57 protein-coding genes and 2 pseudogenes (2 of these 59 cut by a window edge) are annotated in these 56972 nt (G+C 72.7%); 48 read left to right on the top strand and 11 right to left on the bottom strand.

Annotated features, from left to right (window positions below):
* A protein-coding gene (locus tag AMETH_RS20980) for a winged helix-turn-helix transcriptional regulator (RefSeq protein WP_017983119.1) crosses the window boundary here: on the bottom strand, nucleotides 1–254 show its 5' end (the start). It extends 340 nt beyond the left edge of the window; the window shows 254 of its 594 coding nt (coding positions 1–254); its start codon is at nucleotides 252–254; its stop codon lies beyond the left edge, outside the window.
* 84 nt (nucleotides 255–338) lie between these two features.
* Here AMETH_RS20980 and AMETH_RS20975 point away from each other — a divergent pair, with 84 nt between their 5' ends.
* From AMETH_RS20975 to AMETH_RS20900, 16 genes are all read left to right on the top strand, one after another.
* Entirely contained in the window at nucleotides 339–836 is a 498-nt protein-coding gene (locus tag AMETH_RS20975) for a pyridoxamine 5'-phosphate oxidase family protein (RefSeq protein WP_017983118.1), read from the top strand.
* A 1-nt stretch (nucleotide 837) separates the two neighbouring features.
* On the top strand, nucleotides 838–1485 hold the full coding sequence (locus AMETH_RS20970) for an alpha/beta fold hydrolase (RefSeq protein ID WP_017983117.1): 648 nt from the start codon (nucleotides 838–840) through the stop codon (nucleotides 1483–1485).
* Nucleotides 1486–1516: 31 nt separating this feature from the next.
* Nucleotides 1517–2962: an Rv2578c family radical SAM protein gene (locus AMETH_RS20965; RefSeq protein WP_017983116.1), complete on the top strand. Its 1446-nt coding sequence runs from the start codon at nucleotides 1517–1519 to the stop codon at nucleotides 2960–2962.
* A gap of 105 nt (nucleotides 2963–3067) precedes the next feature.
* On the top strand, nucleotides 3068–4837 hold the full coding sequence (gene aspS / locus AMETH_RS20960) for an aspartate--tRNA ligase (RefSeq protein ID WP_017983115.1): 1770 nt from the start codon (nucleotides 3068–3070) through the stop codon (nucleotides 4835–4837).
* 5 nt (nucleotides 4838–4842) lie between these two features.
* A complete protein-coding gene (locus AMETH_RS20955; RefSeq protein ID WP_017983114.1) occupies nucleotides 4843–5796 on the top strand; it encodes a DUF389 domain-containing protein in 954 nt (317 codons plus the stop codon).
* 32 nt (nucleotides 5797–5828) lie between these two features.
* A complete protein-coding gene (locus tag AMETH_RS20950) occupies nucleotides 5829–7025 on the top strand; it encodes a hypothetical protein (protein WP_017983113.1) in 1197 nt (398 codons plus the stop codon).
* Nucleotides 7026–7722: 697 nt separating this feature from the next.
* Nucleotides 7723–8580 (top strand): SGNH/GDSL hydrolase family protein, encoded by an 858-nt coding sequence (locus tag AMETH_RS20945; RefSeq protein ID WP_223842890.1) that lies wholly within the window; start codon nucleotides 7723–7725, stop codon nucleotides 8578–8580.
* A gap of 34 nt (nucleotides 8581–8614) precedes the next feature.
* Complete coding sequence (locus AMETH_RS20940) at nucleotides 8615–9979, top strand: replication-associated recombination protein A (protein WP_017983111.1); 1365 nt, start codon at nucleotides 8615–8617, stop codon at nucleotides 9977–9979.
* A gap of 26 nt (nucleotides 9980–10005) precedes the next feature.
* Nucleotides 10006–10878, top strand: coding sequence for an NAD(P)-dependent oxidoreductase (locus tag AMETH_RS20935; RefSeq protein ID WP_038533282.1), 873 nt, complete (start codon nucleotides 10006–10008; stop codon nucleotides 10876–10878).
* Between the two features lie 57 nt (nucleotides 10879–10935).
* Nucleotides 10936–11334 carry a DUF948 domain-containing protein gene (locus tag AMETH_RS20930; protein ID WP_017983109.1) on the top strand — a complete coding sequence of 133 codons (399 nt, stop codon included), beginning with the start codon at nucleotides 10936–10938 and terminating at the stop codon, nucleotides 11332–11334.
* Nucleotides 11331–11630, top strand: a complete 300-nt coding sequence (locus tag AMETH_RS20925) for a hypothetical protein (RefSeq protein WP_017983108.1) — start codon at nucleotides 11331–11333, stop codon at nucleotides 11628–11630. The genes AMETH_RS20930 and AMETH_RS20925 overlap by 4 nt, the downstream gene beginning before the upstream one ends.
* Before the next feature lie 82 nt (nucleotides 11631–11712).
* Nucleotides 11713–14373, top strand: a complete 2661-nt coding sequence (gene alaS / locus AMETH_RS20920; protein WP_017983107.1) for an alanine--tRNA ligase — start codon at nucleotides 11713–11715, stop codon at nucleotides 14371–14373.
* Nucleotides 14370–14861 (top strand): Holliday junction resolvase RuvX, encoded by a 492-nt coding sequence (gene ruvX / locus AMETH_RS20915; protein ID WP_017983106.1) that lies wholly within the window; start codon nucleotides 14370–14372, stop codon nucleotides 14859–14861. Before alaS ends, ruvX begins: the two co-directional genes overlap by 4 nt.
* Nucleotides 14858–16438 carry an endolytic transglycosylase MltG gene (gene mltG / locus AMETH_RS20910; RefSeq protein ID WP_081617566.1) on the top strand — a complete coding sequence of 527 codons (1581 nt, stop codon included), beginning with the start codon at nucleotides 14858–14860 and terminating at the stop codon, nucleotides 16436–16438. The genes ruvX and mltG overlap by 4 nt, the downstream gene beginning before the upstream one ends.
* Nucleotides 16439–16451: 13 nt before the next feature.
* Complete coding sequence (locus AMETH_RS20905) at nucleotides 16452–17267, top strand: shikimate dehydrogenase (protein ID WP_017983104.1); 816 nt, start codon at nucleotides 16452–16454, stop codon at nucleotides 17265–17267.
* 10 nt (nucleotides 17268–17277) lie between these two features.
* Nucleotides 17278–18219: a D-2-hydroxyacid dehydrogenase family protein gene (locus AMETH_RS20900; RefSeq protein ID WP_026153220.1), complete on the top strand. Its 942-nt coding sequence runs from the start codon at nucleotides 17278–17280 to the stop codon at nucleotides 18217–18219.
* A 38-nt stretch (nucleotides 18220–18257) separates the two neighbouring features.
* On the opposite strand, the gene AMETH_RS20895 is transcribed toward AMETH_RS20900, so the two are convergent.
* The 6 genes from AMETH_RS20895 to AMETH_RS20870 form a co-directional block, all read right to left on the bottom strand.
* A complete protein-coding gene (locus AMETH_RS20895; RefSeq protein WP_017983102.1) occupies nucleotides 18258–19079 on the bottom strand; it encodes a S1 family peptidase in 822 nt (273 codons plus the stop codon).
* Between the two features lie 2 nt (nucleotides 19080–19081).
* Entirely contained in the window at nucleotides 19082–19777 is a 696-nt protein-coding gene (locus tag AMETH_RS20890; protein WP_026153219.1) for a S1 family peptidase, read from the bottom strand.
* Between the two features lie 501 nt (nucleotides 19778–20278).
* Nucleotides 20279–21094, bottom strand: coding sequence for a serine hydrolase domain-containing protein (locus tag AMETH_RS20885; RefSeq protein WP_017983099.1), 816 nt, complete (start codon nucleotides 21092–21094; stop codon nucleotides 20279–20281).
* Nucleotides 21095–21146: 52 nt separating this feature from the next.
* Nucleotides 21147–21413, bottom strand: coding sequence for an HPr family phosphocarrier protein (locus tag AMETH_RS20880; RefSeq protein WP_026153218.1), 267 nt, complete (start codon nucleotides 21411–21413; stop codon nucleotides 21147–21149).
* Nucleotides 21414–21426: 13 nt separating this feature from the next.
* Nucleotides 21427–22617, bottom strand: coding sequence for a PTS transporter subunit EIIC (locus tag AMETH_RS20875; protein WP_017983097.1), 1191 nt, complete (start codon nucleotides 22615–22617; stop codon nucleotides 21427–21429).
* Nucleotides 22618–22658: 41 nt separating this feature from the next.
* A complete protein-coding gene (locus tag AMETH_RS20870) occupies nucleotides 22659–23426 on the bottom strand; it encodes a GntR family transcriptional regulator (RefSeq protein ID WP_017983096.1) in 768 nt (255 codons plus the stop codon).
* A 91-nt stretch (nucleotides 23427–23517) separates the two neighbouring features.
* Between AMETH_RS20870 and AMETH_RS20865 the strand changes: the two genes are divergently transcribed.
* The 3 genes from AMETH_RS20865 to AMETH_RS20855 all read left to right on the top strand — a co-directional run bounded on the left by AMETH_RS20865 (nucleotide 23518) and on the right by AMETH_RS20855 (nucleotide 25294).
* Nucleotides 23518–23826 carry a PTS sugar transporter subunit IIB gene (locus tag AMETH_RS20865; protein WP_081617564.1) on the top strand — a complete coding sequence of 103 codons (309 nt, stop codon included), beginning with the start codon at nucleotides 23518–23520 and terminating at the stop codon, nucleotides 23824–23826.
* Entirely contained in the window at nucleotides 23823–24275 is a 453-nt protein-coding gene (locus AMETH_RS20860) for a PTS sugar transporter subunit IIA (RefSeq protein WP_017983094.1), read from the top strand. The genes AMETH_RS20865 and AMETH_RS20860 overlap by 4 nt, the downstream gene beginning before the upstream one ends.
* A gap of 125 nt (nucleotides 24276–24400) precedes the next feature.
* Nucleotides 24401–25294 carry an IS982 family transposase gene (locus tag AMETH_RS20855; RefSeq protein WP_017983093.1) on the top strand — a complete coding sequence of 298 codons (894 nt, stop codon included), beginning with the start codon at nucleotides 24401–24403 and terminating at the stop codon, nucleotides 25292–25294.
* Nucleotides 25295–25314: 20 nt separating this feature from the next.
* On the opposite strand, the gene AMETH_RS20850 is transcribed toward AMETH_RS20855, so the two are convergent.
* A complete protein-coding gene (locus tag AMETH_RS20850) occupies nucleotides 25315–25761 on the bottom strand; it encodes a Rieske (2Fe-2S) protein (RefSeq protein ID WP_026153216.1) in 447 nt (148 codons plus the stop codon).
* Nucleotides 25762–25875: 114 nt separating this feature from the next.
* Here AMETH_RS20850 and AMETH_RS20845 point away from each other — a divergent pair, with 114 nt between their 5' ends.
* The 10 genes from AMETH_RS20845 (at nucleotide 25876) to AMETH_RS20800 (ending at nucleotide 34943) form a co-directional block, all read left to right on the top strand.
* Nucleotides 25876–26265, top strand: coding sequence for a hypothetical protein (locus AMETH_RS20845; protein WP_017983091.1), 390 nt, complete (start codon nucleotides 25876–25878; stop codon nucleotides 26263–26265).
* The gene (locus AMETH_RS20840) at nucleotides 26262–26774 is read left to right on the top strand and encodes a sigma-70 family RNA polymerase sigma factor (protein ID WP_017983090.1); all 513 of its coding nucleotides are present in this window, start codon (nucleotides 26262–26264) and stop codon (nucleotides 26772–26774) included. Before AMETH_RS20845 ends, AMETH_RS20840 begins: the two co-directional genes overlap by 4 nt.
* Nucleotides 26771–27400 carry an anti-sigma factor family protein gene (locus tag AMETH_RS20835; protein WP_017983089.1) on the top strand — a complete coding sequence of 210 codons (630 nt, stop codon included), beginning with the start codon at nucleotides 26771–26773 and terminating at the stop codon, nucleotides 27398–27400. Before AMETH_RS20840 ends, AMETH_RS20835 begins: the two co-directional genes overlap by 4 nt.
* Before the next feature lie 807 nt (nucleotides 27401–28207).
* On the top strand, nucleotides 28208–28678 hold the full coding sequence (locus AMETH_RS20830; protein WP_017983088.1) for a prepilin peptidase: 471 nt from the start codon (nucleotides 28208–28210) through the stop codon (nucleotides 28676–28678).
* Nucleotides 28679–29231: 553 nt separating this feature from the next.
* A complete protein-coding gene (gene aroC / locus AMETH_RS20825; RefSeq protein ID WP_026153215.1) occupies nucleotides 29232–30443 on the top strand; it encodes a chorismate synthase in 1212 nt (403 codons plus the stop codon).
* A complete protein-coding gene (locus AMETH_RS20820; RefSeq protein ID WP_017983086.1) occupies nucleotides 30440–30943 on the top strand; it encodes a shikimate kinase in 504 nt (167 codons plus the stop codon). The genes aroC and AMETH_RS20820 overlap by 4 nt, the downstream gene beginning before the upstream one ends.
* Nucleotides 30940–32049: a 3-dehydroquinate synthase gene (gene aroB, locus AMETH_RS20815; protein WP_017983085.1), complete on the top strand. Its 1110-nt coding sequence runs from the start codon at nucleotides 30940–30942 to the stop codon at nucleotides 32047–32049. Before AMETH_RS20820 ends, aroB begins: the two co-directional genes overlap by 4 nt.
* Nucleotides 32046–32477 carry a type II 3-dehydroquinate dehydratase gene (gene aroQ / locus AMETH_RS20810; protein WP_017983084.1) on the top strand — a complete coding sequence of 144 codons (432 nt, stop codon included), beginning with the start codon at nucleotides 32046–32048 and terminating at the stop codon, nucleotides 32475–32477. Before aroB ends, aroQ begins: the two co-directional genes overlap by 4 nt.
* A complete protein-coding gene (locus AMETH_RS20805) occupies nucleotides 32474–33406 on the top strand; it encodes a GNAT family N-acetyltransferase (RefSeq protein WP_223842888.1) in 933 nt (310 codons plus the stop codon). Before aroQ ends, AMETH_RS20805 begins: the two co-directional genes overlap by 4 nt.
* Nucleotides 33407–33461: 55 nt before the next feature.
* On the top strand, nucleotides 33462–34943 hold the full coding sequence (locus AMETH_RS20800) for a glycoside hydrolase family protein (protein ID WP_410468236.1): 1482 nt from the start codon (nucleotides 33462–33464) through the stop codon (nucleotides 34941–34943).
* 1 nt (nucleotide 34944) lies between these two features.
* On the opposite strand, the gene AMETH_RS20795 is transcribed toward AMETH_RS20800, so the two are convergent.
* Nucleotides 34945–35397 (bottom strand): B-4DMT family transporter, encoded by a 453-nt coding sequence (locus AMETH_RS20795; protein ID WP_167345551.1) that lies wholly within the window; start codon nucleotides 35395–35397, stop codon nucleotides 34945–34947.
* Between the two features lie 39 nt (nucleotides 35398–35436).
* On the opposite strand from AMETH_RS20795, the gene AMETH_RS20790 reads away from it, so the two are divergent.
* The 3 genes from AMETH_RS20790 to nusB are packed head-to-tail and all read left to right on the top strand — an operon-like array spanning nucleotide 35437 to nucleotide 37585.
* Entirely contained in the window at nucleotides 35437–36534 is a 1098-nt protein-coding gene (locus AMETH_RS20790) for a M24 family metallopeptidase (RefSeq protein WP_017983081.1), read from the top strand.
* Nucleotides 36535–36570: 36 nt separating this feature from the next.
* Nucleotides 36571–37128, top strand: a complete 558-nt coding sequence (gene efp, locus AMETH_RS20785) for an elongation factor P (RefSeq protein WP_017983080.1) — start codon at nucleotides 36571–36573, stop codon at nucleotides 37126–37128.
* Between the two features lies 1 nt (nucleotide 37129).
* On the top strand, nucleotides 37130–37585 hold the full coding sequence (gene nusB, locus AMETH_RS20780; RefSeq protein WP_026153213.1) for a transcription antitermination factor NusB: 456 nt from the start codon (nucleotides 37130–37132) through the stop codon (nucleotides 37583–37585).
* A 221-nt stretch (nucleotides 37586–37806) separates the two neighbouring features.
* On the opposite strand, the pseudogene bldD reads toward nusB, so the two are convergent.
* Nucleotides 37807–38296 (bottom strand): annotated as a pseudogene (bldD, locus tag AMETH_RS20775) (transcriptional regulator BldD).
* Between the two features lie 235 nt (nucleotides 38297–38531).
* On the opposite strand from bldD, the gene pyrR reads away from it, so the two are divergent.
* From pyrR to AMETH_RS20710, 13 genes are all read left to right on the top strand, one after another.
* Nucleotides 38532–39122, top strand: a complete 591-nt coding sequence (gene pyrR, locus AMETH_RS20770) for a bifunctional pyr operon transcriptional regulator/uracil phosphoribosyltransferase PyrR (RefSeq protein ID WP_026153212.1) — start codon at nucleotides 38532–38534, stop codon at nucleotides 39120–39122.
* Entirely contained in the window at nucleotides 39119–40051 is a 933-nt protein-coding gene (locus tag AMETH_RS20765; protein ID WP_017983077.1) for an aspartate carbamoyltransferase catalytic subunit, read from the top strand. The genes pyrR and AMETH_RS20765 overlap by 4 nt, the downstream gene beginning before the upstream one ends.
* The gene (locus AMETH_RS20760) at nucleotides 40048–41337 is read left to right on the top strand and encodes a dihydroorotase (protein WP_017983076.1); all 1290 of its coding nucleotides are present in this window, start codon (nucleotides 40048–40050) and stop codon (nucleotides 41335–41337) included. Before AMETH_RS20765 ends, AMETH_RS20760 begins: the two co-directional genes overlap by 4 nt.
* Entirely contained in the window at nucleotides 41337–41843 is a 507-nt protein-coding gene (locus AMETH_RS20755; RefSeq protein ID WP_017983075.1) for a PH-like domain-containing protein, read from the top strand. Before AMETH_RS20760 ends, AMETH_RS20755 begins: the two co-directional genes overlap by 1 nt.
* Nucleotides 41840–42970, top strand: a complete 1131-nt coding sequence (gene carA, locus AMETH_RS20750; RefSeq protein WP_017983074.1) for a glutamine-hydrolyzing carbamoyl-phosphate synthase small subunit — start codon at nucleotides 41840–41842, stop codon at nucleotides 42968–42970. The genes AMETH_RS20755 and carA overlap by 4 nt, the downstream gene beginning before the upstream one ends.
* Nucleotides 42970–46284: a carbamoyl-phosphate synthase large subunit gene (gene carB / locus AMETH_RS20745; protein WP_017983073.1), complete on the top strand. Its 3315-nt coding sequence runs from the start codon at nucleotides 42970–42972 to the stop codon at nucleotides 46282–46284. The genes carA and carB overlap by 1 nt, the downstream gene beginning before the upstream one ends.
* A 13-nt stretch (nucleotides 46285–46297) precedes the next feature.
* Complete coding sequence (gene pyrF, locus AMETH_RS20740; RefSeq protein ID WP_017983072.1) at nucleotides 46298–47107, top strand: orotidine-5'-phosphate decarboxylase; 810 nt, start codon at nucleotides 46298–46300, stop codon at nucleotides 47105–47107.
* A 118-nt stretch (nucleotides 47108–47225) separates the two neighbouring features.
* Nucleotides 47226–47543, top strand: coding sequence for an integration host factor, actinobacterial type (gene mihF, locus AMETH_RS20735; RefSeq protein ID WP_017983071.1), 318 nt, complete (start codon nucleotides 47226–47228; stop codon nucleotides 47541–47543).
* Nucleotides 47540–48217 (top strand): guanylate kinase, encoded by a 678-nt coding sequence (gmk, locus tag AMETH_RS20730; RefSeq protein ID WP_017983070.1) that lies wholly within the window; start codon nucleotides 47540–47542, stop codon nucleotides 48215–48217. The genes mihF and gmk overlap by 4 nt, the downstream gene beginning before the upstream one ends.
* A 4-nt stretch (nucleotides 48218–48221) precedes the next feature.
* A complete protein-coding gene (gene rpoZ / locus AMETH_RS20725; protein WP_017983069.1) occupies nucleotides 48222–48494 on the top strand; it encodes a DNA-directed RNA polymerase subunit omega in 273 nt (90 codons plus the stop codon).
* Nucleotides 48487–49707, top strand: coding sequence for a bifunctional phosphopantothenoylcysteine decarboxylase/phosphopantothenate--cysteine ligase CoaBC (gene coaBC / locus AMETH_RS20720; protein WP_223842887.1), 1221 nt, complete (start codon nucleotides 48487–48489; stop codon nucleotides 49705–49707). Before rpoZ ends, coaBC begins: the two co-directional genes overlap by 8 nt.
* Before the next feature lie 57 nt (nucleotides 49708–49764).
* Nucleotides 49765–50967, top strand: a complete 1203-nt coding sequence (gene metK / locus AMETH_RS20715; RefSeq protein WP_026153210.1) for a methionine adenosyltransferase — start codon at nucleotides 49765–49767, stop codon at nucleotides 50965–50967.
* A 30-nt stretch (nucleotides 50968–50997) separates the two neighbouring features.
* Nucleotides 50998–53064 carry a primosomal protein N' gene (locus AMETH_RS20710; RefSeq protein ID WP_017983066.1) on the top strand — a complete coding sequence of 689 codons (2067 nt, stop codon included), beginning with the start codon at nucleotides 50998–51000 and terminating at the stop codon, nucleotides 53062–53064.
* On the opposite strand, the gene AMETH_RS20705 is transcribed toward AMETH_RS20710, so the two are convergent.
* A complete protein-coding gene (locus AMETH_RS20705; protein WP_017983065.1) occupies nucleotides 53057–53584 on the bottom strand; it encodes a hypothetical protein in 528 nt (175 codons plus the stop codon). The two genes, AMETH_RS20710 and AMETH_RS20705, sit on opposite strands and share 8 nt — an antisense overlap.
* A 60-nt stretch (nucleotides 53585–53644) precedes the next feature.
* On the opposite strand from AMETH_RS20705, the pseudogene AMETH_RS20700 reads away from it, so the two are divergent.
* The 3 genes and pseudogenes from AMETH_RS20700 to AMETH_RS20690 all read left to right on the top strand — a co-directional run.
* A pseudogene (locus AMETH_RS20700) lies at nucleotides 53645–55272 on the top strand (gamma-glutamyltransferase family protein).
* A 245-nt stretch (nucleotides 55273–55517) separates the two neighbouring features.
* Complete coding sequence (gene fmt, locus AMETH_RS20695) at nucleotides 55518–56444, top strand: methionyl-tRNA formyltransferase (RefSeq protein ID WP_017983063.1); 927 nt, start codon at nucleotides 55518–55520, stop codon at nucleotides 56442–56444.
* Nucleotides 56441–56972: the start of an RsmB/NOP family class I SAM-dependent RNA methyltransferase gene (locus AMETH_RS20690; protein WP_026153209.1), read on the top strand. It continues 884 nt past the right edge of the window; the window shows 532 of its 1416 coding nt (coding positions 1–532); it begins with the start codon at nucleotides 56441–56443; its stop codon lies beyond the right edge, outside the window. The genes fmt and AMETH_RS20690 overlap by 4 nt, the downstream gene beginning before the upstream one ends.

The following is a 56972-nucleotide window of genomic DNA, read 5'->3' as shown; positions in this document are numbered from 1 at the left end:
AGCGCCAGCACGACCGCCTCCAGTTCGGCGCCGTGCTCGGTGAGCTCGTACACGCTGGCGCTGGCGGGCGGCCCGAGCCGTCGCCGCCGCACCACACCGGCCGCCTCCAGCTCCCGCAGCCGCTGCGACAGCACGTTCTGGCTCATCCCCGGCAACGACCGGCTCAGGTCGCGGAACCGCTTCGGCCCCAGCAGCAGCTCGCGCACCACGAGTAGCGCCCACCGCTCGCCCACGGCGTCCAGTGCCCTGGCCACTCCGCAAGGGTCGTCGTAACTCCGCACGATAAAAAGAGTAGCTGCCACTTGTGAAGTGATACCAGTCACTCCTAAATTAGGAGCATGACGACGACCCTCCCGCAGGGAGACCTCAGGCTCCTCGACACCGGCCTCGCCCAGCGGATGCTCGCCTCGATCGAGCTCGCCCGCCTCGCCTACGTCGCGCCGGACGGCACGCCCCGCGTGCTGCCGATGCTGTTCCACTGGACCGGCGACGAGCTGGTGATGGCGACGTTCGCCGGCACCGCCAAGCTCGCCGCGCTGCGGGCGAACCCCGCGGTCGCGATCACGATCGACCGGGCAGGCCCGCCGCCGGAGGTGTTGCTCGTGCGCGGCAACGCCGTGGTCACCGAAGTCGACGGCGTGCTCCCGGAATACGCCGCCGCCCAACGCCGCTACTACGGTCCCGAGCACGGCGCCGCTGCCGTCGCTGAGGTGGACCGGCCCGGCCTGCGGATGGCGCGCATCGCGGTCCGGCCGTCGTGGGCGGGCACCTTCGACTTCCAGGAACGGTTCCCCGGCGGCCGGACCGCCGAGGACTTCGCGCGGCGGGGGCGGTGACATGGCGACCTTCGTGCTCGTCCCCGGCGCGGGTGGTGAGGCGTGGTACTGGCACCGGCTCGTGCCGGAGCTGACCCGGCGTGGCCACGAGGCGATCGCCGTCGACCTCCCGGCCGAGGACGACTCCGCCGGACTGGCCGAGTACACCGACGTGGTCGTCCGGGTGATCGGCGATCGCGAGGGCGTCGTGCTGGTCGCCCAGTCGATGGGCGGCTTCACCGGCCCGCTCGTCTGCGCGCGCGTGCCGGTGTCGCTCCTGGTGCTGGTCAACGCGATGGTCCCGGCGCCGGGCGAGACCGGTGGCGAGTGGTGGGCCAACACTGGCTACCACGAGGCCCACCCGGAGGGGATGGACACCGAGCGGGACTTCCTGCACGACCTCCCGCCCGACGTGAAGGCTGAAGCCCTCCAGCGCCGCGAGCCGCGGCAGTCGGCCACGCCGTTCACCACGCCGTGGCCGATGGAGAAGTGGCCGGACGTGCCGACCCGGTTCGTCCAGGGGTGCGACGACCGGTTCTTCCCGCTGGAGTTCCAGCGCCGCGTGGTACGCGCGCGGCTGGGCCTGGAACTGGACGAGGTCCCCGGCGGGCACCTGAACGCGCTGAGCCGCCCGCGTGAGCTGGCCGACCTCCTGACCTCGTGGTGTTGACAGCGCTTCGAACGCGTGTTCGACTGACTGGGTGAGGTGGGAGAACCAACGCGCCGGGCGTGACCCGCAGCCGGCTCTGCTCGGCCTGGACGGCCTGGTTCGGACGGTCGCGCCGCCCGAGTTCCAGGGCGTCACGTTCCACGAGGTCCGCGCCCGCTCGGTGCTCAACAAGGTGCCGGGCGAGTCCATGGTCCCGTTCGGCTGGACCGTCAACCCCTACCGCGGCTGCAGCCACGCCTGCACCTACTGCCTCGCCGGGGACACCCCGATCCGGATGGCCGACGGGAGCGCGAAGCCGATGGCCGATCTCCGCGTCGGCGACCGGATCCTGGGCACGGCGCTCCGCGGCACGGCCCGGCGCCTCGTGCCCACCACGGTGCTCGCGCACTGGACCACCGTGAAGCCGGCCCACCGGCTGACGCTGCGGAACGGGACGACCCTCGTCGCCAGCGGCGACCACCGCTTCCTTGCCGAGAAGGGCTGGCAGCACGTCACCGGCGACGACCGGCCGCACCTCTCGCCCGGGGACACCCTGCTGGGCCCCGCGGGCGACCGCGTCGAACCGGACGCGGCGCTGGACGTCGTCGCCATCGAACCGCTCGGCCGCGACGAGACCCTGTTCGACATCACCACCGGCACCGGCGACTTCATCGCGGCCGGGGTCGTCAGCCACAACTGCTTCGCCCGCAACACGCACACCTACCTCGACTTCGACGCAGGCCGCGACTTCGACACCCAGGTCGTGGTGAAGGTGAACGCCCCCGAGGTCCTCGCCGCCCAGCTGCGCCGCCCGAGCTGGAAGCGCGAGCACGTCGCCATGGGCACCAACACCGACCCCTACCAGCGGGCCGAAGGCCGCTACCGGCTGATGCCCGGCATCATCCGCGCGCTCACCGGGTCCGGCACACCGTTCTCGATCCTCACCAAGGGCACCGTCCTCACCCGGGACCTGCCCCTGCTCACCGCCGCGTCGCGCGAGGTGGACGTGGGCATGGCGGTGTCGATCGCACTGCTCGACCGCGACCTGCAACGCAGCCTCGAACCCGGCACCCCCAGCCCGCGCGCCCGGCTGGACCTGGTCCGCCGCATCACCGACGCCGGCCTGCCCTGCCAGGTGCTGGTCGCCCCGGTGCTGCCCGGCCTCACCGACAGCGCGGAGGCGCTGGACCCGCTGTTCGCCGAGATCGCCGCGGCCGGCGCCACCCGCGCCACCGTCCTCGCGCTGCACCTGCGGCCCGGCGCGCGGGAGTGGTTCGCCCGCTGGCTCGGCGCCCACCGGCCGGACCTGGTCGAGCGCTACCGCGAGATCTACGGCCGCGGCAGTTACGCGATGCCCGCGTACCGCCGGGCGCTGTCCGCGCGGGTCGCGCCGTTGCTGCGGAGGCACGGCCTGAACCGCCGCGACGAGTCGTACCGCCTGCCCGCGCAGCGCGAGCCGGAGCGCCCGGAGCGGGGCGAACAGCTGAGCCTGCTGTAAGGAAAGCCTGGTGGACTCCTCCGCCGGGGCGTTCGTTAGCCTCATACGGGCAGCAAAACCCCTGCTGACGCACGAGCCGAACGCCTCGCAAGGAGAACAACCGCAGTGCTTCGCACCCACGACGCCGGCACCCTGCGTGCCGAGCACGCCGGCCAGATCGTCACGCTCACCGGGTGGGTCGCCCGGCGGCGCGATCACGGCGGGGTGATCTTCATCGATCTGCGGGACGCGAGCGGGGTCGCCCAGGTGGTGTTCCGCGAGGGCGAGATGGCCGAGCGCGCCCACCAGCTGCGCTCCGAGTTCTGCGTCCAGGTCACCGGCGAGGTCTCGCAGCGTCCGGCGGGCAACGAGAACGCGGAGATCCCGACCGGCGCCATCGAGGTGCTGGCCACGGAGCTGGAGGTGCTGTCCGAGGCCGCCGTGCTGCCGTTCCCGATCGACGACCGGGTCGACGTCGGCGAGGAGGTGCGGCTCAAGTACCGCTACCTCGACCTGCGCCGCAACGGCCCGGCCCGCGCCATCCGCCTGCGCAGCGAGGTCAGCCGCGCCGCGCGCGAGGTGCTGCACAACCAGGGCTTCGTCGAGGTCGAGACCCCGACGATGACCCGCTCCACCCCGGAGGGCGCCCGCGACTTCCTGGTGCCCGCCCGCCTGCGCCCCGGGTCCTGGTACGCGCTGCCGCAGTCGCCGCAGCTGTTCAAGCAGCTGCTCATGGTCGGCGGCCTGGAGCGGTACTACCAGATCGCCCGCTGCTACCGGGACGAAGACTTCCGCGCCGACCGGCAGCCGGAGTTCACCCAGCTCGACATCGAGATGAGCTTCGTCGACCAGGACGACGTGATCGCCGTCGGCGAGGCCGTCGTGTCGGCGCTGTGGAAGCTGATCGGCCACGAGATCCCGCGCCCGATCGCCCGGATGACCTACGCCGACGCCATGGCGAAGTACGGCACCGACAAGCCGGACCTGCGCTTCGGGCTCGAGCTGACCGACCTGACCGAGTACTTCGCCGACACCCCGTTCCGCGTCTTCCAGGCGCCCTACGTCGGCGCGGTCGTGATGCCCGGCGGCGGCGACCAGCCGCGCCGCCAGCTCGACGCGTGGCAGGAGTGGGCCAAGCAGCGCGGTGCGAAGGGCCTGGCCTACGTGCTCATCGGCGAGGACGGCACGCTGTCCGGCCCGGTCGCCAAGAACATCTCCGAAAAGGAGCGCGAGGGTCTGGCGGAAGCCGTCGGCGCCAAGCCCGGCGACTGCGTCTTCTTCGCCGCGAACAAGCCCCGCGAGGCCCGCGCCCTGCTCGGCGCGGCCCGCGTGGAGATCGGGCACCGCCTCGGCTTGATCGACGAAGACGAGTGGTCCTTCGTGTGGGTGGTCGACGCCCCGCTGTTCGAGGCGGCCGACGAGACCGACGACGTCGCCGTGGGCTCGGGCAAGTGGACGGCGGTGCACCACGCCTTCACCTCGCCGACCCCGGAGTGGATCGACAAGTTCGAGTCCGACCCGGGCAACGCCCTGGCCTACGCCTACGACCTGGTCTGCAACGGCAACGAGATCGGCGGCGGCTCGATCCGTATCCACCGCGCCGACGTGCAGAAGCGCGTCTTCGAGGTGATGGGCCTGTCCGAGGCCGAGGCGCAGGAGAAGTTCGGCTTCCTGCTCGACGCGTTCGCCTTCGGCGCCCCGCCGCACGGCGGCATCGCGTTCGGCTGGGACCGCATCGTGATGCTGCTGGCCAAGGCCGAGTCGCTGCGGGACGTCATCGCGTTCCCGAAGACCGGCGGCGGCTACGATCCGCTGACCGGCGCGCCGGCCCCGATCACCGCCCAGCAGCGCCGAGAGGCGGGCGTGGACGCGAAGCCCCCGGCGCCCAAGGGCTGACCGCGGTGCTGCACCTGCGGGTCGTCAGCCCGCCGGAGGACACCGAACGCGCGCTGGCGGTGCTGCGGGGCCAGCCGGGCACGGCGCACCTGATCGTGCACGCGGGTGCCGCCGTGTCCCCGGCCGGGGACCTCATCGAGGCCGACGTGGCCCGCGAGGCCGCCGACGAGGTGCTCGAAGCGCTGTGCGAGCTGGGGCTGGACCACAGCGGCGCGATCACGCTGGAATCCCTCGACACCGCGCTGTCCGATTCGGCCGACCGCGCCGAGGAAAGCGCGCCGGGCGAAGGCGCGGACGCGGTCGTCTGGCAGGAGCTGCTGAACCGCACCGGCGAGGAGTCGCGGCTCAACGTCACGTTCCTGACGTTCCTGACGATCGCGTGCCTGCTGGCGTCGGTCGGCATCGTGACCGATTCCCCGGTGACCATCGTCGGCGCGATGGTGGTGGGCCCGGAGTTCGGTCCGCTCGCCGCGATCGCGGTCGGGCTCGTGCTGCGGCGCTGGGACCTGGTCCGCCGCGCGGCGGTGGCGCTGGCGCTCGGGTTCCCGGTCGCGATGCTGGTGACCGCCGGGGTCACGGTGCTGACCTGGTTCGTGGGGCTGCTCGACGTCAGCGCGTTCCGCGAGTCCCACGACGTGGACTTCGTGTACGAGGTCGGCTGGTACTCGCTGATCGTCGCGCTGCTCGCCGGCGCGGCCGGGATGCTGTCGATGACGTCGGCGAAATCGGCCGCGCTGGTCGGGGTGTTCATCTCGGTCACGACCGTTCCCGCCGCCGGATACGCGGTGGTCGCGGCGGTCGTGGGGGAGTGGTCGAAGGCGGCACAGTCGTTCGGGCAGCTGGCCGTGAACCTCGTCGGGATCGTGGTGGCGGCGGCCGTCGTTCTGTTGCTGCGGCGGCGCCGGGGCGCTTCCGTCACCGTGCGGCCGTTGCCGGAAGTGGAAAAATCGTTGTGGTGAGCGACGTTCGCCCGCTAGTAGGGTCGAAGGCGATGACGGTGGACACTTCCCCAGGCACGGAGGACGACCAGGACCCGGCAGTCGCGGCCGTTCCGGTGAGCGGAACCCAAGTCGTGGACGCCGCCGTCCAGGCAGCCGAAACCGTGCTGACGCGGCGCTTCGGCAGCGCCATCGGGCTCGTGGAGCCGGAAGCCCTGCCCGGCAGCGGACCGGCGACGGTCGTCCGCGCCCGCATCGCCGCGTCCCCGTTCGGGCTGCCCCGCACGCTCGTGATCAAGCACTACCCGGACGCGCCGCCGCGCGGCGTCGCCGACCCGTTCGCGCAGGAAGCGGTCAGCTACCAGCTGTTCACCGCGTTGCCCGCGGAGGACCGCATGTGCCCGGAGCTGCTCGCCCACGACGGCCCGCTGCGCGTGATCGTCGTCGACGACCTCGGACGCGCGCCCACCCTGTGGGACAAGCTGCGCGGACAGGACGCGCGGCTGGCCGAGCGGGCGCTGCTGTCCTGGGCGCGCTCGCTGGGCCGCCTGCACGCGACCACGGCCGGGCGGGAAGCCGACTTCGAGGCGTTGCTGCGCCGGCTGGGCGGGTTCGTGCCGGACGAGGACACCACCCCCGCGGTGGCGTGCGCGCGCCTGCCGACGCTGCTGGCGGAAGCGGTCGGCGTCACGACACCGGACAACGTGCGGACCTACGCCGAGAACGTGTGCGAGGCTTCGGCGTCGTCGCCGTACCGCGCGTTCAGCCCGGTGGACCTGAGCCCGGACAACAACCTGGTGACCAGCGGCGGCGTGCACTTCCTGGACTTCGAGCGCGGCGTGGTCCGCAACGCGCTGGTGGACGCCGCGCACCTTCGCGTCCCGTTCGCCACGTGTGAGGACGCGCGGGCCCTGCCGAGCGGCATGAGCGAGGCGATGATCGCCGCGTGGAAGGCCGAGGTGTCGGGCGTGTGGCCGGCCCTCGACGACAACGAGGTGCTCTCCGCGCACCTGCTGGACCACCAGATGCTGCTGGTGTGGGTCACCACGTGGGCCGACCTGGGCGGCGCGGCCGCCGAAGTGCGCCCCAACCGCGTCGCGGCGCTGGTGAGCTGGTGGAAGGACCTGGGAACCTACGCCGAGCGCGGGGGCAGGCAGGAGGTCGCCGCGCACGCGCGCGAGGTCGCGAAAGCGCTCGATGCGCGGTTCGGGCCCGGGCTGGAACTGCCGCTGTACCCGGCTTTCCGCTGAGTTTCCGGGGTTCCGGGCGGCCGCGGCCGCTGGGCGGTCAGGGTCCCGCGTGGATGCTGGGCGGCGGAGCGGCTTTGGCTCGCCGCTGTGTGCCTGGCGCGCGAGTGGTTGCTCCCGTCGTGCGGTCGCGGCTGGCCCTCTCGTGCGGTCGCGGCTGGCGTTGTCGTGTGGCCGCAGCTGGTCCTTTCGTGTGGCCGCAGCTGGTCTTGTCGTGCGGCCATGACTGGGGCTTTCGTGCGGTCGCGGCTGGCCCTCTCGTGCGGTCGCGGCTGGCGTTGTCGTGTGGCCGCAGCTGGTCTTGTCGTGCGCCGCGACTGGCGCCTCCGTGCGGCGTGACCGGTGGTGTGGTGCGGCCAGCTCCCTCCTGCGCCGCGACTTGTCCTCTCGTGCCGCCGCGACTGGCGCTCGCGCCACCACGACTGGCCGTGTCGTGTCGGCGCGACTGGCCCACTCGTGCGGGCGCGGGTGGCCCACTCGCGCCCGCCGCGACCGGCCCTGTCGTGCCAGCACACCAGCCCCGCAGCGCGTGAGCGACCGGCCCACCCGCGCCCGCACGAACGCACGAACCCACCCCAGCCCGCCCGCTCGCCCACCCCCACCCCGGAAACCCAGACGTTCGCTGAGCCGTCCGGACCGTGTTACCCGGCGCTCACGTGGTGGGCGGGTCCGTGCCTGATGGTCTTCAGACGTGACTGCGGTGCGTGAAGAATTCACCCAGACCCCCGATCCGCTTCCCCGCCGTGCCGCCCGCCTGGCCGTGCTCGGTGACTCGACCGCCGTCGGGCTCGGCGACCCCGTTCCCGGCGGCTCCTGGCGCGGTGTCGGCCCGTTCGTCGCCGAGGCGCTGGGCATCCCGCCGGCCGGGTACCTGAACACCGCGTTCACCGGAGCCCGGATGCGCTGCGTGCGCACCGACCAGCTGCCGGCGGCGCTGCGTCACCGGCCGGACGTCGCGGTCGTGATCGTCGGCATGAACGACACCCTCCGCTCGGACTTCGACTCCCTCGGCATGGCCCGCGACCTCGAACACGTCGTCACCGCCCTCCAGGCCGTCGGCGCCACGGTCGTCACCATGCGCTTCCACGACCACAGCCGCGTTTTCCGGCTCCCCGGCCCGCTGCGCCGCGCCCTCACCGCACGCATCGCCGAGCTCAACGACGTCATCGAAACGATCGCGCGGCGGCACGGGGTCGCCTGCCTCGACCTCGGCTCGCTGCCCGGCGCCTACGACCTGGCCGCCTGGAGCGTGGACCGCCTGCACCCCTCCGAGCTGGGGCACCGCCTGCTCGCCCGCGGGGTGACCGAACTGGTCGCCGATGCCGGGATCGCCGTCCCCTCACCGGTGAGCCTCGTCTGCTCCGGCGGCGTCACACCACGCACCGTCGATCATGTCGGCTGGCTCGTCGTGAAGGGCATCCCGTGGCTGTGGCGCCGCGGCCGGGACCTGCTGCCCTACGCGGCCGCCATCGTCGCCCGGTCGGCGCTCGAATCGTGGCGCGCCCGCCGCGCCGAGCCGCTGGAGCCGGAGCTGGCGCCGCGGCCCGTGGAGCGCTGACGGTTCTGTCGGAGCCCCGCATTACGGTGGAGGCGTGCAGGACGAACTCTTCACGGTGAACCCGGACCTGGAGCCGCCGCCGGAGCGCGTGACGCAGCCCCAGACGGCCCCGGTCCCGCCGGGTTCGCCCCTCGCGGTCCGGATGCGGCCGCGCTCGCTCGACGAGGTGGTCGGCCAGCAGCACCTGCTCGGCGAGGGCGCCCCGCTGCGCCGCCTCGTCGAGGGCGCCGCCCCGGCCTCGGTGCTCCTCTACGGCCCGCCGGGCACCGGCAAGACCACGCTCGCCAACCTCGTCTCAACCGCCACCGGCCGCCGCTTCGTGGCCCTGTCCGCGCTCTCCGCCGGCGTCAAGGAAGTCCGCGGCGTCATCGACGAAGCCCGTCGCCGCCGCCAGTACAACGCGGAGAACACGGTCCTGTTCATCGACGAGGTCCACCGCTTCTCCAAGACCCAGCAGGACGCGCTGCTCGGCGCGGTCGAGGACCGCACCGTCCTCCTCGTCGCCGCCACCACCGAGAACCCGTCCTTCTCCGTCGTCTCCCCGCTGCTGTCCCGCTCGCTCGTGCTGCAGCTCAAACCCCTCACCGACGACGACGTGCGGCTGCTCATCCGCCGCGCGATGGCCGACGAGCGCGGCCTGGACGGCGAACTGGAGCTCACGCCCGAAGCCGAGGACCACCTGGTCCGCCTGGCCTCCGGCGACGCCCGCCGCGCGCTCACCGCGCTCGAAGCCGCCGCGGACGCCGCGTCGGCCACCGAGCACAAGACCATCGACCTGCCGATCGTCGAGTCCACCGTGGACAAGGCGGCGGTGCGCTACGACCGCGACGGCGACCAGCACTACGACGTCATCAGCGCGTTCATCAAGTCCATCCGCGGCTCCGACGTGGACGCCGCGCTGCACTACCTGGCCCGCATGATCGAGGCGGGGGAGGACCCGCGGTTCCTCGCCCGCCGTCTGGTCGTGCACGCCAGCGAGGACATCGGCATGGCCGACCCGACGGCGTTGCAAACCGCCGTCGCCGCGGCGCACGCCGTCCAGTTCATCGGCATGCCCGAGGGCAGGCTCGCCCTGGCCCAGGCCACCATCCACCTCGCCACCGCGCCCAAGTCCAACGCGGTCGTCACGGGCATCGACGCGGCGCTGGCCGACGTGCGTGCCGGCCGCCTCGGCACCGTGCCGCCGCACCTGCGCGACGGCCACTACGCCGGCGCGGCCAAGCTGGGCAACGCCCAGGGTTACCGCTACCCGCACGACGTGCCCGAAGGCGTGGTAGCGCAGCAGTACCCGCCGGACGAGGTCGTGGGCGTGGACTACTACCACCCGACCCAGCGCGGCGCCGAGCGCACGCTGTCCGAGCGCGTCCCCCGGCTGCGGCGGTCGGTGCGCGGCGGCTGACCGCCCGCGGTGACATGATCGGTGCCATGCCCGAAACGACTGTCGCCGTGCTCGGCACCGGGATCATGGGCCTGCCGATGGCCGCCAACCTCGCCGCCGCGGGCTTCGACGTCCGCGCCTGGAACCGCACCCGCGCCAAGGCCGCGCCGCTGGCCGGCCGCGGCTGCACCGTCACGGACACGCCCCAGGAGGCGGTCGACGGCGCGGACTTCGTCGTCACCATGCTCAGCGACGGCGCCACCGTGCACCAGGTCGTCGAGGCCACCGACCCGGGCGGCGCGGTGTGGTTGCAGATGAGCACCGTCGGCCTCGACTGGACCAAGCGGCTCGCCGCGCTCGCGCACGACAAGGACGTCGCGTTCGTCGACGCGCCCGTGCTCGGCACCCGCAAACCCGCCGAGGACGGCAAGCTCGTGGTGCTCGCCTCCGGCCCCGGCGAACTCCGCGACCGGTGCGCGCCGGTGTTCGACGCCGTCGGCGGCCGCACCCTGTGGGTCGGCGAGACCGGCGCGGGCAGCAGGCTCAAGCTCGCCGCGAACGCGTGGGTGCTGGCGCTGACCAACGGCACCGCCGAGAGCATCCGGCTCGCCCAGGCCCTCGGGGTCGACCCGCGGCTGTTCCTGGAGGCCATCACCGGCGGCGCGCTGGACGTCCCCTACGCCCACCTCAAGGGCGGCGCGATGATCGACGGCGAGTACCCGCTGGCGTTCGCCGCCCGGCACGCAGCCAAGGACGCGCGCCTGGTCCTGGAGGCCGCGGGCGGCGAAGTCGATCTCGCCGGAACCCGCGCCGCGCTGGCGCATCTGGACGCCGCGATCGCCGCCGGGCACGGCGACGAGGACATGGCGACGCTGTACTTCGGCCTGGCGAGGAGCCCGGAGGGGCCGTCCGGCCACTGACGGCGACGCACGGTAACCTGACCGGCAATTCACGCCGCTAGAACCCGAGGAGGGCCCGTGTCGGCAGGGCAGATCGCCGCGTTGATCGCCGCAGGAGCGTTCGTCCTGCTGGTGCTGCTGCTGGCGATCCCGTTGATCAAGCTCGGTCGCACGCTCGACGAGGCGACGATCGCCATCCGCAAGGCGCACGAGAACTCGGACCCGATCCTGCTCGGCGCCAACGAGACGATCACGCACGTCAACACCCAGCTCGAGCGCGTCGACGGGATCACCGCGAACGCCCAGGCCGTGAGCGGCAACGTGTCCGCGCTGTCGTCGGTGTTCACCGCGACCCTCGGCGGCCCGCTGGTGAAGACCGCCGCGCTGTCCTACGGCCTGAGCAAGGCGATCCGGTCCCGGCGCAAGGGCAAGGAGCTCGCCGAGGGCAGGCACAGCCGGAAGCGGGGCCGCAAGTGAAGCGCCTGTTCTGGCTCGGCGTCGGTGTGGTGACCGGCGTCGCACTGACCCGCAAGGCAGGTCAAACGGCTCGTCAAGCGTCGCCGGCGGGGTTAGCCTCGAACCTGGGTGACGCCGTGTCCGAGCTGGCCGGCGCCATCGGATCGTTCGGCGCGGACGTGCGCGCCGGGATGAGCGAGCGGGAACAGGAGCTGCGTCACATGGTGGAGGACCGGTCCGGGGTGAGCACCCCGCGCGCCTCCGAAGGACGGCACGCGGCCCGGCGCCCGGCGCGAGCTCGCCGGGCGGAGAGCTGACGCAGCCCTGCCGCGCGCCCTCCGCCGACGCCGCAGCCCCCGACACCCGCGGCGCCCGCCGCATTCCCACGAGGACTGACCAGTGGAAACACACGAGATCAACAAGCGGTTCCTTGCGCACTTCCAGGCTAAGGACCACACCCCGGTGCCGAGCGCGTCGCTGATCCTGGACGACCCGACGCTGCTGTTCGTCAACGCGGGCATGGTCCAGTTCAAGCCGTACTTCCTGGGCGAGGTGCCGCCGCCGTACCCGCGCGCGACGAGCATCCAGAAGTGCGTGCGCACCGGCGACATCGACGAGGTCGGCAAGACCACCCGGCACAACACGTTCTTCCAGATGGCCGGGAACTTCTCCTTCGGCGACTACTTCAAGGAAGGCGCCATCGCCAACGCCTGGGAGCTGATCACCAAGTCCCAGGACGACGGCGGCTTCGGCTTCGACCCGGACCGCATCTGGGTCACCGTCTACGAGAACGACTCGGAGGCGGCCGGCCTGTGGCAGAAGGTCGCCGGCATCCCGTCGGACCGCATCCAGGCGCGCGACGGCCGCGACAACTACTGGGACATGGGCGTGCCCGGCCCCGGTGGCCCGTGCTCGGAGATCTACTACGACCGCGGCCCGGGGTTCGGCCGCGAGGGCGGCCCCGTCGTCGACGAGGACCGGTACCTGGAGATCTGGAACCTCGTGTTCATGCAGGACATCCGGGGTGAGCAGAGCCCGAAGTACGGCCACCCGCCGATCGGCGAGCTGCCGAAGAAGAACATCGACACCGGCATGGGCGTCGAGCGCGTCGCCTACCTGCTGCAGGGCGTGGAGAACGTCTACGAGACCGACCTGGTGCGCCCGGTGATCGCGCGCGCCGAGGAGTTCTCCGGCCGCCGCTACGGCGCCGACCACGCCGACGACGTCCGCTTCCGCGTCATCGCCGACCACGCCCGCTCCGGCGTGATGCTGATCGGCGACGGCGTGACCCCGGGCAACGAGGCGCGCGGCTACGTGCTGCGCCGCCTGCTGCGCCGCATCGTGCGCTCGGTGCGCCTGCTCGGCGTGCACGAGCCGGTGCTGCCCGAGTTCGCCGCGGTGGTGCGCGACGCGATGGCGCCGTCCTACCCGGAGATCGCGCGCGACTTCGACCGGATCAGCGAGGTCATGCGGGTCGAGGAGGAGGCCTTCCTGCAGACCCTGACCAGCGGGTCGCGGATCTTCGACCTCGCCGCGGAGGAGACGAAGAAGGCTGGCGGCAACGTGCTGGCCGGCGACCGCGCCTTCCAGCTGCACGACACCTACGGCTTCCCGATCGACCTCACCCTCGAAATGGCCTCCGAGCAGGGGCTGTCGGTGGACGAGGACGGCTTCCGGACGCTGATGGAGGAGCAGCGTCAGCGCGCGAAGGCCGACGCGGCGGCCCGCAAGAAGGGCCACGGCGACCTGTCGGTCTACCGCGAGCTGCTGGAGCGGCACGGCGAGACCGACTTCCTCGGCTACACCGACCTGCAGGCCACGGCCAAGGTCATCGGCCTGCTCAAGGACGGCCAGGGCGTGCCGGTCGTGCGCGAGGGCGACAAGGCCGAGCTGATCCTCGACCGCACCCCGTTCTACGCCGAAAGCGGTGGTCAGGTCGCCGACACCGGCGTCCTGCTGGGCTCCGGCGGCGAGGCCAAGGTCGTCGACGTGCAGAAGATCGTGCCCGGGCTGTGGGTGCACCGCGTCGAGGTGATCGCGGGCGAGATCGGCCTGGACACCGAGGTGACCGGTTCGGTCGACCAGACGCGCCGCGGCTCGATCGCGCGCTCGCACTCGGCCACCCACCTGGTGCACGCGGCGGTCCGCGGCGCCTACGGCCGCCGCGCCGCGCAGGCCGGTTCGCTGAACTCGCCCGGCCGCATGCGCTTCGACTTCACCACCCCCGGCCCGGTCTCCACCGACGTGCTGACCGAGGTCGAGGAGGAGGTCAACGACTACCTCCAGAACGACGTCGAGGTGCAGGCCTACACCACGACCAAGGACAAGGCGCTGGAGCTGGGCGCGGTCGCGTTGTTCGGCGAGAAGTACGGCGACAACGTCCGCGTCGTGGACATGGGCGAGTACTCGCGTGAGCTGTGCGGTGGCACCCACGTGGGCCGCATCGGCGAGCTCGGCCTGGTCAAGCTGGTCTCGGACTCCTCCATCGGGTCCGGCGTGCACCGCGTCGAGGCGCTGGTGGGCACCGACGCGCTCAAGCACGTGCGCAAGGAGCAGCTGCTGGTCTCGCAGCTGGCGAACACCTTCAAGGTGCCCAGCGACCAGCTGCCCTCCCGCATCGAGGACGTGCTGTCCCGCCTGCGCAACGCGGAGAAGGAGATCGCCCAGCTGCGCACCCAGCAGGTGCTCGGCTCGGCAGGCTCGCTCGCGGACAAGGCCACCGACGTCCAGGGCGTGGCCGTCGTCGCGGAGAAGGTCGACGGCGACATCGACGCGGGCGCGCTGCGCTCGCTGGCCCAGGAGGTCCGCAACCGGCTCGGCTCGCGGCCCGGCGTGGTCGCGTTGTTCGCGCCGCAGGGCGAGAAGCTCAGCTTCGTGGTCGCGACCACGGCCGCGGCCCGCGACAAGGGCTTCGCGGCGGGCAAGCTGGTGCCCTCGTTCGCCGAGGCCGTCGGCGGCCGCGGTGGCGGCAAGCCGGACCTCGCGCAGGGCGGCGGCAGCAACCCGGCGGGCATCGAGCAGGCCATCACGGCGCTGCGTGGCGCGGTCGCGGCAGGGTGACGGCGCGGAAACCGGACCGCCCCGGGGAGCACGATCCCGGGGCAGGCCGGCGCCTGGCGGTCGACGTCGGATCCGTCCGGGTCGGTGTGGCGCTGAGCGATCCGGCCCCCATCCTCGCCAGCCCTCTGGTTACCCTGTCGCGTGATGCGAACAGCGACAGCGATCTCGAACAGCTTGCCGCGCTGGTGGCCGAACACGAGGTGGTGGAGGTGATCGTGGGTCTGCCGCGCACGCTCGCCGACCGGCACGGACCGGCCGCGGAGATCGCCGCCGGCTACGCCGACGCCCTCGCCGGCCGGATCGCGCCGGTCCCGGTGCGGCTCGCCGACGAGCGCCTCACCACGGTCACCGCGTCCCGCATGCTGTCCCAGCGCGGCGTCAAGGGCCGCAAGCAGCGGGCGGTGGTCGACCAGGCCGCCGCTGTGGAGATCCTGCAGGCCTGGCTCGACGCCAGGGCCGCCCATCGTGCGCGGGCGGGTGAGGCATGACCAGCGAGCAGCCGCCGCGTCCCGGCCCGCCGCCCCCCGGTTCGCCGCGCCGCCGTCCGCCCGTGCCCCCGCCGCCGCAGGTCCCGCCGCGCGGCGCCGACCGGCCGATGCCGGCCCGCGGTCCCGGCGTGCCGCGTCACGCGCGCCCCGAGCCCCAGGCGCCTGCCACGCCGCCGACGCCTGCCGCGCCCCCGACGCAGCCGCCGGTGCCGCCGCGTCGTCCGCCTGCGCGCCGCCCGGCGCCGCCCGACCACGGCCTCGACCTGTTCGACGAGCGGCCCCCGCCGCCGCGTCCGCGCCGGCCGCGCCAGCCGCCGCCGGACGAGTCGCCCACCGAGATCATCCACCTCGAGGACGACTACGAGTACGACGACTACGACGACTACCCGGAGAACGCCGACGAGGAGCGCGCCGAGCCCGAGTACATCGAGCCGCCCGACGACGGCGAACCGGTCGAGACGCGGCGCAAGCGCAAACCGCTGCGCTGGCTGGTCGCGCTCGTCGTGCTCGCCCTGATCGGCGGCGGCGCCTGGTACGGCATCGACGCCGTCTTTGGCTACGACGACTTCGAGGGCAGCGGCGAGTCCGACGTCCTGATCGAGATCAGCGCGGGCGATTCGACCGGCGCCATCGGCCAGGAACTGGCCGGGGCCGGGGTGGTGGCCAGCGCGAAGGCGTTCGTGAAGGCCAGCGAGGACAACTCGAAGGTGCTGAGCCTGCAGCCGGGCTACTACGTCGTGAAGACGAAGATGTCCGGCGCCGCGGCGGTGGCGAAGCTGACCCAGGACGGGTCGCGCGTCGGCGTGCTGCAGGTGCGGGCGGGCACGCAGCTGGACGACATCACGCAGCCCGACGGCACGGTCACGCCCGGCGTGTTCACCCTGCTCTCGAAGGCATCGTGCGCCCAGCTGAACGGGCAGAGCACCTGCATCCCGGTGGAGCAGCTGCGTGACACCGCGGCCAAGGCCGACCTGGCGGCGCTCGGCGCGCCGGACTGGGCGGTGCCGGTGGTCTCCGGGTCGACCGACGCCCGCCGCATCGAGGGCCTGGTCGCGCCCGGCGTCTACGACGTCAAGCCCGGCTGGTCCGCCGAGGAGCTGCTCGGCTACGTGCTGAAGACGTCGGCCACCCGGATCCAGGCCGCCGGCCTGACCGCGTCGTCGAAGTTCCAGGGCCGCTCGCCGTACGAGACGTTGATCGTCGCCTCGCTCATCGAGCGCGAGGGTGTGAAGCAGGACTTCGAGAACATCGGGCAGGTCATCTACAACCGGCTGGCGCAGAACATGCGGCTGCAGCTGGACTCGACGGTGAACTACCTGCTGGACAAGCCGGTCGTGACCACCACCGACGACGACCGGAACCGGCCGGGTCCGTACAACACGTACAAGATCCCGGGGCTGCCGCCGACGCCGATCTCCTCGCCGAGCCCGGAGGCGATCCAGGCGGCCGAGGAGCCGACGCAGGGCACGTACGTGTACTTCGTGAAGTGCGAGAAGAACGGCCTGTCCTGCTTCGCGTCGGACCTGCCGGAGCACGAGCAGAACAAGACGCTGGCGAGGCAGCGCGGTGCGTACTGAGCGCAGGGCGGCGGTGCTGGGCAAGCCGGTGGGGCACTCGCTGTCGCCAGTGCTGCACACCGCCGCGTACACCGCGCTCGGCCTGGACGGCTGGACCTACGAGCGCGTCGAGATGGACGCCGCGGGGCTGCCCGGGTTCGTGCGCGGGCTCGGCCCGGAGTGGGCCGGTCTGTCGGTGACCATGCCGGGCAAGCGGGCCGCGCTGGACTTCGCGAGCGCGGCCACGCCGCGGGCGGTGGCGGCGGGCGCGGCCAACACGCTGGTGCCGACCGCGGACGGGTGGCTGGCCGACTGCACGGACGTCGACGGCGTCGCCGGGGCGCTGCGGTGTGCCGGCGGGTTCACCGGCGGGGAGGCCGGCCTGGTCCTCGGCGCGGGCGGCACGGCGGCCGCGACCGTCGTGGCGTTCGCGGAGCTGGGCATCCGGCGCGCGGTGCTGGTGGTCCGCGACCCGGCCAGGGCACGGGAGACGGTCGAGGCGGCCGGCCGGGCCGGTGTCGAGGCCGACGTGCGCGTGTGGGCCTCGGCGGACTTCGGCAAGCTCGCCGCCGACTGCGCGGTGCTGGTGAGCACGGTGCCGCCCGCGGCGGTCGCGGAGCACGCGGCCGAGCTGGCCGCGGCCCCGTGCGTGCTGGACGTGATCTACCACCCGTGGCCGACGCCGCTGGCCGAGGCGGCCGCCGGACGGGTCGCCACCGGACTCGACATGCTGCTGCACCAGGCGTTCGGCCAGGTCGAGCACTTCACCGGCAGGCCGGCGCCGCGCGAGGCGATGCGCGACGCCCTGCGGGAGGCGACGGGCGGCATCCTGCCGCTGCCCCTGGACTAGCGTGAACACCATGAAGATCGTGGTGCTGGACGACTATCAGGACGTCGCGCGGAGCCTCGCGGACTGGGATTCGCTGGGAGCCGAGGTCGAGGTGATCACCTCGTACGTGGGCGATCACGACGAGCTGGTCCGGCGGCTGGCCGGCGCGGAGGTTGTCGTCGCGATGCGGGAGCGCACCCGGTTCACCGCCGAGGTGCTCGAGCGGCTGCCCGACCTGAAGCTCCTCGTGAGCACTGGGCGCCGGAACGCGGCCATCGACCTCAAGGCCACCGAGCGGCTGGGCATCACGGTCTGCGGCACCGGCTACCTGCCCCACCCGACGGCCGAGCACACCTGGGCGCTCATCCTCGCCGCGCAGCGGCACCTGGAGACCGAGCTGGCCGCCATGCGGGACGGCGCGTGGCAGTCCACCGTCGGCATCGGGCTGCACGATAAGACGCTCGGCCTGCTCGGGCTGGGCAATCTCGGCCAGCAGGTGGCGCGCATCGGTCAGGCGTTCGGCATGGAAACCATTGCCTGGAGCCAGAACCTGACCGCCGAGCGGGCCGCCGAGCATGGCGTCACCGCGGTGTCCAAAGAGGACCTGTTCGCCCGCGCGGACGTCCTGTCGGTGCACCTGGTGCTGTCCAAGCGAACCCGCGGGCTGGTCGGCGCGGCCGAGCTGGCCGCGATGAAGCCGGGCGCGCTGCTGGTGAACACCTCGCGCGGCCCGATCATCGACGAGCAGGCGCTGCTCGACGCGCTGCGGGAGCGCCGCATCCGCGCCGCGCTGGACGTCTACGACATCGAGCCGCTGCCTGCCGACCACCCGCTGCGCGCGATGCGCAACGCCACGCTGACCCCGCACCTCGGCTACGTCACGCGCGAGGTGTACGAGATCTTCTACCGCGACGCGGTCGAGGACATCGCCGCGTGGCGGGACGGGAACCCGGTCCGGGTCATGACGCTGTGAGGGGGCGCCTCCCCGGGGCGGGAGGCGCCCCCTCTGGCTCAGCGGACGATCGTGCCGCTGGAGCTGATCCGGTTGCTGATGTTGGCGGAGAAGGACTGCACCTCGGCGTATACGCCAGGGTAGTCCGGCCGAGCGCAGCCTTCGCCCCAGCTCACGATCCCGACCTCGACCCACTCGCCTGCGGCGTTCTGCTTGACCATCGGGCCGCCCGAGTCGCCCTGGCAGGTGTCGGTGCCGCCCTCCGGGTAGCCGGCGCACAGTTCGTAGGCGGGCTGCAGTTCGCTGCGGTAGGACCGCTGGCAGGTGGAGTCGCTGACGTAGGGCACGGTCGCGTACTTGAGGTAGCGCGACTGGCCGCCGCCCTCGACGGTGGCGCCCCAGCCCATGATGGTGAAGGTGCCGCTGTTGAGCGAGGTGTCGCCCGGCGCGGCGAACTTCAGCGTCGGCGCCGCGGCCGCGGACGCCAGTTCGATCAGCGCCCAGTCCTGCGCGCCGGTGCTGGCGTACTGCGGGCTGCGGTAGACGTAGGTCGACTTGATCGACTGGCCCCCGCTCGCCTGCAGGTCCACTCTGCCGAGGGTGGCGGTGATGCTGGAGTTGGTGCCGGTCCGGCTGACGCAGTGCGCCGCGGTCAGGACGACGCGCGGTGCGATGAGCGCGCCGCCGCAGCCCATGGACAGCCGCACCATCCACGGGAACTGGCCCTGGGTGGCGTTGCTGCCGCCGACGACGAACGGGGTGACGGTGTCACCGGACGGTTGCGCGGCCTGCGCCGGGGTCAGCGCGGCGGTGAGCGCGGTGGCGAACGCGGCCGTCGCGAGAATGGCGCGCCGGAGCGTTTTCCCGATTGATTTCCGCAATTTCAGACCCCCGTCATCTGACTGATCCAGGACCGGTTCGCGGCGACGCTGCCGTAGATCTGCGAAGAACTGCCGTCCGCCATGGAAGCGACGCCCACCTGGACGCCGTTGGCCATTTGGGGGCCGCCGGAATCGCCCTTCCAGGCCACGCCGCTCACGCCGGTGGAGCAGATCGCGCGGCCGCCGTAGGCGTCGGTGCAGCCGCCGCCGATGCGGGTGTTCCGGACGGTCGCGGTCTTCAGCTGCTCGGCCGCCGAGCCGTTGTAGCTGGTGCGGCCCCAGCCGTAGATGGAGTTGGTGCTGCTGACCGCGGGGTCCGCGCTGGCCAGCCTGGCGTAGGTGGTGCTGACCGAGGTGCCGAGCTGGAGCAGGGCGAAGTCGGTGCTGGGGTTGGCGACCTGCCTGGTGACGGTCGCGGTGACGCCGCCGGAGGAGCGGTACACGCTGCCCACGCGCACGGTCATGCTCGAGCCGAGGCAGTGCTTCGCGGTGAGCACCCACCGCGACGCGATGATGGTGCCGGAGCAGTTGAACTGCCCGTTCACGAACACGGCCGCCGCCCACGGCGCGCTCGAGACGGTGCTGCCGCCGATGATGAACGGTTCGACGGCCGGTCCCGCGGCGACCGCGGGAGCGGCGCCGCCCACGGCTATCCCGGCCGCGGCGGTTATTGCGGATATCCACCGGAAAATGCGCATGACGAATAAACCTCCGCAGGGGTGAGGTATTCGCGCCCGACGATGTGCGCGACAGGCAGAAGTTAGCGCGCGGAGAACCCGACGAAAGTCGCCAATCCGCCGCCCCCGGCGAAAAACCACCCCAAATGGCCTACGACGATCAGCCACCCGCCCACGGCGGCAAACAACACCCGCAGCGCCAAACACGCCACCCGCAGCGGCAAAGTCGCCGCGCCCGGCGGCGAACTCGCCGCCCGCAGCGGCAAAGTCGCCGCGCCCGGCGGCGAACTCGCCGCCCGCAGCGGCAAAGTCGCCGCGCCCGGCGGCGAACTCGCCGCCCGCAGCGGCGAACTCGCGCCCCCAGCGGCCAACACATCACCCGCGTCGGCAACTCGCGCCCGGCAGCAAACACGCCGCGCCTGGCGGCAAACACGCCGCGCCACCGGCGTGTTTGCCCTTCCGGGCAAGGTGTTTGCCCTTCCGGGCACCGAAGTGCCCCTTGCGGCCCGCTGGGTGCGGGGGTCAGGCGCGCAGTTCTGCCAGCACGGCGTCGGTGAAGGGCGGCCACGCCTCGATCGCCCACGGTCCGAAGTCCAGGTCCGTCAGTACGACGCACGCCGCGCCCGCGTCCGGGTCCACCCACAGGAACGTGCCGGACTGCCCGAAGTGCCCGAAGGTCCGCGGCGAGCTGTCCGCTCCCGTCCAGTGTGGACTCTTCGAGTCGCGGATTTCGAAGCCCAGCCCCCAGTCGTTGGGCTTCTGGTGCCCGAGCCCGGGCAGCACCCCGTTCAGCCCTGGGAACGCGACCGACGTGGCCGCGCGCAGGGTTGCCGGGTCGAGCAGCTTCGGCGCCTGCAACTCGGCCGCGAACCGCGCCAGGTCGTCGACCGACGACACCCCGCCGGCGCCGGGGGAGCCCTCCAGCCGGGTCGACGTCATGCCCAGCGGGGCCAGCACCGCCTCGGTCAGGTACCCGGCGAACGGGATGCCCGAGTGCTCGGCCAGCGCGTCGCCGAGGACCTGGAAGCCGGCGTTGGAGTACATGCGCCGCGTGCCCGGCTGGGCCATCACCCGGTCGGAGTCGAAGCCGAGGCCCGCGGTGTGCGCGAGCAGGTGCCGGATCGTCGAACCCTCCGGCCCGGCCGGCGTGTCCAGCTCGACCACGCCCTCCTCGACCGCGATCAGCGCCGCGTACGCGGTGAGCAACTTGGTCACCGAGGCCAGCCGGAACGTGCGCGCGGTGTCGCCGTGGCTGCCCGCCACCGTTCCGTCCGCCCGCACCACGGCCGCCGCCGCGTGCGGGGCAGGCCACTGATCGATCCGCTCGAGGCTCCGCATACCGCAAAGCCTAAACGGCGGCTGTCCCGCGCCGGGGACAGCCGCCGTCGGATCAGGCGTCGAGGTCGCTGGCGACCAGTTCGGCGACCGCGTCGATCGCGGCCTCCGCGCCGTCGCCCTCGGCGGCGATGACCACCTCGTCACCGTGGCCGGCCGCCAGCGTCATCAGGCTGAGCAGGCTCCCGGCGGGCACCGGGTCTCCGCCGTCCTTGGCGATCGTCACCGGCACGGCCTGCGCGGCCGCGGTCTTCGCGACCAGTGCGGCGGGCCGGGCGTGCAGGCCCACCTTGCTGGCGACGGTCACACGTCGTTGCGGCATGTTCGTCCTTCCCTCACTTGCTGGGCGTGGCGGCGTCGGCGGCCGGCTGCTCGGCGTCGTCCTCCCGGCCCGGCGTGCGCAGGTTCCACTTCGTGATCACCCACCGGAACAGGAAGTAGTAGATCACCGCGTACACCAGGCCGATCGGGATCAGCAGCCACGCCCGGTTCGCCGCCGGCGCCGACGAGTTCAGCGCGAAGTCGATGAACCCGGCCGAGAACGAGAACCCGAGGTGGATGTCCAGCGCGTTGCAGATGGCCAGCGACAAGCCGGTCAGCACCGCGTGGATCAGGTACAGCGGCCACGCGACGAACATGAACGCGAACTCGATCGGCTCGGTCACGCCGGTCAGGAACGAGGTGACCGCACCGGCGATCATGATGCCGCCGACGACCTTGCGCTGGCCCGGCCGCGCGCTCTGCCAGATCGCCAGCGCGGCGGCGGGCAATGCGAACATGAAGATCGGGAAGAAGCCGGTGGTGAACGCGCCGGCGTTGGGGTCGCCGTTGAAGAAGTTGGTGATGTCGCCGCCGTCGAAGATGAACCACACCGGCACGTTGATCAGCTGGTGCAGGCCGATCGGCAGCAGCAGGCGGTTGAGCAGGCCGTAGATCCCGCCGCCGGCTACGTCGTTGCCGGTCACCGCGTCACCGAGCCACTGCATCGCGTTGTCCACGGCCGGGAAGATCAGGCCGAACACGACGCCGATCAGCAGCAGCACCACCGAGTTGATGATCGGCACGAACCGGCGGCCGCCGAAGAACGCCAGGTACGGCGGGAGCTTCACGCGGTGGAAACGCTGCCACAGCACGGCGGTGACCAAGCCGACCACGATGCCGCCCAGCACGCTGTAGGGCCACTTGATGGGCTGCAGGTACCAGCCCTCCTTGAAGCCTTCCAGGTCGCTGATCGGCGCGAACACCTGCACGACCTTGCTGAACACCACGAACCCGACAGCGGCGGCGACACCGGTCGAGCCGTCGCCCTTGCGCGCGAAGCCGACGGCGATGCCGACCGCGAACAGCAGCGGCAGCCAGTCGAACAGGCCACCGCCTGCCGCGGCGAGCACGGCGGCGACTTTGTCCCAGCCGAGACCGTCCTTGCCGAGCAGGTCGTCCTGCCCGAGACGGCTCAGCAGGCCTGCGGCGGGCAGGGTGGCGATGGGGAGCATGAGGCTGCGGCCGAAGCGCTGCAGCCCCGCCATCCCCCTCCCTTTGCCCTTGGTTCCATCTGCGACGGTGGCGCTCACGGGTTACCTCCGTGTTCGGCGGGGACTGTGCGATCGAGTTGCATGGACACCTCGTACCGGTCGCCCCGGTACCACGAGGTCATGTCCTCCACGGGGACTCCGGACGCGCTGGAGACCCGGCGGAAGACCAGGAGCGGGTCGCCGGCGCGGATGCCGAGCAGCCGCGCCGTCTCCCGGTCCGCCGCTTCCGACCACACCGTCTGGCGGGCGTGGTCCAAGCGGAGGTCGTAGCGCTGCGCGAGTTGCTCGTACAGCGAGGAGGTCAGGTCCAGATCCGGCAGCCCGGGCACCCGGCCCGGGTGGTACCAGCCGCGCTCGACGGCCAGCGGGGTGCCGTCCGCGCGGCGGCGGCGCACCAGCCGGTACGCCTGCTCGCGCACGCCCAGCCCCAGCGCGCCCGCGGTCTCCGCGGGTGGGGTCTCCAGCGCGCAGTGCAGCAGCTCGGTGGCCGGCGTCAGGCCGCGGCGGCGCATGTCGTCGGTGAACGACATCAGGTACAGCTGCAGCTCCATGCGCCGCGTCGCGGTGAAGGTGCCCTTCCCGCGGGCCCTGGTGAGCAGGCCTTCCTCGACGAGCTTGCCGATCGCGGAGCGGACCGTCAGCCGGGACACCCGGTAGCGCTCGGCCAGCTCGCGCTCCGACGGGATCGGCGACCCCGGCGGCAGCTCGCGCTCGATCGAGCGCCGCAGGATCTCGCGCAGCTGCGCGTGTTTCGGCGTCGGCCCGTCCACCACGCGGTCGGCGGTGGTCGCGGTCTGCGCCATGCCACCTCCAGGTTTCGGGTTGGTTTCCGGGGTCGCACCGGCGGCCGGGAATTGGTACGTTCCGGTCTAGACCATTTCTTGATGGGGCAGAATGCTCCGCTACCCGGGCAGGTGTCAACCACCGTTACGGGTTCGTGTTCGGCAAGCAGAGAAGGAGGCCGCCGTGGCGGACGACAGGCCGGAAAAGATCCTCGCGGCACTGGGCGGCGCGGACAACGTCGTCGAGATCGAAGGCTGCATCACGCGGCTGCGGTGCGAACTCGAGGACGGGTCGCTGGTGGACGAGGCCGCGCTGAAGGCGGCAGGCGCGCACGGCGTGATGAAGATGGGGTCGGTGGTGCAGGTCGTCGTCGGCCCGGAGGCGGACACGATCGCCAGTGACATCCAGGACCTGATGTGAGCGTGACCGTGCTGAGCCCGGTGCCGGGCCGGGTCACGCCCATGTCCGAGGTGCCGGACCCGGTGTTCGCGCAGTCGATGGTCGGCCCCGGGGTCGCGGTGCTGCCCGCGGGCGGGCGGCAGGACGCGCTCAGCCCGGTCGACGGGACGGTGGTGACGCTGCACCCGCACGCGTTCGTCGTCGCGACCGCGGGTGGTCAGGGCGTGCTGGTGCACCTGGGCATCGACACGGTGCAGCAGAAGGGCGAGGGCTTCACGCTGCACGTCGTCAAGGGCGAATCGGTGCGCGCCGGGCAGCCGCTGATCAGCTGGGACCCGGACGCGGTCGCCGCGGCGGGGTACTCACCGGTGGTGCCGGTGGTGGCGCTCGACGCCGACGCCGAGGCGCTGTCGGGAGTGCTCACCGGCGGCTCCGTCGACGCCGGCGAGCAGCTCTTCACCTGGGACTAGGCGCCGCTCGCGCGGCGCGGCCGGCGCTTCGCCGCCGGCGGGGTGGGCGACGGCTGCCCCTAGACGAGTAATGCGTAAGTCGGGGTGATGCCCGGAGTGAGGTGAAGGGTGTCCAAGATCAGTTTGTGACGACCGACCTGAACACCCTTCTCACCGCACTCTACGTCAAGATCGACGACCATCTCGCGGGCAGGCGGCGGATGGGCAGACCGCCGAAGCTGACCGACGCTGAGCTGGTCACGCTGGCCGTCGCCCAGGCGTTGCTGGGGTTCACCTCCGAGGCCCGCTGGCTGCGGTTCCTGCCCGCCCGGATGCCCGGCGCGTTCCGCTACCTGCCCGGCCAGTCCGGCTACAACCGTCGCCTGCGCGCTGCGCTGCCACTGATCAAGCACGTGATGCGCTGGCTGGCGGCCGATACCGACCTGTGGACCGACACCACCTGGATCGTCGACTCCACCCCGGTGGAGTGCGGCCGGTCCCGACCGACGGTCAAGCGCTCAGAGCTGGCCGGCTGGGCCAAGTACGGCTTCTGCCGCTCACACTCCCGCTGGTTCTGGGGACTGCGGCTGCATCTGGTCTGCACCCCTGCCGGACTCCCGGTGGCCTGGGCGCTGGCGGACCCGAAGATCGACGAGCGGCAGGTACTCATGGCGATCTGCGACCACGAACCCCACCTGCTCACCGACCGCCCCGGCCTGCTGATCATCGCCGACAAGGGCTACGTCTCCCGCGAACTCGACCACTACCTCACCGAGCGCGGGGTCCGGCTGATCCGACCGTCCTACCGCAACCGCCGGCCCCATCCCGGCGAGCCGCTGCTCAAGTCCATCCGCCAGCTCATCGAGTCAGTCAACGACACCCTCAAAGGCCAACTCGACCTCGAACAGCACGGCGGACGCACCATCGAAGGCGTCGGAACCCGCGTCGCCCAACGCCTCCTGGCCCTCACCGCCGCCATCTGGCACAACCGCGCCACCGGCCAACCCATCACCCGATCACTGACCGCCTACGACCACTAACCGAGATACGCATTACTCGTCTAGGCGGTCACCACGTTCTGGCCCTCGACCTTGACCGGGATGGGGGTGAGGCCGGTGTCCGCGGGGCCCTTCTCCAGCGCGCCGGTCAGGGTGTCGAACTGCGAGCCGTGCAGCGGGCACTTGATGGCGTCGCCCTCGGGAGCCACCGTCGCGCCCTGGTGCGGGCACACGGCGCTGAAGCAGGCGGCGGTGGTCTCGGTGGGCCGGGCCAGGATCGCGGGCTTGCCGTCGACCGTGACCGACTTCGCCTGGCCGAGCGGGACGTCGTTCAGCGCCGCGACGGTGGTGCCGGACGGGGCGGCCGCGGCCGAGCCGGTGTTCTGGCTGCTTCCGGACGTGCCGCTGTCGCCGCCGCAGGCGGCCAGGACCACGGTGCCCGCGGCGGCGCCTGCCACGGCGACCCCGGTCGTCAGGACGGTACGGCGGGTGGGTGAGTGAGCAGTCATGCCCGTGACACGGTCGCGGCCCCCGCCTGGTTCAATCCGGCGGCCGGTTGAACCCGATGGCGTTCCGCCCCGTGGTGAACGGGTGCAAGGATCGCCGGTGGAGGAGGTCGGGTCATGGTGGCGTGGCTGTTGCGGATCCTGGTGGTCCTCGGACTGCTCGGGTCGGCGTGGGTGCACTGGGACCTGTGGGCCAACGAGGGCTTCGACGAGATCCAGACGATCGGGCCGTTGTTCCTGGTCAACGTGGTCGCCGGGGTGGTCATCGCGGTGGCCGTGCTGTTCTGGCGCCACTGGCTGCCGGTGCTGGCCGCGATCGGGTTCGGCGCGGCCACGCTGGGCGCGTACCTGATTTCGCTGACGCCCGGCGGGTTGTTCGGGGTGCGGGAGCAGTTCGCCACGTCCGCCGAGACGTGGGGGGTCGTCACGGAGGCCGGGTGCGTCGTGTTCGGGGTGGCGTTGCTGTTCGCGCAGCGGGTGCGGCGGAAGCAGGGCGTGCTCGCGTGACCGACGGCGCGGAAGACCAGTTGATGCGGGCGCTGCACGACGACCACGCGGCCGCGCTCTGGTCCTACGCGCTGCGGCTGACCGGCGGTGACCGGGCTCGCGCCGAGGACGTGGTGCAGGAGACGCTGCTGAGGGCGTGGAAGCACCCGCGGGTGCTGGACCAGACGCAGGGCTCGGCGCGGGCGTGGCTGTTCACGGTGGCGCGGCGGATCGCGATCGACGACTGGCGGTCGGCCGCGCACCGCTCCGAGGTGACCACCGATTCGCCGCCCGAGCTGGTCACGCCGGACGACACCGACCGGGCGTTGCAGGGCTGGCTGGTGGCGGAGGCGTTGAAGGAGTTGTCCGTGGCGCACCGCGAGGTGCTGCTGCTGTGTTACTTCCAGGGTTTCTCGGTCGCCGACGCGGCCGCACGGCTGGGGATTTCCGCCGGGACGGTCAAGTCCCGGACGCACTACGCGCTGCGGGCGCTGAAGCTCGCGCTTGAGGAGAAGGGGGTGACCCGGTGACCGAGCCCGACGAGTTCGTGACCTACGACGCGGCATACGTGCTGGGCGCCCTGTCCCCGGAGGACCGCGCGGTATACGAGGAGCACCTGCGCGGCTGTGTGCGGTGTTCCGCTGCGGTGGCCGAGCTGGCCGGCTTGCCCGGGTTGTTGTCGCAGGTGACGCCGGACATGGTCGAGGGGGAGCCGCCACCGGACCGGTTGTTGCCGGCGTTGTTGCGCGGAGTGCGCCGCGCCCGGCGGCGGCGGGTGGTGACGACGTTCGGGGTGGCGGTGGCCGCGGCGGCGGCGGTGCTGGCGGCGATATTCGTGCCCCAGCCCGACGGCGGTGGCGGGACGGCCATGACCCCGCTGGGCGCGTACCCGGTCCAGGCGACGGCCGCGGTGGCGTCGGTGTCCGGCGGCAGCCGGGTCGACATGTCGTGCAGCTACCGGGGCGCCTACGAGGGCGCGGGGTACCTGCTGGTGGCCATCCGGGCGGACGGATCGGACGCTCCACTGGCGACGTGGAACGCCACCCCCGACCGGGACGCGCGCATCTCGGTCGGCACGGACCTGCCGCCGGAGGAGATCAAGGCGCTGGAGATCCGGACGACGAGCGGGGTGCCGCTGCTGCGGTGGCACCCGTGAGGGGAGTCAGGCGGTGCGCCGCGCTCGCGGATCTCCGTGCCCGTGCCTGAATCTCCTCGCTGCGCGTCAATTCCCATCGCGGGGCGAAGCTCCCTGCTGCCGTTGAGGGTTCCGTCGCGCTTGAAGGTACCGCCGCGCCTGAAGCTCCCCGCCGTGCTTGAGGGTTCCGACGGGAGTCAGATCCCTATCGTGTCTCGAAGCTCCTTGCCGCGCCTCTAGGTTCCGCCGCGCTTGAATTCCACCCCGCCCCTATTTCCCGCCGCACCTCAGGTTACCGACGCGCCTTGAATCTCCTGCTCCGCCTCAGTGTCTTGTCGCGCCTCGGCGTCTTTTCACACCTTGGCGTCGTGTCGTGCCTCGGCGTCTTGTCGCGCCTCGCCTTCCTGTCGCACCAAATCTCCTGCCGCACCTCACTCACCCACGTCCGTGCCAAATTCCTGGCGCGCTCAAATCACTCACTTCACTACCTGTCGTCCCTGCGCGAGTGGGAACTTCGCGCGACGATGACCTGCCCTCTCACGCGGGCCAACACCCGCACGAGTGGGCCACTCGTGCGACCGCGCCCGATCCGGCCAGACGACTGGGATTCTCGTGCTCTCGCGACCGGGACTTCTCGTGTGCCACGAAATTCCCACTCGCACAACGGGAACCGTGCGAGTGGGAATTTCGTGCGCGCCATGATTTGGCATTTCGCTGCCCGGGGCGCAGTCTGAGTTCGTGAACTGGGGAATCGTGGCGGTGGTCGGCGCCGCCGGAACGACAGTGGGTGCCGGGACGGCGAGCCTGCTCCGGAGAGCCGAAGCCCCGGTGCCGGCCGCCGTGGTGGCGCTCGGTACCGGCGCGGCCTGGACGGGTCTCGCCGTCCTGACGCCCGCCTGGACGGCGTTCGTGCTGGCCGCGCTCGCTGTGCCGTTGATCGCGGCGGATCTGCGCCACCGGCGGCTGCCGGACGTGCTCACGCTGCCCGCGTACCCGCTCCTCGTCGCGGTGGCGCCGGATCCGGCGAAGGCCCTCGGAGCGGCCGCCGTCTTCGGGGGCGCGCACCTGGTGGTCCACCTCGTGGCGCCGCACGCCATGGGGGCCGGTGACGTCAAGCTGGCCGGCGCCCTCGGCGCGGCGCTCGGCTCCGTGGGCTGGGCCGCGTTGCCGGTGGCAACCGTGCTGGCCGCGTTCGTCACAGCCGTCCTGGCCGCGATCCGGCGCTGGCGGAACGGGGTGCCGCACGGACCCGGCCTGCTGGCGGCGGCCACCGCGCTGGTCCTGATCCGCCCGGGATGAGCAACCCCGGTGCCACAGGCGGCGACCCGCCGGCCCGCTCGGGCGAGCGAGCGCCCGCGCCGCCACGGCTGTCAACCGTCGGCGAGCCCCGCATGCTCCCGCGGATGGCGCTCGCGTGGCCTGGCCGCGCGCACCGCACGGGAGCCGAGCGAGCGACGAGGTCGGGCAGCCAGCGACGCCCGGGCAGCGAGGGGCGCCGCTCCTCGCCCGGGGAGCCGTCGGCCCCGCACGCCCAGGCAGCCGCTGGCGCTGCGTCACGCTCGGGTAGTCGCTGGCGCTGCGTCGCGCTCGGGCAGCCGTGGGTGTCGCGCCCCACCCAGGCAGTTACGGGCGCCACGTCACCCCGGTCAGCCTCCGGCGCCGCGCCACGCTCGGGTGGCCACTGGCGCTGCGTCGCGCTCGGGCAGCCGTGGGCGTCGCGCCCCACCCAGGATCCACGGGCACGACCAGCGGGCGGACCACATCAACCCCGCCCCGGCGCGCGCCGCTCGCGGGTGTGTCCCCGCCCGCCGGAGCCGCCTGAACCGGGCGACAACCGTCATGACAGGATCGTCTGGTGGTACTGCGCTGGATAACCGCTGGTGAATCGCACGGTCCGGCCCTCGCGGCCGTGCTCGAAGGGATGGTGGCCGGGGTCGAGGTCACCACCGCCGACGTGAGCGAGCAGCTCGCGCGCAGGCGGCTCGGGTTCGGCCGCAGCCCCCGCATGGGCTTCGAGACCGACCACATCGAGTTCCTCGGCGGCGTCCGGCACGGCGTCACCCAGGGCGGACCGGTCGCGGTGCACATCGAGAACGCCGAGTGGCCCAAGTGGGAGAAGGTCATGTCGGCCGACCCGGTGGACCCGGCCGAGCTCGAGGGCCTCGCCCGCAACGAGCCGCTCACCCGCCCCCGCCCGGGCCACGCCGACCTGCCCGGCATGCAGAAGTACGGCTTCGACGAGGCCCGCCCCGTGCTGGAGCGCGCCAGCGCCCGCGAGACGGCCTCCCGCACGGCACTGGGCACCGTCGCCCGGAACTTCCTCCGCCAGCTGCTCGGCGCGGAAATCGTGAGCCACGTCGTCTCCATCGGCGGGGCCGTCGCGCCCGACGGGCCGCTGCCCGGGCCCGCCGACCTCGCCGCGGTCGACGAGTCCCCGGTCCGCGCGTTCGGCCAGGAAGCCACCGACGCCATGATCGCCGAGGTCGACGCCGTCCGCCAGGCCGGTGACACCGTCGGCGGCGTCATCGAGGTCATCGCCTACGGGCTGCCGCCGGGGCTCGGCTCCCACGTCCACTGGGACCGCCGCCTCGACGCGCGCCTCGCCGGCGCGCTCATGGGCGTCCAGGCCATGAAGGGCGTCGAGGTCGGCGACGGCTTCACCACCGCCCGCCGCTGGGGCAGCAAGGCCCACGACGAGATCGACCGCGGCACCGGCCCGGTCGGCGTCACCCGCCGGTCCAACCGCGCCGGCGGCCTCGAGGGCGGCATCACCAACGGCGAGCCTGTCCGCGTGCGCGTCGCGATGAAGCCCATCTCCACCGTCCCGCGTGCGCTGTCCACTGTGGACGTCGTCACCGGAGAACCCGCCGTCGCGATCCACCAGCGCTCCGACGTGTGCGCGGTGCCCCGCGCCGGGGTCGTCCTGGAATCCGTCGTGGCGCTCGTGCTCGCCGACGCGGCACTGGAGAAGTTCGGCGGCGACTCGCTGGCCGAGACCAAGCGCAACGCCGAGTCCTACCTCGCGGCACTGGAGGAACGGTGGGCCAACCTCCCTGCATCGTGATCGCGGGCCCGCCCGGGTCCGGCAAGAGCACCGTCGGGCCGCTGCTCGCGCAGCGCCTCGGCGTGCCGTTCCGCGACAGCGACGACGACATCGTCGCCCGCGCCGGCCGTCCCATCGCGGAGATCTTCGCCGAGGACGGCGAGCCGGCCTTCCGCGCGCTCGAAGAGGAAGTGATCGCCGAAGCGCTCGCCGAGCACGACGGGGTGCTCTCCGTCGGCGGCGGCGCGGTCCTCGCCGAGGGCACCCAGAAGCGCCTGGTCGGCCACCCGGTGGTCTTCCTCAACGTCGGCTTCGCCGCGGGTGTGCAACGCGTCGGCCTGTCCACCGCGCGCCCGCTGCTCGCCGGGGTCAACCCGCGCGCCACCTACCGCTCGCTGCTCGAAGCGCGGCTGCCGGTCTACCGCTCGGTCGCCACGATCGAGGTGTCCACCGACGACCGCACCCCGGCCGAGATCGTCGACGCCATCGCCCGCGAACTAGCCCTGGAGGAGACCCAGTGACCGACCCGGTCCGGATCGAGGTCCGCACCGCCCGGCCGTACCCGGTCGTCGTCGGCCGCGGCCTGCTCGGCGAACTCACCGAGGCCGTCAAGGGCGCCTCCAGCGTGGCGATCATCCACCAGCCCACGCTCACCACCACGGCCGAAGCCGTGCGCGACGAACTCAACGCCGCCGGGCTGGACGCCCACCGCGTCGAGATCCCCGACGCCGAGGACGGCAAGGCGCTGTCCGTCGCCGGGTTCTGCTGGGAGGTCCTCGGCCGCATCGGCCTGGACCGCCAGGGCGTCGTCATCGGCCTCGGCGGGGGAGCGGTCACCGACCTCGCCGGGTTCGTCGCGGGCACCTGGATGCGCGGCGTCCGCCTGGTCAACGTGCCGAGCACGCTGCTCGGCATGGTCGACGCCGCCGTCGGCGGCAAGACCGGCATCAACACCGACGCGGGTAAGAACCTGGTCGGCGTCTTCCACGAGCCCAGCGCCGTCCTGGTCGACCTCGCCACCCTGGAGACGCTGCCGCGCAACGAACTGATCGCCGGCATGGCCGAGGTCGTCAAGGCCGGCTTCATCGCCGACCCCCGCATCCTCGAGCTCATCGAAGCCGACCCCGAGGCGGCGACGGACCCTGCCGGCGGCGTCCTCGGCGAGCTGGTGCGCCGCTCGATCCAGGTCAAGGCCGACGTCGTGGCCGCCGACCTGCGCGAGTCCGACCTGCGCGAGATCCTCAACTACGGGCACACCCTCGGCCACGCCATCGAGCGCCGCGAGCGCTACCGCTGGCGCCACGGCGCGGCGGTCAGCGTCGGCCTGGTGTTCGCCGCCGAGCTGGCCCGCCTCGCCGGGCGGCTCGACGACGAGACCGCCGAACGGCACGCCCGCATCCTCGAACTGCTCGGCCTGCCCACCAAGTACGACCCGGACGCCCTGCCGCAGCTGATCGACTCCATGCGCAAGGACAAGAAAACCCGGTCCGGCGTCCTCCGCTTCGTCGTCCTCGACGGCCTGGCCAAACCGGGGCGCCTCGAAGGCCCCGATCCGGCCCTGCTGGCCGCGGCGTACTCGGCGGTCGCCGGCCCGCGTCAGTCCGACGGGGGGAGGGTGCTGCTGTGAAGGTCTTCGTGCTCAACGGCCCCAACCTCGGCCGCCTCGGGAAGCGGGAGCCCGCCGTCTACGGCTCCACCACCCATGCCGACCTCGCGGAGCTGTGCGTCAAGACCGGCGGCGAACTGGGCATCGACGTCGAGGTCCGGCAGACCGACCACGAGGGCGAGATGGTCGGCTGGCTCCACGAAGCCGCCGACGGTAGGAACCCCGTGGTGCTCAACGCGGGCGCCTGGACGCACTACTCGATCGCCGTGCGGGACGCTGCCGCCCAGCTCGCCGCACCGCTCATCGAGCTGCATATCTCCAACGTGCACAAGCGCGAGGCGTTCCGCCACCACAGCGTGCTCTCCGACATCGCCACGGCCGTCATCGCCGGGCTCGGTGTCGACGGCTACCCGCTCGCCCTGCGCTGGCTCGCCGCCAACGCCGGATGACCGTCCCCGACCTCAGAACCGCCCGGCTGCGCCTGCGAGGCCTCGAACCCGCCGACACCGAAGCGATCGTCCGGGTCTTCGCCGGCCCGGACACGAGCCGCTTCCTCGCCGCCGACCTCGGCGACCCGGACCAGTGCCGGGCCTCGGTCGAGCGGCGCCTCGCCTGCACCGGGCCGGACGGCACGGGCCACTGGGTCGTCGAGCGCGACGGCGACGTCATCGGACTGGCGCACCTGCGGCCCTCGGCCGAGCTGTCCGGCGACCTCGTGGAGATCGGGTACTTCCTCGACCCCGCCCACGGCGGCCAGGGACTGTCGACCGAGGCGGCGGCCGCGCTGCCGCGCCACGCCTTCGCCGCGCTCGGGCTGCCCGCCGTGTGGGCGCTCGTCCACGAGTCCAATGTGGCCAGCCGGAAACTGGTGCACCGCCTGGGTTTCACCGACGTCGGCGGCGGCGAGCACTACGGCGGGCCGCACCGCGTGTTCGTCGCGCTGCCCACCACCCTCGGGCAGTGGCACCACGTCGAGCTGTGGGTGCCCGACCTCGCGCGCGCCGAGGAGAGCTTCGGCTGGCTCCTCGCCGAACTCGGCTGGCAGGAACACCAGCGCTGGCGCGACGGCGTCAGCTGGAAACTCGGCGCGGGGTACCTCGTCGTCGAGCAGTCCCGGCGCTCACCGCCGCCACGCACGGCCGCCGCGCGCCGGGCCTCAACCACCTGGCGCTGCACGCCGGCCCGCCCGAACGCGTCGACCAGCTCGCGGAAGCCGCGCTCGCGCACGGCTGGCGCCCGCTGTTCGCCGACCGCTACCCGCACGCCGGCGGCCCTGATCATCACGCCGCGTATCTGGGGAACGCCGACGGCTTCGAACTCGAACTGGTCGCCGAATCCCCGGGTGTCACTCGACCGGGTTAATCAGTCTCTACACTGAGCTTGCTGGCGAAACGGAAGGACGACGGGTGGGCAGACGCAGGGTGCTCGGCGCGATGCTGGCCGCGGTGCTCGCCGTCTCCGCACTGGCCGGGTGCACCGGCAGCGTGCCGCCGCAGGCCGAGGGCGCCGGGAAGGGCGTCGTCGGCGGCGCCCAGCCGGAGACCACCACCGCCACGCCCGCCGAGGTCCAGCTCAAGACCGACACGCCGCGCGAAAGCCCCGGCGTCGTCGCGGCCGGCGGCCCCGGCGCGCCCTACAACTACGGCCCCACACTGATGGCCGACGGCCCCACCAGCCGGATGTGGTGGTGCAGCCAGTACCCCGGCTCGCCGCCGCCCGGCGACGACATCCTGTACGCCGAGTCCGCCTCGCTGGACGGGCCGTTCACCGGCCCCGGCGGATCCGTGCCGCCCGCCGTGCTGTCCGGCAACCCCGGCCAGTTCGACGGCGCGCACGCCTGCGACCCGTCAGTGATCCGCGTCGACGGGACCTACTACCAGTACTACACCGGCGCGGCGGGCGACCACGCGCTCGGCAACTCCATCGGCCTGGCGACCAGCACCGACGGGATCACCTGGCAGCGCGCGAACGGCGGCAGGCCCATCGTCGACCCCGCCCACGACACCCACCGTGAGAACCTCTACGGCGCGGGCCAGCCCGCCGCGGTGTACCTCGACGGCTGGTTCTACCTGATGTTCACCGACACCACCGGCCTCGCCGCCGGCTGGAACGGCGCGGGCCAGTTCGTGCTGCGGTCGAAGGACCCGGCGTTCGGCAGCGGCGTAGAAGCGCTGGGGGAGGCCGGGTTCGCCGCGGTCGCCGGCACGAACGCGCCGCGCACCAAGTCGCTGGTCGACGCGTTCAGCGCGGACCTGATGTGGATCGACGCGCTGAACGCGTGGGCGATCGCGCACGAGACCGCTGACGGCACCACCATCACGTTCTGGGACCGCGACTTCCTGCGCGCCCCGTTCCAGCCGCTGCTGATCCCCGGCGTGTGGCGGGAGGGGCCGGGCCTGGTCCGGCGGCCGGACGGGCACGCGCCGGTGTCGGCGAAGGACCCGTGCGGGCGCGTCCCGCTGGACGTCGTGCGTGCCACCGTGACCGGCGAGGCGGGCGCGCCCACCGACCTGCGGCGCTTCGGGCTGGACATCGTCGGCGTCAACGCGTGCGCCGACCCGCAGCGTGCGCTGACGGTGCTGGACGGCTTCGCCATGCCCTCGCCGGTGCGGACCATGGACCTCGTCGTCTCGGGCCAGGTCGTGCGGATCGACCGCCGCTCGGTGGCGCAGGAACTGGCCGGGCACGTGCTCGACACCCGGCTGGACGTGCTGAACCAGTTCCCGGTCGCGGCCCGGCTCGAGTCCGGCACGCGCGCGCTGCGGGCCGCCGGGCTGGGGGTGGGCTTCCTGCTCGACGACGGCCGCCTCTACCCGGTGCGCCGGGCGGAAGCGGTGATCGCCAACGGCTCGTCGACCGAGGACGTGACCCCGGCGCAGTGGCGCGGCTACCCGGCAGGCCCCGCGCTCGGCTAGATCAGTCCCCGGCGGCCCGTGGACGCGGGCTGGGACGCGGGTGCTTGGACGGCTCGGCCTCCGCGGGCCGCTTGAGCCGTCCGCCGACGAACAGGCCCAGCCCCGCGGGCACCAGGACCAGCAGCGCGGTGAACGCGGCCCCGCCGGAGATCGCGGGCCACAGCTCCTCCGCGCCGGTCCGGTCGACGAAGATCGCGCGGCCGATCACGTACAGCACCCCGGACACCGGCCCGGCCACCAGCGACGCGATGAACCACGTGCGGCCGGCGTCCTCCCGGCGCAGCCACGCGTCCAGCGCGCTCCACAGCGCCGCGGCGCCCACCAGCAGCGCGATCACGGCGATCCGGGCCGTCGTGAGGCCCGTCGGGTCGTACACCGTCGCCTTGGCGAGCGCGACTTCGGCGATCGCGTGCAGCACCGCCATGCCGAGACCCCGTACCAGCCAGGACCGCATACCCATCCACCCATCGTCGCACCGCACTAAGCTGCCACTGTGCCCGACCTCCACGCCTCGCGGCGCGACGCCCTGCGCACGGTGCTCAACGAGTCCGGCGTCGACGCGTTGCTCGTCACCGACCTGCTCAACGTCCGCTACCTGACCGGCTTCACCGGCTCCAACGCCGCGCTGCTGGTCCACGGCGACGGCGAGAGCCGCACGTTGTTCTGCACCGACGGCCGCTACACCACCCAGGCCGCGGCCGAGGTGCCCGACCTGGAGCGGGTCATCGAGCGGGAGAGCGCCGCGGCCCTGCTCGCGCGCGCCGCCGGGGACGCGGCCGCCCACCGGCGCACCGGCTTCGAAAGCCAGCACGTCAGCGTCGAGGCCCACGCCGAGTTCACCCGCGTCGCGGACGGGATCGAGCTGACCCGCGCGCCCGGGCTGGTCGAGCAGCTGCGGCTGATCAAGGACGAGACCGAGATCGAGGCGCTGCGGATGGCGTGCGCGGCCGCCGACCGGGCGCTGGCGAGCCTGCTGGAGCACGGCGGCATCCGGCCCGGCCGCACCGAGCTGGAGGTCGCCCGCGACCTGGAGAACCGCATGCTCGACCACGGCTCGTCCGGGCCGTCGTTCGAGTCGATCGTCGCCGCCGGGCCGAACTCCGCGATCCCGCACCACCGGCCCACCAGCCGCCCGCTGCACGCCGGTGACTTCGTGAAACTGGATTTCGGCGCGACCGTGGACGGGTACCACTCGGACATGACGCGCACCGTCGTGCTCGGCCGCCCCGCGGACTGGCAGGCCGACCTCTACGAGCTGGTCCGCCGGGCCCAGCAGACCGGGCTGGAGGCGTCGCTTGCCGGGCGGGAGGTGGCCGACGTCGACCGGGCCGCCCGCCGCGTCATCGAGCAGGGCGGGCACGGCGAGGAGTTCTCGCACGGGCTCGGCCACGGCGTCGGCCTGGAGGTGCACGAGGCACCGAGGCTCGCGATGAACGTCGCCGGTACACTGTCCGTCGGCATGACGGTCACCGTGGAGCCAGGCGTCTACCTCGCCGGCCGCGGTGGCGTGCGCATCGAGGACACGCTGGTCGTGCGGGACGCCGATCCCGAACTCCTCACCCTGAGCAGCAAGGAACTCGTGGTCGTGTAGCGCGGCCCGATCGGAAACAGGAGAACTGGACAACCCGTGGCCACCACCAACGACCTGAAGAACGGCCTGGTGCTGAACCTCGACGGACAGCTGTGGTCCGTCGTGAGCTTCCAGCACGTGAAACCGGGCAAGGGCGGCGCGTTCGTGCGCACCACCCTCAAGCACGTCCTGTCCGGCAAGGTGGTGGACAAGACCTTCAACGCGGGCACCAAGGTCGACACCGCGACCGTCGACCGGCGCAACATGACCTACCTGTACAACGACGGGTCGGACTTCGTCTTCATGGACGGCGAGACCTACGACCAGATCACCGTGCCGCGGGAGACCGTCGGCGACGGCGCGAACTACCTGCTGGAGAACACCGAGGTCCAGGTCGCGATGCACGAGGGCGTGCCGCTCTACGTCGAGCTGCCCACCTCGGTCGAGCTGGTCATCCAGCACACCGACCCCGGCCTGCAGGGCGACCGCTCCACCGGCGGCACCAAGCCGGCCACGCTGGAGACCGGCGCCGAGATCCAGGTGCCGCTGTTCCTCAGCACCGGCGAGAAGGTCAAGGTCGACACCCGCGACGGCCGTTACCTGGGCAGGGCCTAGGTTGTCCGACTCCGCATCGGCGCCCCGGCGCGGTGGCCGGCCCGGCCGCCGCGCTCTCCGCAGGCGCGCTGTCGAGATCCTGTACGAAGCCGCTCAGCGCTCACTCGATCCGGTGACGCTGCTGGCGGACCGGGTGGGCTCCACGGACGCCGATCCGATCGGCGACTACACGATCTCGCTCGTCGAGGGCGTCACCGCGAACCGCGAGCGCATCGACGAGCTGCTCGCCGAGCACGCGCACGGCTGGAGCCTGGAGCGCATGCCGCCGGTCGACCTGGCCGTGCTGCGGGTGGGCGTCTACGAGCTGCTGTGGGCCGCCGACGTGCCGGACCCCGTGGCGATCGACGAGGCGGTGGGGCTGGCCAGGGAGCTGTCCACGGACGACTCGCCGCGGTTCGTCAACGGCGTGCTGGGCCGGATCGGCACGATCGCCGACCGCATCCGCGCGGTGCTCTGACACCTGGCAGAAGACACGAGAAAGGCCCGGCGCGCGGAGATCGCGCCGGGCTTTTCGCTGGTCAGGCGATTTTCCCTCGGCGGGAGGGCAGTCAGCTCGCACCGCCGCGGGTTGCGGGTCAGGCCGGTCGCGCGAGGCACGTCCACCAGGGGTGGCCGGGCCAGCGCGAGTTCGAGGTTCTGCCACCCGCACCGCACGCAGGCGGCGGGCGGGCCGTTTGCCTAGTCCTCCTTGGCGGGCCGGGCCTCGGGCGGGAGGACGCCCCAGTCGATGAGCTGCTCGGTCAGCTCCCCGGGGGTCATGTCGTAGATGATCGCCAGCGACCGCAGGTCCTCGGTGCGGATGGAGAGCACCTTAGCCGTTGTAGTCGCCGCGCTGGCTCTGGATCGTCGCGGCGTAGCGGGCGAGCGGGCCGACCTTCTCGGCAGGCAGCTGCTGCAGCCGCTCCAGGTTGATGACGATCTTGGTGGCGGGTTCGGCCCCGGACGGCACCCGGCCCTCGGGCAGCAGCTCGACCACCGGCACGCCGTAGAAGTCGGCCAGCTCGGCCAGCTTCTGCACGGTCACCGCCCGGTCGCCGCGCTCGTAGGAACCGACCACGACAGCCTTCCACCGTCCGCCGGACTTCTGCTCGACCCCGTGCAGGGACAGCCCCTGCTGCTGGCGGATCCCGCGGAGCTTCGCCCCGAGCGCCTTGGCGTAATCGCCCATCTGGTGGTTCTCCGTTTCCTCGCCCAGTCGGTCTCATGGGCCGCCGGGGGACTGCCGAGTTGAACACTCAGAGTAATGGTTACGCATTGTCGTCACCAGGTCAAGAACATGATGGCCCCGGCACCACCCGGACGGCTGAACGGTGCCGCCTGTTAACATCGAGTGGATTTCCTCGGCAAGCAGGAGATCGACGTCCTTTAAGGACCCGTCCGGCGAGGCGGGGAAGGAGTCCGCTGTGGCGTCACGCCCTCGTGACGCGGCAGCACCAGGCGGTGAGCGCGAGTTGCTCTCCGCCGGTGATGTCGCGCGCACCATCGCCCGGATGGCCCACCAGGTCATCGAGAAGACCGCCCTCGACGGCGGCACGGGCGCACCTCCCGTTCTCCTGGGCATCCCGACCCGGGGCACCTCGCTCGCGGCCCGGCTGGCCGAGCGGATCGCCGAGTTCTCCGGCGTGGCGGTCCCCACGGGCGCCCTGGACATCACCCTCTACCGCGACGACCTGCGCCGCCGCCCGACGCGGCCGCTCGCGGACACCACCCTGCCCGACACCGGCATCGACGACCGCGTGGTGATCCTGGTCGACGACGTGCTGTTCTCCGGCCGAACCGTGCGCGCGGCGCTGGACGCCCTGCGCGACCACGGCCGCCCCCGGGCCGTGCAGCTGGCCGTCCTGGTCGACCGCGGCCACCGCGAGTTCCCGATCCGGGCCGACTACGTGGGCAAGAACATCCCGACCGCACGCGCCGAAGACGTGGCCGTCCTGCTGTCCGAAGTGGATGGGCGCGACGCGGTGCTGCTGCGCGAGGGGGAAGCGAAGGCATGAAGCACCTGCTGGCCACCGAAGGCCTGGACCCCGACCTGGCGACCGCGGTGCTGGACACCGCCGACGGCCTCAAGCGCACCCTGCTCGGCCGCGAGGTCCGCAAGCTGCCGACCCTGCGCGGCCGCACGGTCATCACGATGTTCTACGAGAACTCCACCCGCACCCGGGTCTCGTTCGAGATCGCGGGCAAGTGGATGAGCGCCGACGTGGTGAACGTCTCGGCAGGCGGCAGCTCGGTCGGCAAGGGCGAGTCGCTGCGGGACACCGCGCTGACCCTGTCCGCGGCCGGCGCCGACTGCGTCATCGTCCGGCACCCGGCCTCCGGCGCCGCGCAGCGCCTGGCCGGCTGGCTGGAGGGCACCGGCACCTCGGTCGTCAACGCCGGGGACGGCATGCACGAGCACCCCACCCAGGCGCTGCTCGACGCCGCCACGCTGCGAGAACGGCTCGGCGGCATCAAGGACCGGCGGATCGGCATCGTCGGCGACGTCCTGCACAGCCGGGTCGCGCGCTCCAACATCCACCTGCTGTCCGCGCTGGGTGCCGAGGTCGTCCTGGTCGCCCCGCCGACGCTGCTACCCGCCGGGGTCGGGGCGCTGCCGGTCACCGTGTCGCACGACCTGGACGCCGAGCTGCCCGCGCTGGACGCGGTGATGATGCTGCGCGTGCAGGCCGAGCGGATGCACGGCGGGTTCTTCCCGTCGGCGCGGGAGTACTCGATCGCCTACGGCCTGAACGAGGCGCGGCTGCGGCTGCTGCCCGAGCACGCGGTCGTGCTGCACCCCGGCCCGATGCTGCGCGGGATGGAAATCGCCTCCGCGGTCGCCGACGCGCCGTCCGCGGCGATCACCGAACAGGTCCGCAACGGGGTGCACGTGCGGATGGCCGTGCTTTACCACCTGCTCGCCGGAGAGGAAGACGCGAAGTGAACCAGGTACTGATCAAGGGCGCCCGGCTCTACGGCGAGGGCGACCCGGTGGACGTCCTGGTCACCGGCGGAACCATCAGCGAGATCGGGTGCGTGAGCGCGCCCGAGGACGCCGAGGTCATCGAGGCCGGCGGTCAGGTCCTGCTGCCCGGCTTCGTCGACCTGCACACCCACCTGCGTGAACCTGGCCGCGAGGACACCGAGACCATCGAGACCGGCTCGGCCGCGGCCGCGCTGGGGGGCTACACCGCGGTCTTCGCGATGGCCAACACTGACCCGGTCGCCGACAACTCGGTGATCGTCGAGCACGTGTGGCGCCGCGGCCGCGAGGTGGGCCTGGTCGACGTGCACCCGGTCGGCGCCGTGACCGTCGGCCTGAAGGGGGAGCGGCTGGCCGAGCTGGGCACGATGGCGAAGTCGGCCGCCGGGGTGCGGGTCTTCTCCGACGACGGCCACTGCGTGCACGACCCGCTCATCATGCGGCGCGCCCTGGAGTACTCGACCGCGCTGGACGTGGTGATCGCCCAGCACGCCGAGGAGCCGCGGCTGACCGTCGGCGCGCAGGCCCACGAGGGCGAGCAGGCCTCGCGCCTGGGCTACGCGGGCTGGCCGGCCTCGGCCGAGGAGTCGATCGTCGCGCGGGACTGCCTGCTCGCCGAGCACGCCGGTGCCCGCCTGCACGTCTGCCACGTGTCCACGAGCGGCACCGCCGACGTGCTGCGCTGGGCGAAGGACCGCGGGACCAGGGTGTCCGCCGAGGTCACCCCGCACCACCTGCTGCTGACCGACGAGCGCCTGGCCACCTACGACCCGGTGAACAAGGTCAACCCGCCGCTGCGCGCAGGCGCCGACGTGGAGAAGCTGCGCGCCGCCCTCGCCGAGGGCGTCATCGACTGCGTCGCCACCGACCACGCCCCGCACGCGCCGCAGGACAAGGACTGCGAGTGGTCGGCCGCCCGGCCCGGCATGCTCGGCCTGCAGACCGCGCTGTCCGTGGTCGCCGCCACCATGGTCGAGACCGGCCTGCTGGACTGGCGGGGCGTGGCGAAGGTCATGAGCGAGCGCCCCGCGGAGATCGCTGGCCTGCCCGACCAGGGACGACCGCTCGCCGTCGGGGAACCGGCCAACCTCGCGCTGGTCGACCCGGGCGCACAATGGACCGTGCGGGGAGCGGAGCTGGCCAGCCTCGCCGCCAACACCCCGTACGAGGGAATGCGGTTGCCCGCCGTGGTGACCGCGACGCTGCTGCGCGGGCGCGTGACGGCCCGCGAAGGGAAGATCTGCTGATGGAACGGTTGCTGCTCACCCTGCTGGTGTTCGCCTGCTTCCTGCTCGGGCTCTGGGCCATGCGACGAAGCTGGCGGCGCCGCGCACGCTCGCAGAGCGCGCAGCTGCCGCCGTTCCCGCAGACCCCCGCCGAGCCGGGGGAGGAGCTGCTGCCGGCGAACAAGGGGCTCTACGTGAGCACCACCACGGCCGGCGACTGGCAGGACCGGATCGTCACGCGCGGCGTCGGCCTGCGCGGGCGCGCGGTGCTGCGGCTCTACCGCGCGGGTGTGGAGATCGACCGGGCCGGCGCGCCCGGGTTCTTCATCCCGCGCGAGTCCATTGTGGAGGTCAAGCGCGCGAGCGGGATCGCCGGGAAGGTGATGGGCACCAACAGCCTCATCGTCATCACCTGGCGGCTCGGCGACAAGGAGCTGGACACCGGCTTCCGCGGCGACGACCTCGACGTCTATCCACAGTGGATCGAAAGCTTGTCCGAACGAGAGATCAAGGGAGAGGCCCAGTGACCGTGGGCATCAGGACACCGGCCGCATTGGTGCTGGAGGACGGGCGGGTGTTCCGCGGATCGGCCTACGGCGCCCAGGGCCGCACGCTGGGCGAGGCCGTGTTCTGCACCGGGATGACCGGCTACCAGGAGACGCTGACCGATCCGTCCTACCACCGCCAGATCGTGGTGCAGACCGCGCCGCAGATCGGCAACACCGGCTGGAACGACGAGGACGACGAGTCCGCCCGCATCTGGGTGTCCGGCTACGTCGTGCGCGACCCGGCCCGGGTGCCGTCGAACTGGCGGTCCCGCCGCACCCTCGACGAAGAGCTGGCGCGCCAGGGCGTGGTCGGCATCAGCGGCGTCGACACCCGCACCCTGACCCGCCACCTGCGCGAGCAGGGCGCGATGCGGGCCGGCGTGTTCTCCGGCGACGCGCTGGACACCGAGGAGGCGATGACCGCTCAGGTTCTGGCGAGCGCGCCGATGAAGGGCGCCGATCTGGCCGGCGAGGTCACCACCAAGCAGCCGTACGTGGTCGCGGCCGAGGGCGAGCGCCGCTTCCGCGTCGCCGCGCTGGACCTGGGCATCAAGTCCAACACCCCGCGCCAGATGAGCCGCCGCGGCATTGAGCTGCACGTGCTGCCCTCGACCAGCTCGCTGGACGAGCTGCTGGCCGTCGAGCCGGACGGCGTGTTCCTGTCCAACGGCCCGGGCGACCCGGCCACCCAGGACCACGCGGTCGCGCTGACCGAGGAGGTCCTGCGCCGCGAGATCCCGCTGTTCGGCATCTGCTTCGGCAACCAGATCCTCGGCCGCGCGCTGGGCCTTGGCACCTACAAGATGCGCTACGGCCACCGGGGCATCAACATCCCGGTGATCGACGTGGAGACCGGGCGGGTGGCGATCACCGCGCAGAACCACGGCTTCGCCCTGGAGGGTGAGCCGGGTCAGCGGTTCGAGTCGCCCTTCGGCGCCGCGCGCGTGAGCCACTACTGCCCCAACGACGACACGGTCGAGGGCGTGCGCTGCGCCGACGTGCCCGCCTTCTCGGTGCAGTACCACCCCGAGGCGGCCGCCGGCCCGCACGACGCCGCGCCGCTGTTCGACGAGTTCGTGACCCTGATGGAGAAGAAGAGCCGCTGATGCCGAAACGTACAGACATCGAGCACGTGCTCGTCATCGGATCCGGCCCGATCGTCATCGGCCAGGCCGCCGAGTTCGACTACTCGGGCACGCAGGCCTGCCGGGTGCTGCGCGAGGAGGGCCTGCGCGTCTCGCTGGTCAACTCCAACCCGGCCACGATCATGACCGACCCGGAGTTCGCCGACTCGACCTACATCGAGCCGGTCACGCCGGACTTCGTGGAGAAGGTCATCGCGGCCGAGCGCCCGGACGCCCTGCTGGCCACCCTGGGCGGGCAGACCGCCCTGAACACCGCCGTCGCCCTGCACGAGCGCGGCGTGCTGGAGAAGTACGGCGTCGAGCTGATCGGCGCCGACATCGACGCGATCCAGCGCGGCGAGGACCGGCAGAAGTTCAAGGACATCGTGCGCACCATCGGCGGCGACGTGCCGCGCAGCCGCGTGTGCCACTCGATGGACGAGGTCCGCGAGACCGTCGCCGACCTGGGCCTGCCGGTCGTCATCCGGCCCTCGTTCACCATGGGCGGACTTGGGTCGGGCATGGCGCACACCGAGGAGGAGCTGGAGCGGCTGGCCTCGATCGGCCTCGCCGAGTCGCCGGTCACCGAGGTGCTCATCGAGGAGAGCGTGCTCGGCTGGAAGGAGTACGAGCTCGAGCTGATGCGCGACCGCCACGACAACGTCGTGGTGATCTGCTCGATCGAGAACATCGACGCGATGGGCGTGCACACCGGCGACTCGGTGACCGTCGCGCCCGCGATGACGCTCACCGACCGCGAGTACCAGCACATGCGCGATGTGGGCATCGCCGTGTTGCGCGAGGTCGGCGTCGACACCGGCGGCTGCAACATCCAGTTCGCGATCAACCCGCGCGACGGCCGCATGGTCGTCATCGAGATGAACCCGCGCGTGTCCCGCTCCAGCGCGCTGGCCTCGAAGGCCACCGGCTTCCCGATCGCCAAGATCGCCGCCAAGCTGGCCATCGGCTACTCGCTGGACGAGATCCGCAACGACATCACCGGCGAGACCCCGGCCTCGTTCGAGCCGACCCTGGACTACGTCGTGGTCAAGGTGCCGCGGTTCGCGTTCGAGAAGTTCCCCGGCGCCGACCCGATGCTGACCACCACGATGAAGAGCGTCGGCGAGGCGATGGCCCTGGGCCGCAGCTTCCCGGAGGCGCTGGGCAAGGCGCTGCGCTCCATCGACACCAAGGCGGCCGGGTTCTGGACCACCCCGGACCCCGAGGGCGCCACGCTGGAGAACACCCTGGAGGCGCTGCGCACCCCGCACGACGGCCGCCTCTACGCGGTCGAGCGGGCCCTGCGCCTTGGCGCGACCGTCCAGCAGGTGCACGAGGCCAGCGGCATCGACCCGTGGTTCATCGACCAGATCGCGCTGATCGGCGAGGTCGGCGCCGAGGTGCGCGACGCGCCGGTGCTGGACGCGCCGCTGCTGCGCGAGGCCAAGCGGGTCGGCCTGTCCGACCAGCAGATCGCCGCGCTGCGGCCGGAGCTGGCCGGTGAGGACGGCGTGCGCGCGCTGCGCCACCGCCTCGGCGTGCGGCCGGTGTACAAGACGGTGGACACCTGCGCCGCCGAGTTCGCCGCCAAGACGCCGTACCACTACTCGGCCTACGAGTCCGACCCCGCGGCCGAATCCGAGGTCACCCCGCAGCCGGACAAGCCCAAGGTGCTGATCCTGGGCTCCGGGCCGAACCGCATCGGCCAGGGCATCGAGTTCGACTACTCGTGCGTGCACGCCGCGCTGGCGCTGCGCGAGGCCGGGTTCGAGGCCGTCATGGTCAACTGCAACCCGGAGACGGTGTCCACCGACTACGACACCTCCGACCGTCTCTACTTCGAGCCGCTGACCTTCGAGGACGTGCTCGAGGTCGTCTACGCCGAGCAGCGCTCGGGCACCGTGGCCGGCGTGATCGTCCAGCTGGGCGGGCAGACGCCGCTGAAGCTGGCGCAGCGGCTGGCCGACGCGGGCGTGCCGATCGTGGGCACCTCGCCCGAGGCGATCAACCTGGCCGAGGACCGCGGCGCGTTCGGCGACGTGCTGATGGGCGCGGGCCTGCCCGCCCCGAAGTACGGCACCGCGACGTCGTTCGAGGGCGCCAAGCGGATCGCCGACGAGATCGGCTACCCGGTGCTGGTGCGGCCCTCCTACGTACTCGGTGGCCGCGGCATGGAGATCGTCTACGACGAGCCCTCCCTGGCCGGTTACATCCAGCGCGCCACCGAGGTCACACCCGAGCACCCGGTGCTGGTCGACCGGTTCCTCGACGACGCCATCGAGATCGACGTGGACGCCCTGTTCGACGGCGAGGAGCTGTACCTGGGCGGCGTCATGGAGCACATCGAGGAGGCCGGCATCCACTCCGGCGACTCCTCGTGCGCGCTGCCGCCGATCACGCTCGGCCGCCAGGACGTCGAGGCGGTACGCGCCTCCACCGAGGCGATCGCCCGCGGCGTCGGCGTGCGCGGCCTGCTCAACGTGCAGTACGCGCTCAAGGACGACGTGCTCTACGTCCTGGAGGCCAACCCGCGCGCCAGCCGCACCGTGCCGTTCGTGTCCAAGGCGACCGGGGTGCAGCTGGCCAAGGCAGCGTCGCTGATCATGACCGGCTCCTCGATCAAGGACCTGCGCGGCCGCGGCATCCTGCCCGCCGAGGGCGACGGCGGGCACCTGCCGGTCGACGCGCCGGTCGCGGTCAAGGAGGCGGTCCTGCCCTTCCACCGCTTCCGCACGCCGGAGGGCAAGGGCGTGGACTCGCTGCTCGGGCCGGAGATGAAGTCCACCGGCGAGGTCATGGGCGTGGACACCTCCTTCGGCGAGGCGTTCGCGAAGTCCCAGGCCGGGGCCTACGGGTCGCTGCCCACCTCGGGCAAGGTGTTCGTCTCGGTCGCCAACCGCGACAAGAGGGCCCTGGTGTTCCCGGTCAAGCGGCTGGCCGACCTCGGGTTCGAGATCCTCGCGACCTCCGGCACCGCCGAGGTGCTGCGGCGCAACGGCGTACCCAGCACGGTGGTGCGCAAGTACTCCGAGGGGAGCGCGCCGGACGAGCCGAACGTGGTCGAGGTGATCGCCGCCGGCGGCGTGGACATGGTGATCAACACCCCGTACGGCAACAGTGGCCCGCGGATCGACGGCTACGAGATCCGCACCGCGGCGGTGTCGCGGGACATCCCGTGCATCACCACGGTGCAGGGCGCGGCGGCGGCGGTGCACGGCATCGAGGCGCTCATCCGGGGCGACATCGGGGTCCGGTCACTGCAGGACCTGCAGGCGGCGCTGAGGTCGAAGTCGTGAGGGGAGCTACGGCGTGACCGGCTTCGGTGCCCGGCTGGTGGAGGCGGTCGCCGCGCGCGGGAACCTGTGCGCGGGGATCGACCCTCACCCCGGCCTGCTCGACGCCTGGGGCCTGGACCGCGACCCGGGCGGGCTGGAGAAGTTCGCCCTGACGGCGGTTGACGTCCTCGCCGAGGAGGTGTCCGTCGTCAAGCCCCAGTCGGCCTTCTTCGAGGCCTACGGGCCGCCCGGCGTGGCCGTCCTGGCCCGCGTGGTCGAGCACGCCCGGGACCGCGGCGCGCTCGTCCTGCTGGACGTCAAGCGGGGCGACATCGGGTCGACGATGGCCGCCTACACGGCGGCCTACCTCGGCGAGGCGGCCCCGGTCCGGGCCGACGCGATCACCGTCTCGCCCTACCTCGGGTTCGGCTCGCTGGCGCCCGCCCTCGGCGCGGGCGAGGGCCTGTTCGTGCTCGCCCGCACCTCCAACCCGGAGGCGGGCGGCCTGCAGAACGCCTTGCTGGCCAACGGGAAGACCGTCGCCCAGTCGATTGTGGACGAGGCGGCCCGGTGCAACGCCGGCGCCGCCCCCCTCGGCGACGTCGGCGTCGTCGTGGGGGCCACGATCAATCCCGGCGAGCTCGACCTGACCGGGCTCAACGGGCCGGTCCTGGCGCCCGGTTTCGGGGCCCAGGGAGCCACCGTGGACGATCTTCGCCGCCTCTTCGGTGCGGACCTGCCCGGGGTGCTGCCCGCGTCCTCCAGGGACGTTCTGAGGTACGGTCCGGATCCCGTCGCGCTGCGCGACGCGGTGCGCCGCACGCAGGCGAGTCTGACCGGATAGCGCCAATATCAGGTCCCTGTCCAGGAACCGAGCGACCACCCCCCGCATTGTGGCCGGTGGCGCGGGGTGGGTACCGTCGCGTCACCCACCCAGAATTTTGAGTACTACGGAGGAAAACGTGGCACTTCCCCAGCTGACCGAGGAACAGCGCAAGGCGGCGCTGGAGAAGGCCGCTGCCGCTCGTCGTGCCCGCGCTGAGCTGAAGGAGCGCCTCAAGCGAGGCGGCACCACGCTCACCGACGTGCTGAAGCAGGCCGACGAGGACGAGGTTCTCGGCAAGATGAAGGTCTCCGCCCTGCTCGAAGCCCTCCCCGGCGTCGGCAAGGTGCGCGCTCAGCAGACCATGGAGCGCCTGGAGATCGCACCGAGCCGGCGGCTGCGCGGCCTTGGTGACCGGCAGCGCAAGGCGCTGCTGGCCGAGTTCAGCGGCGAGTGAGCGACACCGGCAGCGACCGCGTCACCGGGGCCGGCGGGCATGCCGGCCCGGCGTCGCACCGTGAGCCGGTTCCGGGCCAGGCGCGTCAGGGGTCCCGGAGCCGGCTCACGGTCGTCTCCGGCCCGTCCGGGGTCGGGAAGTCCAGCGTGGTCGGCGCGCTGCGCCGGCTGGACCCGGACATCTACTTCAGCGTCTCGGTCACCACGCGGCCGCCCCGCCCCGGCGAGGTCGACGGGGTCCACTACCACTTCATCGACCGGGCGATGTTCGACAAGATGGTCGCCGCGGGCGAACTGCTCGAACACGCCGAGTTCACCGGCAACTGCTACGGCACGCCCCGGGAACCGGTCGAGCGGGCACTGGCCGAGGGCAGGCCGGCCGTGCTGGAGATCGAGCTGCAGGGGGCGCGCCAGGTGCGCGCCGCCATGCCCGACGCCAGGCTGGTCATGCTCATGCCGCCGTCCTGGGACGAGCTGGTCGGCAGGCTCAAGGGCCGGGGCACCGAGGAGGAGGCCGCCGTCAACGCCCGGCTGGCCGAAGCGGAGCGCGAGCTCGCGGCGGCGGGTGAATTCGACGTGCGGCTGGTGAACGCCGACGTCGGGGAAGCCGCGCGGCAGTTGTTAGACTTGCTGCGGGGAGACCACCGACTTCACGAAGAGAACTCAGGAGCATAGGCGCGTGACCGCATCGCTCGGCATTTACGGCGAGGAACTCGAAGGCATCACCAACCCGCCGATCGACGACCTCCTGGCCAAGGTCAGCTCGAAGTACGCGCTGGTGATCTACGCCGCGAAGCGCGCTCGGCAGATCAACGACTACTACGCCCAGCTCGGCGAGGGGCTGCTCGAGTACGTCGGCCCGCTCGTGGAGCCGGGCCCGCGCGAGAAGCCGCTGTCGATCGCGCTGCGCGAGATCCACGCCGGCCTGCTCGAGCACACCGAGGGTGAGTAAACCTCGCGTCGTGCTCGGTGTGGGCGGCGGGATCGCCGCCTACAAGGCGTGTGAGGTGCTGCGCGGGCTGACCGAGTCCGGTCACGACGTCCGCGTGGTGCCCACGGAGGCCGCGCTGAAGTTCGTCGGCGCGGCCACCTTCGAGGCGCTGTCCGGCCACCCGGTGCACACGGGCGTGTTCACCGAGGTGGACCAGGTGCAGCACGTCCGCATCGGCAAGGAAGCGGACCTGGTGCTGGTCGTCCCGGCGACCGCGGACCTGATGGCCAGGGCGGCCCACGGCCGCGCCGACGACCTGCTCACCGGCACGCTGCTCACCGCGCGCTGCCCGGTCGCCTTCTTCCCGGCGATGCACACCGAGATGTGGGAGCACCCGGCCACCCGGGACAACGTGGCGCTGCTGCGGTCCCGGGGCGCCGTGGTGACCGAACCCGCCGCGGGACGCCTCACCGGCGCCGACACCGGCAAGGGGCGGCTGGCCGACCCGGCCGAGATCGTCGACCTGGCCCGGCTGCTGCTGGCCCAGCCCTCGGCGCTGCCGCGCGACCTGGAGGGCCTGCGCGTCGTCGTTTCCGCGGGCGGCACCCGCGAGCCGCTGGACCCGGTCCGCTACCTGGGCAACCGCTCGTCGGGTAAGCAGGGCTACGCGCTGGCCCGCGTCGCCGCGCAGCGGGGCGCCGAGGTGACGCTGGTGGCGGGCCACACCGTCGAGCTGCCCGAGCCGGCGGGCGCCGTGCTGCGGCGCGTGTCGACGGCCGAGCAGATGCGCGAGGTCGTGCACGAGGCGGCCAAGGAGGCGGACGTCGTCGTGATGGCCGCCGCCGTCGCTGATTTTCGTCCCGCGAACTTATCCGGCCACAAAATCAAGAAAACGGACGACCAGCCGGATCCGGTCATCACGCTTTCCCGCAATCCGGACATTCTCGCGGAACTGGTAACGAATCGATTGCCGGGACAGGTCATTGTCGGTTTCGCCGCGGAAACGGGCGACGAGCGCGGTAGCGTACTCGACCACGGCCGTGCCAAGCTGCGACGCAAGGGCTGTGACCTGCTGGTTCTGAACGCTGTCGGGGATGGCAGGGCGTTCGAGGTCGAGGAGAACGCGGGCTGGCTGCTGGCTGCCGACGGCACCGAGCGGCCAATCCCGCTGGGCTCCAAAGCGCAACTGGCTGCCGCAGTGTGGGACGCCGTCGGGGAATTCATCAGGCACTGACCGGCGCGCCTAGTCTGGACGCCGGAGGGACAGAAGAGTTGATGGGATGTGAGCGTGGTGACCGCGTCTAACCGCAGGTTGTTCACTTCGGAGTCGGTGACCGAGGGGCACCCGGACAAGATCTGTGACGCCATCAGCGACTCGATCCTGGACGCCCTCCTGGCCAAGGACCCGCGCTCCCGCGTCGCCGTCGAGACGCTGATCACCACCGGCCAGGTGCACGTCGCGGGCGAGGTGACCACCGAGGCCTACGCCGACATCCCGACCATCGTGCGCGAGCGCATCCTCGACATCGGCTACGACTCCTCGGCCAAGGGCTTCGACGGCAACTCGTGCGGCGTGAACGTGGCCATCGGCGCGCAGTCCCCGGACATCGCGCAGGGCGTGGACACCGCCTACGAGTCGCGCGTCGAGAACGCTATCGACGAGATCGACCGGCAGGGCGCGGGCGACCAGGGCCTGATGTTCGGCTACGCGTGCTCCGATACGCCCGAGCTGATGCCGCTGCCCATCGCGCTGGCCCACCGGCTGTCCCGCCGCCTGGCCCGGGTGCGCAAGGACGGCGTGCTGCCCTACCTGCGCCCGGACGGCAAGACCCAGGTCACCATCGAGTACGCGGGCGACCAGCCGGTGCGGCTGGACACCGTCGTGGTGTCCACCCAGCACGCCGACGGGATCGACCTGGACACCATGCTCGGCGTCGACGTGCGCGAGCAGGTCGTGATGCCCGAGCTGAACGAGATCGAGCTCGACCACAGCGACGTGAAGCTGCTGGTCAACCCCACCGGCCGGTTCGTCATCGGCGGCCCGATGGGCGACGCCGGGCTGACCGGCCGCAAGATCATCGTCGACACCTACGGCGGCATGGCCCGCCACGGCGGCGGCGCGTTCTCCGGCAAGGACCCGTCGAAGGTGGACCGCTCCGCGGCCTACGCGATGCGCTGGGTCGCCAAGAACGTCGTGTCCGCCGGCCTCGCCGGGCGGGTCGAGGTGCAGGTCGCCTACGCGATCGGCAAGGCCTCGCCGGTCGGCCTGTTCGTGGAGACCTTCGGCACCGAGACGGTCGACCCGGCCAAGATTCAGGCCGCGATCACCGAGGTGTTCGACCTGCGCCCGGCGGCGATCATCCGCGACCTGGACCTGCTGCACCCCATCTACGCCGCCACCGCCGCGTACGGCCACTTCGGCCGCACCGACGTCAAGCTGCCCTGGGAGAACGCCGACCGCGCCGACGCGCTCCGCTCCCTCGCCGGGGCCTGAGCTCCTGGGCGTGTCTGGTAGAGAACAAGCGTGACCTCTTCCGACGCGCTCTGGGACCTCCCCGCCGCCGCGCCCAAGCGGGCGGCGGCGAAGCGTCCCGCGTCCCGGAAGGGGCAGCAGAAGCCGGCGGAGAAGGATCCCGTCGCGCGCATCGTGGTCGACGTGCCGCTCGCGCACCTGGACCGCACCTTCGACTATCAGGTGCCGGACAAGCTCGACGCCGACGCGGTGCCCGGCTGCCGCGTGCGGGTGCGCTTCGCCGGGCAGCTGGTCGACGGGTTCCTCGTCGAGCGCGCGTCCACCACCGAGCACAAGGGGCGGCTGGCGTTCCTGGAGCGGGTCACCTCGCCTGAGCCGGTGCTGTCGCCGACCCTCTACGGGTTGGCCCGCCGCGTCGCCGACCACTACGGCGGCACGCTCATGGACGTCCTCCGGCTGGCCATCCCGCCCCGCCACGCCAAGGCCGAGTCCGAACCCGCCCGTGAGCGCGCCGAGGTGACCGAGGCGCCCTCGGCGCAGGCGTGGCAGCGGTACCAGTTCGGCGGGTCGTTCACCGACGCGCTGCGCGCCGCCCGCCAGGCGCACGCCGTGTGGCAGGCGCTGCCGGGGGAGGACTGGCCCGCGCGGCTGGCCGAACTCGCGGCCCTCGCCGCCGCGAGCGGGCGGGGCGCGCTGCTGGTCGTGCCGGACCACCGTGACCTGACGCGCGTGCACGAGGCGTGCGTGCGGATCGCCGGTGAAGACGCGGTGGTCGCGTTGTCGGCGGACACCGGGCCGGCCGAGCGGTACCGGCGGTGGCTCGCCGTGTCGCGCGGGTCGGTGCCGATCGTGGTCGGGACCCGCGCGGCGATGTTCGCGCCGGTCGCCGACCCCGGGCTGTTCGTGGTGTGGGACGACGGCGACGACCTGCACGTCGACCCGCACATGCCGTATCCGCAGGTGCGGGACGTGCTCGCGCTGCGGGCGCACGCGCAGGGCGCGTCGTTCGTCGCGGGCGGGTTCGCCCGGACCGCGGAAGCCCAGCTGCTGGTCGAGACACGGTGGGCGCACCCGGTGATCGGCTCGCGCGAGGAGCTGCGGAAAGCCGCGCCGCGCGTGACGCCGGTCGGCGAGGACTTCGACGTGGCGCGCGACGAGGCGGCGCGGGTGGCCCGGCTGCCCTCGGTGGCGTTCGAGGCGGCGCGGCAGTCGTTGTCGGCCGGCGCGCCCGTGCTGGTGCAGGTGCCCCGGCGCGGCTACGTGCCCGCGCTGGCGTGCGGGCAGTGCCGGACGCCCGCGCACTGCCGCCGCTGCGCCGGCCCGCTCGGGTTGCCGGGCGGGGCCGGGGCCGACGTGGCGCACCCGCCGAGCTGCCGGTGGTGCGGCACGCCCGAGGCGCACTTCCGGTGCCCGGCCTGCGGCTCGGCGCGGCTGCGGGCAGTGGTGGTCGGCGCGAAGCGCACCGCGGAGGAGCTGGGCCGGGCCTTCCCCGGCGTGCCGGTGCGCACGTCGGGCGCGCGGGAAGTGCTGGCTTCCGTGCCCGGGCGGCCGGCGCTGGTGGTGTCCACGCCCGGGGCCGAGCCGGTGGCCGAGGGCGGCTACGGCGCGGCGCTGCTGCTGGACGGCTGGGCGCTGCTGGGACGGCAGGACCTGCGCGCGGCGGAGGAGACGCTGCGGCGGTGGATGGCGGCGGCGGCGCTGGTGCGGCCCTCGTCGGCGGGCGGCCGGGTCGTCGTCGGCGCGGAGGCCCCGCTCGCGCCGGTGCAGGCACTGGTCCGCTGGGACCCGGCCTGGCACGCCGAGCGGGAACTGGCCGAACGCCGCGAACTGGGCTTCCCGCCCGCGGTGCGGATGGCGAGCGCGGAGGGCACGCCGGAGGCGGTGGCCGCGCTGCTGGCCGAGACCGAGCTGCCGCCGTCCGCGGAGGTCCTGGGGCCGGTGCCGCTGACCGAGCCGGACGAGGAGGGCCGCTCCGAGCGGGAGCGGGCGCTGATCCGCGTCCCCCGCGGGGACGGGCGGGCGCTGGCGTCCTGCCTGGCCGCGGCGCAGGCGGCGCGGGCCGCCCGCAAGGAAACCGCGGCGGTGCGGATCCAGCTGGACCCGCTGGCCCTCATCTAGGCGCGAGCGCGTGACCGGCCGCGGCGAACAACGCGAAGCCGGACAGCACACCCGACACCAGCCCGATCACCTCTGCGCTCGCGCCCACGGCGGCGAGCACGAACCCGGCCACCCCGAGCACGGTCATGGCCACGCCGAGCGTCACGAACCGGGCGAGCCGGAACGCCATCCCCATCGCGACGAAGTGCACCCCGACCACCACGGCGATCCACGCGACACCCACTTCGCCGTGCCCGAGCACGCCGTTGATCACGAACAACCCGGCGAACAGCGCCACCACCTCGGCCGCGACGATCAGCTGGAACCGGTGCCGGTCGAAGAACGCCGTGCCCGCGCCGCCCTCCGGCTTCCCGCGCCGCGCCAGCACCACGAACAGCGCCACCGCCACCACCGCGGCGGCGATCCGGAGCACCAGCGGCCACGGCGCGGTGAGCCCGCCGCTGTTGACGAGCACGAACACGAGGCCGAACACGATCGCGATGAGGGAGCCGATCGCTTCGCCGGCGCTGATCCTGGTCATGATGATCATCCTGCCCCGCCCCGGTTGAGCGTGGGCGCGGAACCGGGCAGACCGCGGGAAATGCGGACTCTGCGTGCTTTCGCGGTTCTCCTCAGTGCGGTCCTGCTCGCCCCCGGCGTCGCGTACGCCGAAGAGGCTCCACCGAAACAGCCGGTCGCCATCGGGTTCGGCGGCGCCGTCGCCAGCATCGACGCCGACGCCACCGCCGCGGCCCTCGGCGTCACCGATCCGTTCTCCGCGGGCATCGGCGGCGGCGGGTTCTTCGTCTACTACGACGCCCGCACCCGCCAGGTCCACACCCTCGATGGCCGGGAGACCGCGCCCCCCTCCGCCGACGAGAACCTCTCCGTCGAGAACGGGCAGCCGATCCCGTTCGCCGAGGCGGTCACCAGCGGCATGTCCGCCGGCGTGCCGGGCACGCCGGCCACGTGGCAGGACGCGCTGCGCAAGCGGGGCCCCGGTCGCTGAACCAGGTGTTGCACCCCGCTGCCCGCCTGCCCCGCGACGGCTTCACCGTGGACCAGACGTTCCACACGCAGATCGCCAACAACGCGCAACCGTTCTCGGCGTTCCCGAGCACCCGCGAGCTGTACCTGCCCGGTGGCGCGCCACCCGTCGTCGGCACCACGTTCACCAACCCGGACCTGGCCACCACCTACGAAACGCTGGCCCGCCAGGGCGCCCGCGCGCTCTACCGCGGCCCGATCGCCGAGGAGATCGCCGCCACCGTGCAGCAGCCGCCGGTCGATCCGGCCGGGCTCAACGTCCGGCCGGGGAAGCTGATCACCGACGACATCGCCGCCTACCGCACGGTCGAGCGCGAACCCACCCGCACGCGCTACCGCGGCCTCGACGTCTACGGCATGCCCGCGCCGTCCTCCTCCGGCGGGCTGACCGTGGGCGAGGCGCTCAACATCCTGGAGAACTTCGACGTCGCCCGGTTCGGCGAGGCCGACTACCTGCACCACTTCCCGGAGGCGAGCCGTCTCGCGTTCGCCGACCGCAACCGGTGGATCGGCGACCCGGCGTTCGTGGACGTGCCCGCGCGGGAGCTGCTCAGCCGGCGGTTCGCGGACAGCAGGGCGTGCCTGATCGACCCGTCCCGCGCGGCTGTGGGCACCGTTGCCGCAGGCGACCCGCGCCACCTGCGGCCGTGTGCCGCCGGGACCGCGGCGCCGACCCCGTACGAGGGTGCCCGGCCGCGGTTTCCTGCTCAACAACGAGCTGACCGACTTCTCATTCACCCCCGTGACGCCGGGCGTGCCCGACCCGAACCTGCCCGGCCCCGGCAAGCGCCCGCGGTCGTCGATGGCGCCGACGATCATCCTGGAGCACGGCAGGCCGCTGCTCGCCACTGGTTCGCCGGGTGGCGCGTCGATCATCACCACGGTGCTGCAGGTGCTGCAGGTGCTGCTCGGGCGGCTGGACCGCGGGCTGACGCTGGAGGAGGCGATCGCCGCGCCGCGGGCTCGCAGCGCAACTCCGGGCCCGCCCAGGTCGACCCGGCGTTCCTCGCGCTGCCGGAGGCGTCCGACCTGCGGTCGCGGGGCCAGCTCTTCTCGTCCAGCCCGGCCGAGATCGGCGCCGCGACGGGCGTGGAGCGCCTCCCGGACGGCCGGTGGCTCGCCGCCGCCGAGCCGGTGCGCCGCGGCGGGGGAGCCGCGCAGGTGGTGCACCCGGTGCCTTGAACCGGCGTGTGGCTGCGCCGGTGCGGGTGATGTGCCCGGTGCCCTGAACCGGCCCCCGCCGCACTGGTGCGGGTGGTGCTCTACACGGCGGTGCGGTTGCACCCGCGCAACTTGGGCACCCCGCGCCCTGAACCGGCGCGCCCCGCCCGGCCGGGCGCCCTGGTCCGGCCGGGCGGGGTGCCGGGGCCGGTCACTAGACTGGGCCCGATGCCCACCCACTCCACACCCGTCGCCGAGGTGCGTTGATGCGCCTCGTCTTCGCCGGTACCCCCGAACCCGCCGTGCCGTCGCTGCGCGCGCTCCTCGACTCGCCGCGGCACGAGGTCGTCGCCGTCGTCACGCGGCCCGACGCGCCCGCCGGCCGGGGCCGCAAGCTGCTGCGCTCACCCGTCGGCGCGCTCGCCGACGAACACGGCATCGAGGTCCTCACCCCGCCCAAGGCCGGCGACCCGGACTTCCTGCAGCGCCTCACCGAACTCGCCCCCGACGCCTGCCCGGTCGTCGCCTACGGGGCGCTCCTGCCGCAGCGCGCGCTGGACATCCCGCGGCACGGCTGGATCAACCTGCATTTCTCGCTGCTGCCCGCGTGGCGCGGCGCGGCGCCGGTGCAGGCCGCCATCCGCGCCGGCGACGAGATCACCGGCGCGTCCACCTTCCGCATCGTCAAGGAACTCGACGCGGGCCCGGTCTTCGGTGTGGTCACCGAGAAGATCGCCGACGACGACACCGCCGGCGCGCTCCTGGACCGCCTTTCGGTCTCCGGCGCCCGCCTCCTGGCGTCCACATTGGACGGCATCGAGGACGGCGAGGTCCAAGCGGTGCCCCAGCCCGCCGACGGCGTGACCTACGCCCCGAAGGTCACCGTCGAGGACGCGCGCGTCACGTTCACCGACCCGGCTGCCGCCGTCGACCGCCACATCCGCTCGGTCACCCCGGATCCGGGCGCGTGGACCGAGTTCCGCGGCGAACGCTTCAAGCTCGGCCCGGTGACGATCGTCGACGAGCCCCCGCTGGCGCCGGGCGAGCTGCGCGTCGAGCGCAAGCGCGTCCTGGCGGGCACGGCGACGAAACCGGTGCGGCTGGGCGAGGTCCAGGCGCAGGGCAAGAAACGCATGGCGGCCACTGACTGGGCCCGCGGCACCCGCATCGAGCAAGGAGAACGGCTGTCATGAACGAGCGCAGGCCAGCCCGGCCCCAGCGCGGCCGACCGGCGCCCCGCAAACAGGGCCCCCGCCGCCCGCCTGCCGAGGACCCGGCGCGCCGCGTCGCGCTGGACGTGCTGCGCGCCGTCCGCCAGCGCGACGCCTACGCCAACCTCGTGCTGCCCGACATGCTGCGCCGCAACCGCCTGTCCGGCCGGGACGCCGCGCTGGCCACCGAGCTCGCGTACGGCGCTTCCCGCGCCCAGGGCATGCTCGACGCGATCCTCGCCGCGTGCCTGGACCGCCCGCTCGACAAGGTCGACGGCCCGGTCCTGGACTGCCTCCGCCTCGGCGCCTACCAGCTGCTGCGCACCCGCATCCCGGAACACGCCGCGGTCACCTCGACCGTCGACCTGGCCCGCGCCGACGCCGGCTCGCACGTCGCCGGGTTCGTCAACGCCGTCCTGCGCAGCGTCTCGGAGAAGGACGAGGCCGCGTGGATGGCGGAGCTGACCCCGGACCGCGACAAGGACCCGATCGGGCACCTCGCGATGCGCA

It is taken from the genome of Amycolatopsis methanolica 239 (genome assembly GCF_000739085.1).
Lineage (GTDB): Bacteria > Actinomycetota > Actinomycetes > Mycobacteriales > Pseudonocardiaceae > Amycolatopsis_E > Amycolatopsis_E methanolica.
The sequence above is the reverse complement of the archived record's forward strand: the minus strand, read 5'-3'. Positions and strand labels throughout refer to the sequence as shown.

Coding starts and splice junctions, on each gene's coding strand:
- AMETH_RS20765 (WP_017983077.1), top strand. CDS start 39,119: ATGAAGCACCTGCTGGCCACCGAAGGCCTGGACCCCGACCTGGCGACC.
- AMETH_RS20900 (WP_026153220.1), top strand. CDS start 17,278: ATGAAGATCGTGGTGCTGGACGACTATCAGGACGTCGCGCGGAGCCTC.
- AMETH_RS20970 (WP_017983117.1), top strand. CDS start 838: ATGGCGACCTTCGTGCTCGTCCCCGGCGCGGGTGGTGAGGCGTGGTAC.
- AMETH_RS20705 (WP_017983065.1), bottom strand. CDS start 53,584: ATGACCAGGATCAGCGCCGGCGAAGCGATCGGCTCCCTCATCGCGATC.
- AMETH_RS20885 (WP_017983099.1), bottom strand. CDS start 21,094: ATGCGGAGCCTCGAGCGGATCGATCAGTGGCCTGCCCCGCACGCGGCG.
- AMETH_RS20800 (WP_410468236.1), top strand. CDS start 33,462: ATGCTGGCCGCGGTGCTCGCCGTCTCCGCACTGGCCGGGTGCACCGGC.
- AMETH_RS20935 (WP_038533282.1), top strand. CDS start 10,006: ATGCCCGAAACGACTGTCGCCGTGCTCGGCACCGGGATCATGGGCCTG.
- AMETH_RS20950 (WP_017983113.1), top strand. CDS start 5,829: ATGACGGTGGACACTTCCCCAGGCACGGAGGACGACCAGGACCCGGCA.
- mltG (WP_081617566.1), top strand. CDS start 14,858: ATGACCAGCGAGCAGCCGCCGCGTCCCGGCCCGCCGCCCCCCGGTTCG.
- AMETH_RS20865 (WP_081617564.1), top strand. CDS start 23,518: ATGCTCCGCTACCCGGGCAGGTGTCAACCACCGTTACGGGTTCGTGTT.
- AMETH_RS20890 (WP_026153219.1), bottom strand. CDS start 19,777: ATGCGCATTTTCCGGTGGATATCCGCAATAACCGCCGCGGCCGGGATA.
- carB (WP_017983073.1), top strand. CDS start 42,970: ATGCCGAAACGTACAGACATCGAGCACGTGCTCGTCATCGGATCCGGC.
- AMETH_RS20850 (WP_026153216.1), bottom strand. CDS start 25,761: ATGACTGCTCACTCACCCACCCGCCGTACCGTCCTGACGACCGGGGTC.
- fmt (WP_017983063.1), top strand. CDS start 55,518: ATGCGCCTCGTCTTCGCCGGTACCCCCGAACCCGCCGTGCCGTCGCTG.
- AMETH_RS20845 (WP_017983091.1), top strand. CDS start 25,876: ATGGTGGCGTGGCTGTTGCGGATCCTGGTGGTCCTCGGACTGCTCGGG.
- AMETH_RS20880 (WP_026153218.1), bottom strand. CDS start 21,413: ATGCCGCAACGACGTGTGACCGTCGCCAGCAAGGTGGGCCTGCACGCC.
- AMETH_RS20875 (WP_017983097.1), bottom strand. CDS start 22,617: ATGGCGGGGCTGCAGCGCTTCGGCCGCAGCCTCATGCTCCCCATCGCC.
- AMETH_RS20870 (WP_017983096.1), bottom strand. CDS start 23,426: ATGGCGCAGACCGCGACCACCGCCGACCGCGTGGTGGACGGGCCGACG.
- AMETH_RS20805 (WP_223842888.1), top strand. CDS start 32,474: ATGACCGTCCCCGACCTCAGAACCGCCCGGCTGCGCCTGCGAGGCCTC.
- AMETH_RS20795 (WP_167345551.1), bottom strand. CDS start 35,397: ATGCGGTCCTGGCTGGTACGGGGTCTCGGCATGGCGGTGCTGCACGCG.
- AMETH_RS20755 (WP_017983075.1), top strand. CDS start 41,337: ATGGAACGGTTGCTGCTCACCCTGCTGGTGTTCGCCTGCTTCCTGCTC.
- AMETH_RS20975 (WP_017983118.1), top strand. CDS start 339: ATGACGACGACCCTCCCGCAGGGAGACCTCAGGCTCCTCGACACCGGC.